Source organism: Glaciimonas sp. PCH181, assembly GCF_003056055.1.
Taxonomy (GTDB): domain Bacteria; phylum Pseudomonadota; class Gammaproteobacteria; order Burkholderiales; family Burkholderiaceae_D; genus Glaciimonas.
The window spans coordinates 980417-1038087 of record NZ_PYFP01000002.1 but is presented as its reverse complement, the minus strand read 5'-3'; the positions used below and the strand labels follow the sequence as shown (position 1 = coordinate 1038087).

The 57671-nt window shown below is 52.4% G+C and carries 53 protein-coding genes and 2 pseudogenes (2 of these 55 running past the window's edge); 40 read left to right on the top strand and 15 right to left on the bottom strand.

The window, feature by feature from the left end:
- From C7W93_RS17865 to C7W93_RS17855, 3 genes are all read right to left on the bottom strand, one after another.
- Positions 1–478: the 5' portion of a prepilin peptidase gene (locus C7W93_RS17865; protein ID WP_201747281.1), read on the bottom strand. Its footprint begins 137 nt before the window's first position; only the first 478 of its 615 coding nucleotides appear in the window; the start codon lies at positions 476–478; its stop codon lies off the left edge, out of view.
- Positions 479–644: 166 nt separating this feature from the next.
- Positions 645–833, bottom strand: coding sequence for a hypothetical protein (locus tag C7W93_RS17860; protein WP_108441609.1), 189 nt, complete (start codon positions 831–833; stop codon positions 645–647).
- A 184-nt stretch (positions 834–1017) separates the two neighbouring features.
- Positions 1018–1215, bottom strand: a complete 198-nt coding sequence (locus C7W93_RS17855) for a Flp family type IVb pilin (RefSeq protein ID WP_108442200.1) — start codon at positions 1213–1215, stop codon at positions 1018–1020.
- Positions 1216–1858: 643 nt separating this feature from the next.
- Between C7W93_RS17855 and C7W93_RS17850 the strand changes: the two genes are divergently transcribed.
- The gene (locus C7W93_RS17850) at positions 1859–2044 is read left to right on the top strand and encodes a hypothetical protein (protein WP_146177579.1); all 186 of its coding nucleotides are present in this window, start codon (positions 1859–1861) and stop codon (positions 2042–2044) included.
- Positions 2045–2051: 7 nt separating this feature from the next.
- Here the strand turns inward: C7W93_RS17850 and C7W93_RS17845 are convergent, their stop codons facing one another.
- The 3 genes from C7W93_RS17845 to C7W93_RS17835 form a co-directional block, all read right to left on the bottom strand.
- Positions 2052–2345 (bottom strand): LysR substrate-binding domain-containing protein, encoded by a 294-nt coding sequence (locus C7W93_RS17845; protein ID WP_225869974.1) that lies wholly within the window; start codon positions 2343–2345, stop codon positions 2052–2054.
- Positions 2346–2400: 55 nt separating this feature from the next.
- Positions 2401–3183, bottom strand: a complete 783-nt coding sequence (locus C7W93_RS17840; RefSeq protein ID WP_108442199.1) for a citryl-CoA lyase — start codon at positions 3181–3183, stop codon at positions 2401–2403.
- A 185-nt stretch (positions 3184–3368) separates the two neighbouring features.
- Complete coding sequence (locus tag C7W93_RS17835) at positions 3369–4934, bottom strand: AMP-binding protein (protein ID WP_108441606.1); 1566 nt, start codon at positions 4932–4934, stop codon at positions 3369–3371.
- Between the two features lie 1055 nt (positions 4935–5989).
- Here C7W93_RS17835 and C7W93_RS17830 point away from each other — a divergent pair.
- From C7W93_RS17830 to C7W93_RS17780, 10 genes are all read left to right on the top strand, one after another.
- Positions 5990–6925 carry an amidohydrolase family protein gene (locus C7W93_RS17830; protein ID WP_161539959.1) on the top strand — a complete coding sequence of 312 codons (936 nt, stop codon included), beginning with the start codon at positions 5990–5992 and terminating at the stop codon, positions 6923–6925.
- The gene (locus C7W93_RS17825; RefSeq protein ID WP_108441604.1) at positions 6922–7932 is read left to right on the top strand and encodes an amidohydrolase family protein; all 1011 of its coding nucleotides are present in this window, start codon (positions 6922–6924) and stop codon (positions 7930–7932) included. Before C7W93_RS17830 ends, C7W93_RS17825 begins: the two co-directional genes overlap by 4 nt.
- Positions 7933–8099: 167 nt before the next feature.
- Positions 8100–9446: an MFS transporter gene (locus C7W93_RS17820; protein WP_108441603.1), complete on the top strand. Its 1347-nt coding sequence runs from the start codon at positions 8100–8102 to the stop codon at positions 9444–9446.
- Positions 9447–9812: 366 nt separating this feature from the next.
- Positions 9813–11198 carry an MFS transporter gene (locus C7W93_RS17815; RefSeq protein ID WP_108441602.1) on the top strand — a complete coding sequence of 462 codons (1386 nt, stop codon included), beginning with the start codon at positions 9813–9815 and terminating at the stop codon, positions 11196–11198.
- Positions 11199–11747: 549 nt separating this feature from the next.
- Positions 11748–12611 carry a MaoC/PaaZ C-terminal domain-containing protein gene (locus C7W93_RS17805; protein WP_108441600.1) on the top strand — a complete coding sequence of 288 codons (864 nt, stop codon included), beginning with the start codon at positions 11748–11750 and terminating at the stop codon, positions 12609–12611.
- Positions 12612–12660: 49 nt separating this feature from the next.
- A complete protein-coding gene (locus C7W93_RS17800; protein ID WP_108441599.1) occupies positions 12661–13278 on the top strand; it encodes a TetR/AcrR family transcriptional regulator in 618 nt (205 codons plus the stop codon).
- Positions 13279–13625: 347 nt separating this feature from the next.
- Positions 13626–14624 (top strand): amidohydrolase family protein, encoded by a 999-nt coding sequence (locus C7W93_RS17795; protein ID WP_108441598.1) that lies wholly within the window; start codon positions 13626–13628, stop codon positions 14622–14624.
- Between the two features lie 125 nt (positions 14625–14749).
- The gene (locus C7W93_RS17790; protein WP_108441597.1) at positions 14750–16318 is read left to right on the top strand and encodes an AMP-binding protein; all 1569 of its coding nucleotides are present in this window, start codon (positions 14750–14752) and stop codon (positions 16316–16318) included.
- A gap of 58 nt (positions 16319–16376) precedes the next feature.
- Positions 16377–17150: an enoyl-CoA hydratase/isomerase family protein gene (locus C7W93_RS17785; protein WP_108441596.1), complete on the top strand. Its 774-nt coding sequence runs from the start codon at positions 16377–16379 to the stop codon at positions 17148–17150.
- Between the two features lie 139 nt (positions 17151–17289).
- Positions 17290–18426, top strand: coding sequence for a porin (locus C7W93_RS17780; RefSeq protein ID WP_225869926.1), 1137 nt, complete (start codon positions 17290–17292; stop codon positions 18424–18426).
- Positions 18427–18647: 221 nt separating this feature from the next.
- On the opposite strand, the gene C7W93_RS17775 is transcribed toward C7W93_RS17780, so the two are convergent.
- Positions 18648–19598 carry a LysR substrate-binding domain-containing protein gene (locus tag C7W93_RS17775; RefSeq protein ID WP_108441595.1) on the bottom strand — a complete coding sequence of 317 codons (951 nt, stop codon included), beginning with the start codon at positions 19596–19598 and terminating at the stop codon, positions 18648–18650.
- Between the two features lie 238 nt (positions 19599–19836).
- Between C7W93_RS17775 and C7W93_RS17770 the strand changes: the two genes are divergently transcribed.
- The 12 genes from C7W93_RS17770 to C7W93_RS17715 are packed head-to-tail and all read left to right on the top strand — an operon-like array spanning position 19837 to position 31477.
- The gene (locus tag C7W93_RS17770; protein ID WP_108441594.1) at positions 19837–21372 is read left to right on the top strand and encodes a sugar ABC transporter ATP-binding protein; all 1536 of its coding nucleotides are present in this window, start codon (positions 19837–19839) and stop codon (positions 21370–21372) included.
- Positions 21365–22363 (top strand): ABC transporter permease, encoded by a 999-nt coding sequence (locus C7W93_RS17765; protein ID WP_161539958.1) that lies wholly within the window; start codon positions 21365–21367, stop codon positions 22361–22363. The genes C7W93_RS17770 and C7W93_RS17765 overlap by 8 nt, the downstream gene beginning before the upstream one ends.
- Entirely contained in the window at positions 22363–23349 is a 987-nt protein-coding gene (locus C7W93_RS17760; RefSeq protein WP_108441592.1) for an ABC transporter permease, read from the top strand. Before C7W93_RS17765 ends, C7W93_RS17760 begins: the two co-directional genes overlap by 1 nt.
- A gap of 49 nt (positions 23350–23398) precedes the next feature.
- Positions 23399–24364: a TMAO reductase system protein TorT gene (locus C7W93_RS17755; protein ID WP_108441591.1), complete on the top strand. Its 966-nt coding sequence runs from the start codon at positions 23399–23401 to the stop codon at positions 24362–24364.
- Between the two features lie 52 nt (positions 24365–24416).
- Positions 24417–25310: a polysaccharide deacetylase family protein gene (locus C7W93_RS17750; RefSeq protein ID WP_108441590.1), complete on the top strand. Its 894-nt coding sequence runs from the start codon at positions 24417–24419 to the stop codon at positions 25308–25310.
- Positions 25311–25340: 30 nt separating this feature from the next.
- Positions 25341–26156 (top strand): aspartate dehydrogenase, encoded by an 816-nt coding sequence (locus C7W93_RS17745; RefSeq protein WP_108441589.1) that lies wholly within the window; start codon positions 25341–25343, stop codon positions 26154–26156.
- 47 nt (positions 26157–26203) lie between these two features.
- Positions 26204–26989, top strand: coding sequence for an SDR family oxidoreductase (locus tag C7W93_RS17740; protein ID WP_108441588.1), 786 nt, complete (start codon positions 26204–26206; stop codon positions 26987–26989).
- A gap of 38 nt (positions 26990–27027) precedes the next feature.
- Complete coding sequence (locus tag C7W93_RS17735) at positions 27028–27726, top strand: RraA family protein (protein WP_108441587.1); 699 nt, start codon at positions 27028–27030, stop codon at positions 27724–27726.
- Positions 27719–27922, top strand: coding sequence for a hypothetical protein (locus tag C7W93_RS17730; RefSeq protein ID WP_108441586.1), 204 nt, complete (start codon positions 27719–27721; stop codon positions 27920–27922). The genes C7W93_RS17735 and C7W93_RS17730 overlap by 8 nt, the downstream gene beginning before the upstream one ends.
- Positions 27915–29321: an amidase gene (locus C7W93_RS17725; protein WP_108441585.1), complete on the top strand. Its 1407-nt coding sequence runs from the start codon at positions 27915–27917 to the stop codon at positions 29319–29321. Before C7W93_RS17730 ends, C7W93_RS17725 begins: the two co-directional genes overlap by 8 nt.
- Positions 29322–29342: 21 nt before the next feature.
- A complete protein-coding gene (locus tag C7W93_RS17720; protein ID WP_108441584.1) occupies positions 29343–30671 on the top strand; it encodes a malic enzyme-like NAD(P)-binding protein in 1329 nt (442 codons plus the stop codon).
- Positions 30672–30676: 5 nt separating this feature from the next.
- Complete coding sequence (locus C7W93_RS17715; protein WP_108441583.1) at positions 30677–31477, top strand: alpha/beta fold hydrolase; 801 nt, start codon at positions 30677–30679, stop codon at positions 31475–31477.
- 129 nt (positions 31478–31606) lie between these two features.
- On the opposite strand, the gene C7W93_RS17710 is transcribed toward C7W93_RS17715, so the two are convergent.
- Positions 31607–32431: a hypothetical protein gene (locus C7W93_RS17710; protein WP_108441582.1), complete on the bottom strand. Its 825-nt coding sequence runs from the start codon at positions 32429–32431 to the stop codon at positions 31607–31609.
- Between the two features lie 518 nt (positions 32432–32949).
- Here C7W93_RS17710 and C7W93_RS17700 point away from each other — a divergent pair.
- Positions 32950–33420: a RidA family protein gene (locus C7W93_RS17700; protein WP_225869925.1), complete on the top strand. Its 471-nt coding sequence runs from the start codon at positions 32950–32952 to the stop codon at positions 33418–33420.
- A gap of 56 nt (positions 33421–33476) precedes the next feature.
- Here the strand turns inward: C7W93_RS17700 and C7W93_RS17695 are convergent, their stop codons facing one another.
- Entirely contained in the window at positions 33477–34442 is a 966-nt protein-coding gene (locus tag C7W93_RS17695; RefSeq protein WP_108442196.1) for a LysR substrate-binding domain-containing protein, read from the bottom strand.
- A 245-nt stretch (positions 34443–34687) separates the two neighbouring features.
- Here C7W93_RS17695 and C7W93_RS17690 point away from each other — a divergent pair, with 245 nt between their 5' ends.
- The 3 genes and pseudogenes from C7W93_RS17690 to C7W93_RS17680 all read left to right on the top strand — a co-directional run.
- The gene (locus C7W93_RS17690; protein ID WP_108441580.1) at positions 34688–36109 is read left to right on the top strand and encodes an FAD-linked oxidase C-terminal domain-containing protein; all 1422 of its coding nucleotides are present in this window, start codon (positions 34688–34690) and stop codon (positions 36107–36109) included.
- Positions 36110–36185: 76 nt separating this feature from the next.
- Complete coding sequence (locus C7W93_RS17685) at positions 36186–37487, top strand: MFS transporter (RefSeq protein ID WP_108441579.1); 1302 nt, start codon at positions 36186–36188, stop codon at positions 37485–37487.
- Between the two features lie 66 nt (positions 37488–37553).
- A pseudogene (locus tag C7W93_RS17680) lies at positions 37554–38018 on the top strand (electron transfer flavoprotein subunit alpha/FixB family protein); the annotation flags it as partial.
- 77 nt (positions 38019–38095) lie between these two features.
- Here C7W93_RS17680 and C7W93_RS17675 read toward each other — a convergent pair.
- The 4 genes and pseudogenes from C7W93_RS17675 to C7W93_RS17660 form a co-directional block, all read right to left on the bottom strand.
- Positions 38096–38602, bottom strand: a complete 507-nt coding sequence (locus C7W93_RS17675) for a hypothetical protein (protein ID WP_108441578.1) — start codon at positions 38600–38602, stop codon at positions 38096–38098.
- On the bottom strand, positions 38586–41489 hold the full coding sequence (locus tag C7W93_RS17670) for an FAD-binding and (Fe-S)-binding domain-containing protein (RefSeq protein WP_108441577.1): 2904 nt from the start codon (positions 41487–41489) through the stop codon (positions 38586–38588). Before C7W93_RS17670 ends, C7W93_RS17675 begins: the two co-directional genes overlap by 17 nt.
- 135 nt (positions 41490–41624) lie before the next feature.
- A complete protein-coding gene (gene gabT / locus C7W93_RS17665; protein ID WP_108441576.1) occupies positions 41625–42926 on the bottom strand; it encodes a 4-aminobutyrate--2-oxoglutarate transaminase in 1302 nt (433 codons plus the stop codon).
- A gap of 126 nt (positions 42927–43052) precedes the next feature.
- Positions 43053–44442: pseudogene (locus C7W93_RS17660) on the bottom strand (aminotransferase class III-fold pyridoxal phosphate-dependent enzyme).
- A 10-nt stretch (positions 44443–44452) separates the two neighbouring features.
- On the opposite strand from C7W93_RS17660, the gene C7W93_RS17655 reads away from it, so the two are divergent.
- Positions 44453–44671, top strand: a complete 219-nt coding sequence (locus C7W93_RS17655; protein ID WP_108441575.1) for a hypothetical protein — start codon at positions 44453–44455, stop codon at positions 44669–44671.
- A gap of 89 nt (positions 44672–44760) precedes the next feature.
- Here C7W93_RS17655 and C7W93_RS17650 read toward each other — a convergent pair whose 3' ends face one another.
- Complete coding sequence (locus C7W93_RS17650) at positions 44761–45336, bottom strand: PAS and helix-turn-helix domain-containing protein (RefSeq protein WP_108441574.1); 576 nt, start codon at positions 45334–45336, stop codon at positions 44761–44763.
- 149 nt (positions 45337–45485) lie between these two features.
- On the opposite strand from C7W93_RS17650, the gene C7W93_RS17645 reads away from it, so the two are divergent.
- The 12 genes from C7W93_RS17645 (at position 45486) to C7W93_RS17590 (ending at position 57249) form a co-directional block, all read left to right on the top strand.
- Positions 45486–46730, top strand: a complete 1245-nt coding sequence (locus tag C7W93_RS17645) for an amidohydrolase family protein (RefSeq protein ID WP_108441573.1) — start codon at positions 45486–45488, stop codon at positions 46728–46730.
- A gap of 118 nt (positions 46731–46848) precedes the next feature.
- Positions 46849–47619 (top strand): ABC transporter ATP-binding protein, encoded by a 771-nt coding sequence (locus C7W93_RS17640; protein WP_108441572.1) that lies wholly within the window; start codon positions 46849–46851, stop codon positions 47617–47619.
- The gene (locus C7W93_RS17635; protein WP_108441571.1) at positions 47616–48335 is read left to right on the top strand and encodes an ABC transporter ATP-binding protein; all 720 of its coding nucleotides are present in this window, start codon (positions 47616–47618) and stop codon (positions 48333–48335) included. Before C7W93_RS17640 ends, C7W93_RS17635 begins: the two co-directional genes overlap by 4 nt.
- A 20-nt stretch (positions 48336–48355) precedes the next feature.
- Positions 48356–49567 (top strand): ABC transporter substrate-binding protein, encoded by a 1212-nt coding sequence (locus tag C7W93_RS17630; RefSeq protein ID WP_108441570.1) that lies wholly within the window; start codon positions 48356–48358, stop codon positions 49565–49567.
- Positions 49568–49604: 37 nt separating this feature from the next.
- Positions 49605–50492, top strand: a complete 888-nt coding sequence (locus tag C7W93_RS17625; RefSeq protein ID WP_108441569.1) for a branched-chain amino acid ABC transporter permease — start codon at positions 49605–49607, stop codon at positions 50490–50492.
- On the top strand, positions 50489–51445 hold the full coding sequence (locus C7W93_RS17620; RefSeq protein WP_108441568.1) for a branched-chain amino acid ABC transporter permease: 957 nt from the start codon (positions 50489–50491) through the stop codon (positions 51443–51445). Before C7W93_RS17625 ends, C7W93_RS17620 begins: the two co-directional genes overlap by 4 nt.
- A complete protein-coding gene (locus tag C7W93_RS17615) occupies positions 51408–51875 on the top strand; it encodes a hypothetical protein (RefSeq protein WP_146177578.1) in 468 nt (155 codons plus the stop codon). Before C7W93_RS17620 ends, C7W93_RS17615 begins: the two co-directional genes overlap by 38 nt.
- Before the next feature lie 120 nt (positions 51876–51995).
- The gene (locus C7W93_RS17610; RefSeq protein WP_108441566.1) at positions 51996–52985 is read left to right on the top strand and encodes a porin; all 990 of its coding nucleotides are present in this window, start codon (positions 51996–51998) and stop codon (positions 52983–52985) included.
- A 479-nt stretch (positions 52986–53464) separates the two neighbouring features.
- Positions 53465–54193 (top strand): haloacid dehalogenase type II, encoded by a 729-nt coding sequence (locus C7W93_RS17605; protein WP_108441565.1) that lies wholly within the window; start codon positions 53465–53467, stop codon positions 54191–54193.
- A gap of 22 nt (positions 54194–54215) precedes the next feature.
- The gene (locus C7W93_RS17600) at positions 54216–54713 is read left to right on the top strand and encodes an Lrp/AsnC family transcriptional regulator (RefSeq protein ID WP_108441564.1); all 498 of its coding nucleotides are present in this window, start codon (positions 54216–54218) and stop codon (positions 54711–54713) included.
- Between the two features lie 41 nt (positions 54714–54754).
- Positions 54755–56230 (top strand): NAD-dependent succinate-semialdehyde dehydrogenase, encoded by a 1476-nt coding sequence (locus C7W93_RS17595; RefSeq protein WP_108441563.1) that lies wholly within the window; start codon positions 54755–54757, stop codon positions 56228–56230.
- Positions 56231–56367: 137 nt separating this feature from the next.
- On the top strand, positions 56368–57249 hold the full coding sequence (locus C7W93_RS17590; protein WP_108441562.1) for a DMT family transporter: 882 nt from the start codon (positions 56368–56370) through the stop codon (positions 57247–57249).
- 80 nt (positions 57250–57329) lie between these two features.
- Here C7W93_RS17590 and rhaI read toward each other — a convergent pair whose 3' ends face one another.
- On the bottom strand, positions 57330–57671 hold the 3' end of the coding sequence (gene rhaI, locus C7W93_RS17585) for an L-rhamnose catabolism isomerase (protein ID WP_108441561.1). Its footprint extends 954 nt past the window's final position; the window shows 342 of its 1296 coding nt (coding positions 955–1296); its start codon lies off the right edge, out of view — the gene reads right to left on this strand; the stop codon is at positions 57330–57332.

Genomic DNA, 57671 nt, shown 5'->3' with positions numbered 1-57671 from the left:
TTTCATGTAAAACGGCCTTGAAAATGCTGCCCATGACCATCGTGCGCAAGTTATCGACCAACCGATCCAGCGTGCCCAGACGCAGTGCTGTCAGGATCGATAGCGCGCCGCCGATAAGAAAGGTCAGAATGATGGTGCCAATCAACGCGTTCGGCCCCACAAACGCACCGACCATCGCCATCAGCTTCACGTCACCCGCCCCCATCGCACGCAACATATACATCGGCAAAAAAACGATCAGGCCCAACGCCAGTCCTTCCGATGCTTTCCAGAAACCCAGCGCCCCGGGAAGTCCGCTGACGAAGCCGGTGCCTTCCGGTAAAACGCTATTCAGCAACAAGCCCAGACCAGCGCCAATAAACACCAGACGGTTAGGAATACGGTGACTTTTTACATCGGTCCAGACCGCGCCCAACAACAATGCGCATAACAGCATGTTGACTAGAGCGGCAACCAGAGCGGGGGTCAGATGGTTCATTTCTTCCTCTGCAATGAAGTGGCAACGTCAGGTGTTGGCTACGCGTGGCCGTAACAGGTCACGCCATCTTTTTGATCGCGATAAAAGTCCCGCCCACAGGCGTGTTGAGGTCTGAATGGCGAGTAGTCGAGCCGGGCTACAAGTGCAGGCCGCGCAGTGCTATGGACTATCTGAAATCGTCACTCTGCTGAACCGGATGAAATTGATGAGGATGTCCCGTCGCGGCTTGTATTAGCTGCCCGATGGAAGGTGTAATGGCGCAGTAAATGACGGCGATCAAAAAACCAGTCCGCAAGCCATGTGCAATGGCTGCGGCGCTGTCATCTTGCAGGTGAAAGTGTTTGACGCTTTGCATGGTGATTCCCCTTTTTTACTTCAAGAAGCCATATCAAACATGCTGCAATACGGCTCGGCATTGCTATTTTTTATGTCAATAACGCGCCATCCCTAATGCCACGCTATCGCTTTACTGTTGAAACTCGGTACTGCCGCCAATGACCTCCCGCTCACTCTTAGCGGTGAGCGGGAGAAGGTGGCTTTTAGGTACAAGCTGCATAGGTGTAAGTGTGGGTCGTGCTGGTAAGTGCGGTATTAATGCCAGTGAACACGCCACAGATTGTTTTACCCAATGTCGCCACGATGGTGATAATCACCGCAGCGATTAAAGCAGCTAGCAGACCATATTCAATGGCTGCAGCACCGTCTTCTTGCATGAAAAAGTTTTTGATGCCTTGCATGATGAGCCCCTTTTTTTGAATAGAAAAAACGAATCCGTTAAGAATTCGATCCATGTCACTTCAGCTTTGTAGGGTTTTCGCTAGTGCGGGAAGTGCTTCCCGTGTTGACGATTATTTAACATTTCCCTCCCCACGAATGCAGAGTAGACGATGATAAAAAGTAAGTAAAGGGTTGTCAAAAAATATATATTTCCTATGCGGAAACAGGTTTGATAATTATCTCTAATGGACAAAAAAAACGTGATTCCACGCTGCAATATTGCTTAAAAGCAGGCCAGAAATGGCAACAACACCGCACCAATGACGGCATCAGCATTACAAAAAAATGATGACTTCGTTGACGCTATTTTTCTTTTCTGAAATCTCCCCGGATTCCCATATTTGTTCTAAATTTTTGCGGAACATATCCAATGGCGTGGATACCCCGCGATTGGCAGGGAAGCGTTTTGACAACCTTGCTGGATATGTCGCTGGCAGAACTGGTGCAAGAAGCGGCGGCAGACGAGCCGCGCTTAAGTCATCTGACCTTGCAACAAGAGCAGGAGTTGGTCTCCGACATGACGTCGCTGCTGACGGCGTTATGCGTGCTGAGCCATTGGTCGCTGATGAATATCAGCGCCGTTTATCAAATCACAGAGGCAGAATGTCTGCAGCGTTTGCTGCGACAGCACAACTGCAAGTCAAGCTGCGCCGATTACGTCAGGAATTCTCGGAATTGCATCAGGAAAGTCTATCTGCGCCCTTCGACCAACGGCACGGCACCGGCTTGTTATTGTCGATACGTGATTGCGAGCCGAAAGGTTTTGAAGCTTTGCGCAGGCGTGGATAAACCGACTTCAAATACTTTGCAATTCCGTTACTTCCGACATCAGCCATTCACGAAATACTGCGATCGCCCGATCTTTGGCGCGTTCTTTTTTGTACAGCAGATAGTAATCGCCATCGCTGGATACGCGCTCCGTCACGGCCACGATCAGGCGGCCTGCCTGGATATCGTCGCTGACCAGTACGCTGGGCACCAGCGCCACGCCTTTGCCGTCCATGGCTGCCCGTACCGACATAAAGAAATGCCCGAAGTGCAGTACCCGTGCGGAGGGTTGATAGGCGACGTTTAACGCGCCAAACCACAGTGGCTCGATCGTCTCAGCCTACCAGCATGTAGTTCGCTAGCAGGCGGAGGAGACATCAGGTTTGCTCTTCGTGCATATGTTTCGTCGCCTCGTGTTCGATGCGCAAATAGAGCGTCTCTGCCATGGGTTGGCGCATCTCTTCCAACACGTGTCCCACCAGTCCGACTGCTCTCGCGGCGACAGCGAGACCGCGACAAATCTTCCAGTTAATCCCCATCTCCGAGGCAACGGCAGCCATCGCCCCAGTTACGTTCAATGGAAGGGGCCGCCCCGATTGGAGGGTGGCTTCCTTGCCAATCGCGTCCATTAATTCAACATATGGTCCGTAATATCCGGTTTCCCTTGCGACTTTAAACAGTACTACGCTACGCGGATCGATAGGCTTGTGGAAGGGGTGACCGATTCCGGGGATAATTTCCTTGCGGGCGCGATAGCTGGTCACAATTTCGACTGCCTTCGCCTTCGGGTCGGACAGCGATGTGTTGAAGGGGATCGTCTCCTGAAGCAGTCTGGCTGCGTTGTCGAGCGAGCCCACGAACACCGAACCAAGCCCGAGCAGTCCTGCGGCGACCGCTGCCTGAACCGCTTCTGGAGCGCCGCAATACGTGAACCGTGTGGCGAGGGACGACGGCGTGATGCCATGTTCAACGAGAACAACCATCATTGCATTGAACATCTGCAACTCACGGGCGTCTGGAAGACGACCGAACAGCTGCAGGAAAGTCATCTGTCCAAAATCGATTTTCCCTACAATTTCGTCACACAGATCAAGCCCGTGAACCACGACTTTTGACGGGTTCGCCCATGCGATATCGGATTTTACTTGTGCATCTTTCATAATTTTGGATCCTTCTTCTTGTAAGCTTGATGAAAGGGATAACTTAACTGCGACCATCGTGCGCAGCTTCGTCTTTAGAATCTTTATCTCAGAAGTCGATACCGTGGACGACAACTTTCGTTAACGTTGCCCACGAGATTGGTATTTAATTGCGCTGATCTGCCTGGCGATTTTCTAATGAAAAATCAAGCCTGATTACCCGGTTTCTCTACAGCGATTCGGGCGATCTCGCGCAATTCTTTCTTCAATATTTTGGTGCCGTTGGGTCCCTGTACGGTTGGATATTCAGATACGAACAGAATGCGACGTGGGACCTTATAGGCTGCCATCCCTGATTTGCAATAGGCTAGAAGCGCGTCTTCTGTGACGGCGGGACGCCGGCAACGAACGAATGCGATGGCGAGGTCGCCTTCACCGACTTGGTTCACCCCGACAACTTGCGCATCTAAAACGTCTTCATGTATAGATAGGTAATCTTCGATTTCGACGGGATTGACCAAATAGCCGCGCAGCCGTAAGCCATCGGAGAGTCGCGATAAATAAACGAAACGTCTTTCTGCTGTGTAACCCAGATCTCCTGTGCGAAACCATCCGTCAGATGTAAAAGCGGAATCGCTCGCCGAGGGGTTGTTCAGATAGCCTGTCATGACGTTATAGCCGCGAAGTTGCAACTCGCCTTGCTGTCCGTCTGACAGCATTTGACCGCCTTGAAGATCGGCAACTCGAAATTCGATCTCAGGTGAGATCGGTATGCCACCGGGGATCGCTCGTTGTGCCTGCGTGTCTGTTGGCAGTTGGGCGCTGGTAAGACCAAAACTTTCAGAGGATCCGTAGATAGCCACAAGGTGTAGGCCTAGTTCTCGCTCTGCTTGCTCGACAATCTTGGCGGCTAGCCCGGTAAAATCAGCGAAGCCTCCGCGGCGCCAGGTGGCTAGCGATCTACCTTTTTCATCAAGCACCGATGAGAGCATTCCGTCGGAGCCAAAAAAATGTGTGACGTGATGAGTTTCGATGAGCGTTGTGGCTGCTTCAGCATTGAAAACTGGAAGGAAAAGACACGTTGCGCCGCCAGCCAGTGCACTGATTGCTTGTACGAAACCCATTACGCCATATAAGGATAAGGCACACAGCATTACGTCGCCAACGCGTAGATCAATGGCGTGCGCCACATTCTCCCCATGACGAAGGACGCCTAGTTGATCGTGAACCGCAAGCTTGGAACGTCCTGTTGTTCCAGAGGTGCCGAAGGTGCATAGCGCATCGCTTGGCGTACCGGTTGGGGGCGCTGATGGAAGCGCGGGATCGATCGGGAACAGGTCGTCTGGATATGCGATCTCGATGATGTGTTTCAGATCGGGGGATAGACTCTGTATGCTGCGCGCCGTGCCGAGGTAATCGAACCCAAGGAAGTTCGGCATCAAAACAATGGCTTTTGCTCCCGACGTTTGTATAACGTGATGCGCATCCTGCGAACGGTATCGCGTGCTGATTGGTATTACGAGCACTCCCAAGGTAGCTGCGCCAAACAGAAACTGCAGCCACGTTCCGCCATCAGGCAGCCACAATGCCAAAACATCGCCACGCTTCAAGCCCAGGTGGCTAAGGTAAGCGGCTGCTCGTCGTGCAGCGATGTGAAGCTCAGCGCGGGTTGCTGAAGTTTCGCCGCAACGGAATGCCAGACGATGCGATTCCTTGGTTAGTAATTCTGCAAAGGACCAGTCGGTCTGGCCAAATTCTTGATGTTGAGACATGTTTGAATTGATTCGTGAGAAGTTTAGGCGAATGGCGAAATTGAAGTGGTTCTAATCTTCAAGATGGCTCCCCCAGCGCGGAACTGTGCTGCAAGCTGTCGCACACGCTTGGACGTGCTGCAATGTTGCGACTGCCTCAGATTGACCGGCAGTCCGGCCCGTAATGCTTGCTGAAATCATCTTTTTTACCGTTGGTGGAATCAGTACAGACCGCGGCTTTTTTGATGCCTTGATCCTCTAATAAATCAATTTTGAAAACTAGCATCCTGATCGGCGCAACGCTACAGATCAATCTGTAGCAGCAGGCGCTTCGCATCTATATATGAATGGTGACTCATAAATCAATTTTAGGCAAGCATTTATGTCGTCATCGACTCTGGAGTATCTGTAGAGCTGTCATTGATCGCGGCATGGAAGGCACCCGCCCATGTTGGAAGTTAAGTCGTTTGATGCGCGGAATCAAGAGGGATGCTGCGATATTCAACGCTTCTCCATGCTCTGTGCTGCAGCAAGCACCGCCGGTAATGTTGCTGCAGCCGATATGTCTGCGGGCTGCACGCGGCCATTCCGATGAGGCACGACAGTAATTCTAAGCCGCAATTTTCCCCTGCTTGAGCTGCCTATTGAGCACAATCCGACGCCGCAAAAATCCTTCCGAATAAAGTCGGTACGGACGCGTAATTTTTGCTGTTGACATTAAATGAATTGTGAATCATTATTCGTAAATGGAGGAAAATGCGTGTGGTGGACTTGCGAAGCTAGCAACTTAAGCCGAAGTAGTGAGTGGGGTAACTTCGGACGGTGCTGGTGTCGGAAACGTCGAGCTGACGAAAAAAAACGCCGATCTTTAAATGCGCAACTGTCCGAAGTATTTTAAAAGCTGTTGGAGGATCTGTACTAAAGAATGTGCTTGTGTATGTGAAATCGTCTGCCGTTCCGGCGCGTGCAGTTTAGCTAAGCGGAGTGGTTCTTTCATTAAGATTTTTAGTAGCTCTTGGTGGTTTGCGCACGCGACTGTTTCGCCAAGAACGGTATCGTATGAATTGGGAAAAATCATGGAAAGTAACGTTGCGTCGAAAGGAGTCATTGATGCCCGGTCAGGCGATATGCCTTATGACTTGTATGGATGGGATCGCTCCGGATCAGATCGCCATGCGTTAGAAAAGGCGGTAGAACTTCGGCTCGCTGAGTTGGACCGGTGCGGTGTGGCAATGCAGGTTCTGTGTGCGCCGCGCGCTTTGGTAAAAAGTTGCGGCAATGACAGAGACCGACTGCGCCACTGCAATAGTGCGCTCAAAGAAATGGTGGACATTTCATGCGGCCGTCTCGCTGCGCTGGCGTTACTTGATTTGGACGATGGTGAATTTGGCGCTGCCGCATTTCAGCAGGCAATGGAGCATGGATTTCACGGTGTTGCCGTCCCGACCAGCTATTCAGGAAAGCGTATCGACGATGCCGAGTTTCAGCCGCTTCTCTCTTTTGCTGCGCGTCACAGGAAGCCGGTTTTTATTTATTCCGAGGGACTCGGCGACGGCGGCCCGCAGATCGACCAGCGCCAGCAAGAGAATGTAGGGGTGTCGGTGGATCTCGCGATCTGTTTGGCTCGGCTGATTTTCCGCGGTCACTTTGAGCAACTGCCTGAGCTTCTGGTGTTTCTGGATCAGGGCGGAGGCGCTGCCCCTTCCTTGATCTCGCGGTGGGATCATGGTTATCGCGTTCGGCGCGAATGTCAGGCGCTTATACCTCACCCTCCGTCCCGTTATCTTAATAACGTGTTTTTCGATGCAAGCACGCTGGACAACGCGGCGCTAACCGCTGCCATTAACAGCATTGGGCCGCAACAAATCGTATTCGCTAGCGCTGAGCGCTCCCTTGATGGCGAGCTTGATCGCGCCCGTAGAACGTTTGGGGAATCCGACAGCGAAAATCAAGCCTTGCTCTATACGCAAAATAATGCCGCAAGACTATACGGTGGAGGTAAATCGCTATGATCATAGACGCCCACACTCACGTGATTCCATTGCAGTATCTTCATGAATTAGAGGCAAGAGCGGACGTTTCGTCGTTACGTGTCAGCGGCGCTCACTCCGATCGGCCTTCGATTGAGACCGCCGGCGTGACGTTCGCCCTGTCTCCTATTTGGTTCGATCCGATCCATATCCTTGAACACATGGATCGCAATGGCATTTCTGCCCACGTTATTTCACCGCCGACTTTTCTTTTCCACTACGGCGATACCCCGGTTCGCGCTCTAGAGTTGGCGCAAATTATTAACGACAGCTACGCTGAATTTACCGTGAAGCACCCGGGTCGCTTTTATGCCATGGGCACCGTCCCGCTACAGGATGTCGATCTGGCGTGTCGCGAGCTTCACCGCATGGCGAAAGATTTGTCGATCAGGGCAGTCGAGATCGGCACATTTATCAACGGGAGAGCGCTTTCTTCTGAGGAATTGCGGCCTTTTTTCCGCGAAGCCGAAAAGCTTGGGATCTTCGTTTTTGTGCATCCGCTCACGCAACAGCAGGTCGGCGAACAGGCTCTCGAATTCGCCTATTTGAGAAACCTCGTCGGATTGCCGACCAGCACAGCCTTTGCGATTGAATCCGTCATTTTTAGTGATTTTCTCGACACGCTGCCCGATCTCAAAATCGGATTCGCACATGGAGGAGGTACCAGCGCGATACTACTTGGTCGATGGGAGGCTGCATGGCAGAACAATCTCCAGCAACAGGAGCGTTGCGCACGATCGCCTACCGAAGCGTTTAAGTCACTGTATTTTGACACGGTGATGCACTCGATCACTTCACTTGAATTGCTCTGGCAGTACTGCGACCCCGCCAAGTTAATGCTGGGTTCGGACGCGCCAGCGGATATGGGAAATTTAGGAATGTTACAGAAATTCGCAACGTCCGCTATTTTCAATTCTAAGTATGTCGATCAGATTAATGCAGAGACTGCGCGGAATTTATTCGCAGCACCACGCGACGTGCATACCTAATCGATTGACATCGCACGCTCGGAAGATGCGTTGCCGGATCTGAAAAAAATCACAAATCGAGGAGTGAAAAAGCGTCATTCAAAAGACGCCTCCTTGTCTATGCCGCGCATGAAGGAATTGAAGGCCGGATTGCGACCGGTTAGCTGTCTAACAATGGAGATTAGAAAATGAAATATGGCGCAACTATAGACATCCAGGATTTTTTAAGTAAGCAGTCCTTTTCGAAAGGACAATTTATGATTGCCTTTCTGTGTGCCATGGCAGCAATGATTGATGGGTTTGACACGAAAGTAATATCTTTTGTCGCCCCATTATTGTCTGCGGAAATGAAAATTGCCCGACTCGACATGGGAATTGTCTTCTCTGCTGGTGTCTTCGGAATGTTAATTGGGTCCATTCTGGCCGCGTTCATTTCGGATCGTTTTGGTCGACGACCTGCGCTGCTGGCATGCATGCTGTTGACCAGCGCCTCAATGCTTCTGACGGCATTCGCTAGCTCAGTTCAAGAATTGCTCATCATGCGTTTGATCACCGGTATTGGGATTGGCGGGACGCTTCCTGTTGCGGTTGCCCTGACATCTGAAAGCGTCGCGACTAAAGTTCGGGTCACAACTGTTATGTTGATGTACTGCTTCTTTTCAGTGGGTGGTGCGGCGTCTGCGGTGGTAACTGAGCAACTTACAGCGCACTTTCGCTGGCCCGCAGTGTTCGTATTTGGAGGAGTCGTCACCGCACTCGTCGCTTGTGCAATGGCGGTTTATCTTTCAGAGTCGATCCAGTTTATGGTGGCAAAAGAGAAGCCGAGGCGCGACGTCTTAAAGACCATCATGAGGATATCGCCGTCACTCACGGAACACGATACGCCGATCTTCACCACTAGTTTGAAGGAAAAAGATGGAAAACAACCGGTTAAAAAGCTATTCACAGAAGGAAGAGCGCCGATCACCGTTTTACTGTGGACTACATTTGCCTTCGGCTATCTTGTCATCTACTTCATGCTCTCGTGGCTCCCTTCCTTGCTGCTAGCGCGAGGCCTGAATCTGCATCAATCATTTGTAGTGGCCGTTGCATTCCAGTTTGGGACGCCAATTGGTTCGTTTCTGTTGGGCAGACTAATGGATCGTTTTGAGCCTGCCTTAGTATTGGGCACCGCATTTGTCACAGCGTGCTTGTTCATCTATTTAATTAGTGTTTCGCCCGGTTCGATCGCCCTGTTGTGTCTTATCGCATTAGTCGCGGGAGCGTGCATAGTTGCAGGCATGATCGGCTTTGTCGCAATTGCCGCCGGACTTTATCCAACGGCCATCCGTTCCACAGGCTTGGGTTGGGGTCTTGCAATGGGACGGATCGGCGGTATCGTCGGGCCCACTGTTGCCGGACTGCTCCTTTCCATCAATGTTTCAGCCGAGAATGTATTTAGATTGGCAATCGTTCCGCAACTCATCGCCGGGATAGCAACGTTTGCTCTTTTCTACTTCAGTCGTAGATTGAAAAAGCGTGAGCTGAATTCTTAAAATTAAATAAAGCACCCCCATGGATGCGCCTGTTTAAGTCACTGTATTTCGACACTGTGATGCACTCGGCGACTTCACTTGCATTGCGCTTGAAGTATGGCGACCTAGCGAAGTTGATGCTCGGCTCAGACGCGCCGACGGATATGGGAAATTGAGGGGTCTTAAGGAAAGTCGCGGCTACTGCGGCTAACAACGCAGAGTATCCCGATCAGCTCAACGCTGAGATAACGCTGAGCTTGTTCTTGGACCGCGTCTTAGCGCTAGTTGATGCACATCTACGATGCGTGTTCAGAATATGCCTGAACGGTTATAAAAAAGCTCAGAACCGGAGGAGGCCAGACCTTTTCTAATAATGGAGGTGACAAAGTGAAATATGGTGCAAGCATAGATATTCAGGAATTCATGAGTAAGCAATCCTTTACACGGGGACAGTTGCTCATTGCTTTTTTATGTGCCATGGCAACAATGATTGATGGCTACGACACGCAGGTAATGTCCTTTGTGGCGCCGTTATTGTCTGCCGAGCTGCACATCAACCGACTCGCCTTAGGGAGCGTCTTCTCTGCCGGTCTGGTCGGCATGCTGATTGGCTCGATTTTGGTGGGATTCATCTCAGATCGTTTTGGTCGACGACCGGCTCTGCTCGGTAGCCTGCTTTGGACTAGCGTTGCGATGTTCCTGACGACATTCGCCAGTTCTGTTCAAGAACTGCTCGTTTTGCGCGTGATAACGGGCATAGGACTCGGAGCAACGCTTCCCATCGCGATTGCCATGACGTCGGAAAGCGTTGCAAAGCGTGTTCGCGTAACAACCGTGATGTTGATGTATTGCTTTTTTTCTGTGGGTGGTGCGTTGGCTGCTCTCGTAACCGATCAACTTACCGTTCACTTTCATTGGTCGTCGGTATTCTTTGTTGGAGGATGTGCAACCGCCATCCTCGCTTGTGTGATCGCAGTTTTTCTGCCGGAATCAATCTCCTTTCTAGTCGCGAAGGAGAAGCCGAGGAAGGACGTCTTAAAAACAATCAAGGTGATATTTCCGTTTCTGAAAGAGAGCGATACGCCGATTTTCTCTGCTAGCCAGCAGGAAAAAAATGGAAGTCAGCCTCTTGGGAAGTTATTCACGGAAGGACGAGCGCCAATTACCGTTTTGCTGTGGATTACATTTGCTTTCGGCTATCTCGTCATTTATTTCATGCTCTCATGGCTTCCCTCGATGCTGCGAGACGTAGGGCTTGATCAACATAAATCATTCATGGTGGCCGTCGCGTTTCAGTTGGGCACGCCGCTCGGCTCAATCGTTTTGGGTCGACTAATCGATCGGTTCCAGCCGTCGGTAGTGTTGGGGACAGCATTTGTAACGGGCTCTCTATTTGTTTATTTAATTAGTATTTCAAGCGGATCGGTGGTCATGCTCTGCTTACTCGCGCTCGTTGCGGGAGCATGCGTCGTGGCAGGTATGATCGGCTTTGTGGCAAATGCTGCTGAGCTCTATCCGACCGCGATTCGGGCAACCGGCATAGGTTGGGGACTTGCAATGGGTAGGATCGGCGGTATCGTCGGTCCTACCTTGGGCGGCATACTTCTTTCCATGGAGGTGTCGTCCCAGAATGTCTTTCGTTTATCTGTCCTGCCGGAGCTCATTGCCGGGCTGGCCACCTTTGCGCTCATTTATTTCAGTCGCAGATTGCAAAAAAAGGATAGAGAAATGCCTAACCGCGAGCTAACGGCAGGAATGTCAATGTCGGATTGAAGACCTGCCAAGAGACGAACGTCCCGACTCTCTGCTTTGCGGCCATGAGGCTTTCGAATGGCCCGCGCGGATAGGCTGGACGGTACTTGAGCGTTTTGAAGATGCTTTCGCTGAAGGGGATATGTGATCAATCACCTATCCCCTTATCCGTTGTGGCCGAAGATATGCCACGTGATGTAAGGAAAGCCGGGATCCTTATAGCGCACCTCGCTTTTCCGTTTCATGGATCTGCCAGCCGACGATCTTGCGGTTGTATATATCCCGAAACAGGTACAGATAAAAATAGATTCCGATGCCCTGCGTCGACAAATACGTGATGTCCAGCTGAACGACAACGCGACGAATATTCTAGCGTTAAATTGCGACATAAATGCTTGCTTAAAATTGATTTATGAGTCATCATTCATTTAATGGTGGGGAGCGCCTGCCGCTTGCGAAGTAGGCGTGGTATTGCACTCACCAGGATTCGAGTTTAAAAAAATGATTTGTCAGAGGGTCAAGGCGCCAAAGAAGCCGTGGTCGTGACTGATCCCAACAACGGTAGATAACATGATTTCATCAAGCATTGTGGGCCGGACTGCCGGTCAATCCGAGGTAGTCGCAACATTGCGGCGCGTGCAAGCTTATGCGGCCGTGCTTGGGGCTATTAAAGACTGCTATACCAATGACCTAACGTCGGAAGTTGTGGCGCCCCCGCCGTTCGCAGTCTGCCTCGAGTGGCCAGTGGTAAGCGGTTGGTGGAGTGAATTGGGAGATTTCTCCAGCCCAGAAGAAGCGCTTGGTTCTGTCCATGTGTTACAAGATTCGCGTTTCCATGCTTTGATCAAGCAGGGGCAATCATTGCGTACCACCGGTCGGATTGCAGCAGTTCGCCAGACGCGCGCCGGGGCCTATGTAGCGCTTAAGCTTGAAACCGTGGATGCTGTGACAGCACAACCGATGGTGTCGAGTTGGTGGGGGGGTATCTTCTTGAATACATCTGTTGACGGTGATGATCGTTGCGAAGAAGAGTCGCCTCTCTTGCGGCCGGATGCCGAAGTGCCAGCGGGCTTCGATCGCATTACGCTGCCGATTCAGCGCTTGTATCCTCACCTCTATTCCGAGTGTTCCCAAATTTGGAATCCAATCCATACTGAAAAGTCTTTCGCCAAGCAGAATCGCTTAGACGATATTATTCTGCACGGCTCAGCAACTTGGGCGCTGACAGCGCAGAAGCTGATTGATTTCTACGCCGATGGCGATCCTGGTCGCCTTGCCCGAATAGCTGTGCGCTTTAAGGCGCCTGTTATCCCGGGACTGCCCATCACAATTGAACATACATCCGATTCACCTGACGGACGGGAAGTGGCGTTTGCCGTAAGAAACGCCTCAGGAAACCTGGCGCTAACACATGGAATTGCGGAATTTCGTTGACGTCACTTCCACTACGTTACTTTTTGAGTAAGTCGAAAGAGCACTGACTATGTTGAAGACAAAAGAATCAGGTAAGCGCTTCACCCGCGCCGAGAAGTCGGTACAGGTACGACAGAATTTGTTGGAGGCGGCAATGGATATTATCGGGAAATATGGTTACGCCGATGCATCGATCGCAAAGATCACCGACCTGGCCAACGTCGCTCAAGGTACCTTCTATAACTACTTCGAATCCCGAGACGACATATTGAATCAAGTCCTCGTGGCGATGGGTGAAATGATGCTCGACTTTATCTCCGGCGAGGTAACAGCGGAAGATGCAATTGAGCGAGAAATGCAGCGATTCGACGCCTTCTTTAAGTTTCTGTTAAAGAAACCTCAGTTCTATCGCGTCCTTAACGAGGCACAGATTTTTGCCCCGGAAGGATATAAGAAGCACTTCGAAAACATCACGGGGAATTATAAATCTACTCTCCGCAGAGCACACAAGAATGGCAACATCAAAGGCTACGATGAGAACGAACTCGATGCAATCGTGGCGATCTTAATGGGCATTCGTGCCTCTCTGGGCCAGGAGTACGCCTATTCAGATGGAAAGGTTAGACCGATTCCAAGCTTCGTTAGAGACGCATATCGAAAGCTGATTGAACGGGGAATTTTCACATAAGACGGCAATAGAGTTTACATCGGAGGCACGATAACTTCGTGCTGCATAGATGAAGGTCTCTCACCACAAGTTGAGAGCCGGGGACTCGTTCCGCCCGAACAAACGCATCGACTTGATGTCGCTTTGCATACTTGCCAACCTGTCTGGGTGTGGCGAGTTCCTCGCTAAGAGCGCGTACTAGCATGTGCGCTCAGCACGCTTTCTTAGCGCTAGTGTTTACTTTCGCAGTTTCCAGCAACGCATCACAGTCATCGTTTTGTGATCTTTAATTCATAGTACATAGCATATAAAAATTGCTAGAGCTCACTGGAATCTTTCATAAATATTCTAATGTATCGGAGGTTAAGATGGTTATAGACGTTCACGGACACGCATTTTCGGAGCGCTTTCTTCACGATCTCGCCCGCACGCCAATTGCTGGGTTGCAGTGTAGCAAAGAGGGGGGGCTTTTTCAGGTCCGGCACCCGGGCGATGAGCGAAATAAGAGCACACTAGATAAGCATCTTTACGACATGCCCTATCGTCTCGACGGCATGCGCAAGCGCAAGATCGAAAAGCAGTTCTTTGGTCCACAGCCATTCCTTCTGTCTTGGAAAGGAAGCGCAGCCAACGTCGCGCTTTCTCGCGCATTGAACAAGCAATCAGCCGAGGTCGCTCAAGACGGCGAGGGATTGCTCGAAGCCATGGCAGTGCTGGCGTTGGGCGAACCTGATCGTGCTGCGGATGAATTAAAACGCGCCGTCGAGGACTATGGCATGCGTGCGGCGATGATTCCTTCGACCGCAGGAGGTCGTCCGCTGGACGATGCCATTTTTAGTCCCGTATTCGAGATGGTGGAACGCTTAGGTATTATGCTTTTCATGCATCCCACGGAGATGCATACCGAGCGCTACGGCCATTATTTGAACCACGTGCTGGTTGGCTTTCCGCATGAAACAACCTTGGCGGTTACCCGCATGATATTCGAGGGATTCTTCGAGCGACATCCCGCATTAAAGCTCATTCTGGCGCATGGAGGCGGAAATCTGGCCTTTCTGAGTGGCCGTCTCGACGCAGCTTACGAGGCTACCGGCTGGGAGGCAGATCCTTACTGCCGAAAATATATCACCAAGGCACCCAGCGCATACTTGAAAGATCTTTATTACGACACGTGTACCTTGAGCGAAGATAGTAACCGTTTCCTCATCGAAAAAATGGGTGCGAATCGCGTGGTGTTTGGAACGGACTATCCCTTCGACATCGGCGATCCTGAAGGTCGCCGGTCTTTCCCTGTTCTGGACTCCTTGCCAGCCGATCAGCGGGAACTGGTCGCACGCGGAAATGTGATTGCGCTGCTCGAACGCTAAACGTCACCAAGCTTCACTGAGTTTCACTTGTAGTCGTAACAAGCAAAATGCGATATCGCTAATTTTCTCACTCGTACTGCAAGGGTCCCTTTGCGCCCAAATTTTTTGATATTGGAAAATAGACCATGCTCCAAACCGATTCGATATGCCAATCGCTTCCAAATATCCTGGCTGACAGGGCAAGCTCTCACCCTGAAACTACGTTCATCCGCACAGTCGATGGCGAGGCTGTCACCTATGCCGCAATGGAGGGCAATGTTCGAACCTGGACTGAGACACTGAGTCGAGCGGGCGTAGGAGCATCTTCAAATGTACTCGTCATGCTGCCAAACAGCGTTGAATCGATCACCGTATGGATGGCGATTGCACGTCTGAGCGCCGTCGAGGTTCCTATCAATTCCGGATACCTCGGCAATATGCTAAGCCATGTTGTCAACGATTGTGGCGCGCGATGCCTGGTGGTTCATGCACGCTATCTGGATAGGTTCGAGGAAATTAAATCCGACATACCCAACGTCGAAACGATCATCGTGGTCGGCGATCTGCCGGAGACTGGTAATTCGTTTTTTGATTTGCGCGTTCCGCTGACAAAATGCGAACTGCCGCCGCTTGCGCTGCCCCAATTGGCTTCGCATGACCTCGCCTGTATTGTCTACACATCCGGCACTACAGGGCCATCAAAAGGGGTAATGATGTCCTGGCGCCAATTGATTGAAACGGCGCGATGGTGTATTCCCATTGAAGATCTGACGTCGGAGGACATTTGGTACTGTCCCTGGCAACTTTATCATGTCAGCGGGAAATTAAGCGTCGTTGGCACGGCGATGGCCAATGCAACCTTGGTTCTCAGAGAAACCTTCAGTACCAGCCAGTTCTGGGACGACATCAAGCGCTTCGGATGTACCACAACGATGCTGGTTGGCTCCACCATCCTATTTCTGGAAGCGCAACCGCCTAGTGCTGAGGATAAAAAGCATCCTTTGCGCAACGTCTATGTGTGCCCGCTTCCATCCAATCCGAATACCTTCATGGAACGCTTTGGCGTCCGGCTGTGTACCGCTTTCAATATGACTGAAACCAGTTGTCCAATCGTAACCGGATGGCAACTCGGCCCCGGCGACAGCTGCGGTCGTCCGAGACCCGGCGTGCAATGTCGTATCGTCGATGATCACGACGAGGAAGTTCCGGTGGGGACCGTGGGTGAGCTGTTAATCCGCACCGAGCACCCTTGGGAACTCATGTCTGGTTACTGGAACCGCCCCGCTGCGACGACCGAAGTCTGGCGCAATCAATGGCTGCATACCGGAGACGCATTTAAATGCGACGCCGAAGGCAACTATTTCTTTGTTGATCGGATGAAATACGCTATCCGCCGACGTGGTGAGAACGTGTCTTCGACAGAGGTCGAGATGGAGGTCAATGCACATCCAGACGTGGCCGAATCAGCAGCCATCGGCGTTCCTTCCGAATGGGGCGAAGAAGATATCAAGGTATTTGTCGTAACAAAAAATGGAGAGGATATAGACCCCGTCGGATTGATCGAGTTTCTATCCGCCAGGGTGCCGCGCTTCATGCTGCCTCGCTACATTGTATCGGTTTCAGAGATCCCGAAAACGCATACTTTCAGAGCTAAAAAAGAGGAACTTCGATCCATGAAAACAGAGCATCGAACATGGGATCGCAGCGCGCAATGACGTGTGAATTGAAAACTGCGTCTGCAGCTCGGCTGGCGCAAAAAATATTGAGAAAATTATGACTATCAAATTTGAAGTTACGCAAAGTATTGCGACCATCACGCTCAACCGTCCCGAACGGCTTAACGCCTTGACCCACGCAATGCTCGATGACCTCGCCTCGGCGTGGAGGGAAGTTCGGGATAACAAGGACATACGCGTTGCTATCTTAACGGGTGCTGGAGAGCGGGCTTTCTGCGCCGGAGCTGACCTAAGGGAATACATCCCTGAACCACCGCCCATATCCGACACCTGGACCAGCCAGGCCGGTTTGCGTCCCGATCGCGGAATCGATATCTGGAAGCCAGTCATCGGAGCAGTCAACGGCCATTGTCTGGGTGGTGGAATGACGCTTCTGCTCGCCACAGACATTCGGATCAGCGTTCCCCACGCCACATTCGGTACGCCTGAAGTTCGATGGGGCGTTCTGGCGAGCTGCGGAGGAACGCAACGGCTGATGCAAGAACTCCCCAGCGCGATAGCAATGGAACTTCTGCTGACCGGAAAACCCTTTGACGCTGAAACAGCCGAACGAAGAGGGTTGATCAATCGCATTGTTGAGCCAGCTCGGCTCCTCGCTGAAGCCGAAGCCTTAGCCGAGCAAATTGTCGCGAATGCACCGCTCGCGGTCCAGGCAACGAAGGAACTGGCAATCAGATCTCGAGGCATGAGTCTGGATGTTGGCATCCGGTTAGAAGATGCGATGGTCAGGCTTCTTCAATCGACCTCTGACGTGAAAGAAGGAACAGCTGCATTCGCAGAGCGCAGAAAGCCATCCTTCACTGGGCAATAAGAAATTAGCAATCAACAAGGCTTAGATGAAAGCAATTTCGTCCAAATTTTTTAACCTGTTTTCATTGGCCGAGCCTTACGCATTTGTTAGCGGTAAAAAAATGGGTAATAATTTTAACTGACGGAGACAGGTGTAAATCATGAAAAAAGTATTAGCTAGTTCCGCAATAATGGTCGCTTGCACTGCAAATTTTGCCTCTGCGCAAACTAACGTAATCATCTACGGGGTGCTCGACGAGGGCATCACTTACTCCACCAATCAAAAGGGCAATACGAACGTGCAACTTACCAGTGTTGGCGTACAAGCGAGTCGCTTGGGATTTAAAGGTTCAGAAGATCTCGGTGGTGGGCTGAAAACGATTTTTATCCTGGAAACCGGATTTGATCCAGGCACCGGGGCACTTGGTCAAGGCGGCAAACTTTTCGGACGGCAAGCATTTGTCGGCCTGCAAAGTACGCAATGGGGTACGCTGACAGCTGGCCGTCAATATGATCCGTTGGTGGGGAATTTTGCACCATTGACTTCGAATGCCGGCTTTACCGGTATCTATTTTACGCATCCGTTTGATAACGACAACGCTGCTAACACGATTCGCTTTAACAACGCCGTCAAGTATGCAAGTAATACCTATGGCGGTTTTAGTTCAAGCGTAATGTACGCATTTAGTAATCAGAGCGGTGCTTTTGGAAATGACCGAGCCTGGGGTGCCGGCGCAAAATATGAAAATGGTCCACTCAAATTGGGCGTAGGTTATCTCGAACTGGATAATGGCGGCGCCAGCACCACCAATCCGAATCCGGCAGGCACTGCGCCAGATGCGCCGGTGACGGCCTCACGCGCACGGATGTATGGCTTGGGTGGCAGCTATCAGATAGGCCCGGCGCTTTTGGGCGCAGCTTGGTCTGGCTCCAGGTACAACAATGTCGGGCCGACGCTGACCAGCGGGATTAACAATAATTTTAATAACTATGAATTGAACGCTCGGTATTTGGTCGCGCCAACGCTGATGCTTTCGTTCGCCTATACCTACACTACAGTCGATATCAGCGGTCGTCCTGGGGTGACCAATTCAAAGTTTAATCAATTCGGTGTACTGGCAGATTACTTCCTGTCTAAGCGCACCACTTTATACACTGAAGGCGTTTTTCAGCGCGCTGGCGGCGATCCGTTTATCGCCGGTGGAAATGGCGGGCCCGCAGCACAGATTCAGGGCTTGTCAGCGTCATCAACGAATAGCCAGGCGCTTATCCGCGTAGGTATGCGCCACAGTTTTTAATCTCTGTAATGGCGATAGTGGCTTCGTCAGAGAAAAACTGCGAAGCCGTTTCGTTTTATCGCAAAAAAATGGTTAGTATCACCAAGTTAATGTGATGTTGCCTGCAGCTTAAGCGAGGCTAATCCACGTCCCATTCGCGCACAGGACCGGCTTGTTATAGACAATACGTGATTGGGAGCCGAAAGGTTTTGAAGCTTTGCGCAGGCGTGGATAAACCGACTTCAAGGGCTTTGCAATTCCGTTACTTCCGACATCAGCCATTCACGAAATACCGCGATCGCCCGATCTTTGGCGCGTTCTTTTTTGTACAGCAGATAGTAATCGCCATCGCTGGACACACGTTCCGTCACGGCCACGATCAGGCGGCCTGCCTGGATATCGTCGCTGACCAGTACGCTGGGCACCAGCGCCACGCCTTTGCCGTCCATGGCTGCCCGTACCGACATAAAGAAATGCCCGAAGTGCAGTACCCGTGCGGAGGGTTGATAGGCGACGTTTAACGCGCCGAACCAGTCTTCCCATGCATGCGCGCGGGAGTCGGTATGGATCAGTGGCAGAAAGGGTAACGCGGCTGGTTTGATCGTGCGCTGATCTTTTAATAAATCTGGACGACAGACCGGCACCAATACATCCGGAAACAACTTGTCGGCACCTAATCCCTTCCATTCATTCGTCATCACCAGATCGATTCTGGGCGCACCGTCTTTGTGGCGTTGCGCTGGCAGTTTGCCGACCCGGATGGCGACGTCGACTTTGTCGCGATCAAAAGCGACCGGCTCGATAGACGTGATTAACCGGACCTCTACGTTCTGATGCATTTGCGTGAAGCGTACCAGTCTGGGCATTAACCAGGTGGATGCCAGTGTGGGCAGAATATTGAGGATTAAGCCTCGCGTGGGTTTGGTTTTGGTCAGTGTGCGCGAGACTGCATCGATCTGATCAAAGGCTTTTTGCACCGCGCTAAACAACAAAATGCCTTCTTCGGTTAAGGCGATTTCGCGGGTCAGGCGGTTGAACAGTTTCAGCCGATAGTGTTCTTCCAGATTTTTGATGTGGCGGCTGACTGCGCTCTGGGTTATGCACAATTCGTCTGCCGCCACGGTGAAACTCATGTGACGGGCAGCGGCTTCAAAAGCACGCAGGGACATCAACGGCGGAAGGGATCTTTTCATGATTCAGGATAGCGCATTCCGCGCCGGATATGCATGATTAAAACTGATGCATGCGTAGGAACAAGTCAGTTGTCTGATCTTTTGCGGGCGTCCATGATTCATCTCAACGAATAACAATAATTGTCGATCGGGACCGCTTTTTGCTAGCGGCCGGATTGGGCCGATCTGGTGCGCGGCAGAACAGTATTACCTCCGAATCGACGTTATTTTATTGAAAAATTACAAATAGAGAGACACCATGGCTACGACGCAACATACGCTGCTTTCGGCGCGCGGATTATCTAAGCGATTTGGCGCAACTTGCGCCTTGCGCAGCGCTGATTTAACGGTGCAAGCCGGGCAGGTTCACGCCCTGATGGGCGAAAATGGTGCAGGCAAAAGCACGCTGGTAAAAATGCTGGTGGGCGCCTTGCAACCGGATGCTGGCACCATCGCATTGACCGGCGCACCGGTAGTATTTCATTCGGTCCGCGACGCTATCGCTGCCGGAATTATTCCCGTGTATCAACATTCCACGTTGTTTCCTGAAATGACTGTGGCGGACAATCTGAACGCGTTTGATGCTGCACGAGAAAGTCCGTTATGGAAGCGCAAGGCCCCGATCGCCTTAGCGACTTATTTAGAGATCGCCAAACGCATGGGTCTGTTAATCGATCCAGCGCAAATGGTCAGTCAGCTATCGATGGCCGAGCGGCAACTGTTGGAGATTACCCGCGGTGTTGCGCGCAATTGTCAGGTGCTGTTGCTGGATGAGCCGACCGCTGCGCTGAATGCGCATGAAGCAGAGCGTTTGTTTGCGGCAATTAATAGCTTGAAACAAGAGGGAAAAGGCATCATTTTTATCAGCCACAAATTGAGTGAAATCACGCAAATTTGTGACGCCGTGACGGTCTTGCGCGACGGCTGCACCGTGCTGGATGCGGTTCCGACCACGTCATTGAGCCATCACGCTATCGTCGAGGCAATGGTCGGCCCGGTAGCGTTACGGGCCGAGCGCGAATTGCCCGTTGCCGGAAAACAGCGCCTGCACGTAGCCGGGCTGAAATGCGGCGCAGCGTTCGAGGATTTATCGCTCAACGTAGCGTGCGGCGAGATCATCGGCATCGCTGGTCTGATTGGTTCCGGTGCACTAGAAGTGGGCGAGGTCCTTGGCGGTGCGCGCATATCCAGCGCAGGCACGATACAAGTGGATGGAGTGGATATCGCCCAGACCTCGCGCCGCCGCTTTAAGCAGATCGGGGTTGGTTTAGTACCCGCAGATCGTACCGCGGATGGCATTTTTCCCGGTTTGAGCTGTGCGATCAACGCGGTTGCCTCTGCGTATACAGCGATTTCGGTTGGTTCTTTTTTGTCGAATCGGATCGAGGTGAATGCCTCTAAAAAACTGTTTGAAGATCTTCGCGTCAAGCCGAGCGATCCCAGCGCCGTGATCAGCGCGTTAAGTGGCGGCAATCAGCAAAAATTGTTGATTATCCGCAATCTTTTACTGCCGGATATGAAGCTGTTGATTCTTCTGGAACCAACCCGGGGCGTCGACGTGCATGCACGCGATGCGATCCACGACGCCATTATCGCCGCCGCCCGCACCGGTATTTCGGTGGTGGTCGCCTCCAGCGATATCGAAGAAGTCATGATGCTGTCGCATCGGGTGTATGTGATGCGCAACGGGCGCTTGGCGGATGTCTTTAAACGCGGCGCCGATCCTTCGGAAATCCTCGCCTGTATCAGCGGTGGACAGGATGCAACCAACCACACCGGGAGCCAACATGCGTAGCATTAAACAATGGCCGGTATCGGTATGGGTTTGTCTGGCGTTATTTGTCGTTTGTCTGATCGCGGTGCCACGTTTTGGAACGGCATCCAACTTTCTCAATCTGGGCAAAGTTGCTGCCGTCCTGATTCTGGTGGCAATCGGGCAGGGCGCGGTGATCGTGATACGCGGTCTGGACTTTTCTATCGGGTCCGGGGTGGCGATTTTTAGCGTGGCGACGGTCTTGTGCGTTCCCAGCTTGGGCATCGTTCCCGCGTTTGGTATCGGCATGCTGGCAGTGCTGCTGCTGGGATTGGTCAATGGCGCGTTGATCGGCTTTCTGAAATTGCCCGCATTTCTGGTGACGCTCGGCACGATGATTGCGGTGCATGGATTTTGCAGTGTGATCGTCGGCGGCGCACCGTTAGAAGCACCAACCGGAATCGATTTATCCGGTTTGGCAAATTCGCAAATGCTGGGTTTGCCCAGCATCGTCTGGCTGGCGATTGCGGCATGCCTGATCGGTTTGGTGGTGATGCAATTCACGACTTTTGGGCGAGAGTGCTATCTGATCGGCAGCAACCCGGACGCCGCCCGTCTGGTCGGGATTCCGGTGCCGTTGCGGATCATGCAGGCTTACCTGATCAATGCGGTCTTAGTGGCGCTCGCCGGGGCTATTCTGACCTCGCGGCTGGGGTCCGGTCAGCCTAATCTGTATCCCGAACTGCCATTTGAAGCGATTGCCGCGTGTGCCATCGGCGGTATCCCGCTCAGCGGCGGTCAGGGCGGCCCGGTCCATGCCGTGATCGGTGTATTTATTCTGTCGATGTTTGTGAATGCGCTGGTGCTGCTTAACTTTCCCAGCTATCTGCAAAACATCCTGTTGGGGGCGTTGATTGTCGGTTCTGTATTGGTGCAACGCTGGGGGATGCGCTGGGCTGCTGCTAACCGCCGCAATGTGGCGACCGTCGCTGAAAATATTGCCACAAACAATGCAACATCGGGAGCGCTGTAATGACTCTGCAATTAAGCAAAAAGCGCGTTGGCGCAGCACCGCTCACCGCACAATGGCGACGTCCAAAAGCGCGTGAATTGACTGGTCCCTTTGCCTGCGTGGTGTTGGTGCTGATCATGAGCGTGATCTCGCCGGGATTTTTAAGTTTCAACAACTTTGCGAACATCTTTTCACAAAGCAGTATTTTGTTTGTATTAGCGCTAGGCCAGATGCTGGTCATCATCACGCGGGGTTTTGATATCTCGGTAGGCGCAGTCGCCGCGTTGTCATCGGTCGTCGCGGTGCAAGCGGTAGCGCCCTTCGGTGAGGAAAATGCCATCATTTTCGGCGTTGGCACCGGCCTTATCGTCGGCGCGATCAACGGTTATCTGATCGCCTGTCAAGGCTTGCAGCCGATCATCGTAACGCTTGGCACTACGCTAATCGTGCGTGGCCTGGCGACGGCGCTGGTTGGCGATGCGGAGGTGATATCGCTGCCGTCGGACAGCTTTCTGCAATCGCTCGGTTATTCCGGTTTGCTGCATATTCCATCGCTGATCTGGATCGCTTCCGGTGCTGGCCTACTGATCTGGGCGGTTACCAAACGACTGCCATTTGGTCGCTGGCTGTATATGGTCGGCGGCAATCCTGAAGCGGCGAATCTGGTCGGCGTGCCGGTCCGCAGCTCTAGCGTGATTGCCTATTCTTTATGCGGTGGCTTGGCTGGACTGGCAGGCATGTTTCTGCTGGCACGTAGCGGCTCTGCGGTCGCTATTGAAGGTGCTGGCATGGAACTGCAAGCGATTGCGGCCTGCGTGATTGGCGGCATTGCGTTAAGCGGCGGCACTGGCTCGGTATGGCAGGCCTTGATTGGCGCGGTGTTTATTCAGGCCTTGTTGAATGGACTGAATTTGCTGGGTTCATCGCCGTTTGTATCGGAAATGGTTTTAGGCGTGGTGCTGGTGTCGGCTGGTGCGCTCGACTATATCGTTCGGAAATTCCATTAATTTTGTTTGCAACGCTCATTTATAACGCATACCCACAGGAGAGATTGACATGAAAAAGATTGTCTTCACGACGTTATTGGCAATAGGTGCACTGAGTACATTCGCCGCCAGCCCCAGCTGGGCGCAACAGAAAATAACGATCGGTTATGCGACGCCGGAACTGGCCTCGTCATTCTGGATATCGATGACCTATGGCGTAGAAAGCGAAGCCAAAAAGCTGGGCGTCACGCTGGTCAAACTTAACGCCGGTGGCGACGCCAACGTGAATGTCCAGATATCGCAGATTCAGGATTTGATGGAGCGCAAAGTCGACGCCATCATCGTCGGTGCTACCAATGGTCAGGCGGTCAATCCGGTGGTTGAAAATGCGATTGGTAAAGGCATTCCGGTAGTCGGTTTGTCCAGCATCCCGAATTCAGTCGGCCTCGCCTCTAAAGTCGGTGCAGACCACTACGACATGGGCCGTTTGCAAGCCGAATGTCTGGGTAAAACACTGGGCGGCAAGGGCGCAGTGGCGATGATCGCGCAGCAACAAGGCCAGACCTGGGCCGATACCCGGCGGCGCGGTTTTATGGAAACCATGAACAAAGAGTTTCCGGCGATCAAAGTCATCGCAGAATCGCGTAAATCGGTCACCCGCAACGGTGCGATCAATTTAGTCGATGACTGGATTCAACGCTTTCCAGAAATCAACGGCGTCTATAACGCCATCGACGATACGGCTGCCGGTGCGTGGCTGGCAGTGAAATCGGCAAAGAAAGAACAAGTCATCAAAATCACTGCATCTAATTTAAGTCCGACCGCGCAGCAAATGCTGAAAGATGGCGAGCTGGTCTGTACCTCCGCCCAGCAAATCGTCACGCAGGGCCGCGAAGCCTTGCGCCAGGCAGTGCTGGCGGCTACCAAAAAGCCGACGCAAGCAGTGGTGGAAACACCGGCTATTCTGGTGACAAAAGACAATCTTGCTACGCTTGATCTGAGTCTTTTGACTGCGCCAACCAGCTATAGACCCTAAACCGCGTGCTATCCAATAACCTTAAGAATTTTGAACCAGAAAGGTCAGTGTGATGCTTACTTCTCATAATCGCTTCCCGTATTCGGCCATTACCGAACGTCCTCAGTTCAACTGGCCCGGTGAGAAACGACTCGCCGTGCATCTGTGCCTGAACCTGGAACATTTTGCCTATAACGAAGGATTGGGACTTTCTTATTCGCCCGGTATTGCCCATCCCAATACGTATAACTGGGCCTGGCGCGAGTACGGCAATCGGGTCGGCGTCTGGCGGATTATCGATCTGTGCAATCGGCTAGGCCTGCCACTGTCGGTGCTGCTGAATTCAGCTTGCTATGACCATTGCCCGCAAGTGTTGGAAGCGCTAAGAGCGCGGGGCGATGAGATTCTGGGGCATGGTCGCACCAACTCTGAACATCAAAATAATTTCTCTGAAGCAGAAGAGCGCGTGCTGATTCAAGAGGTGACCGATGCCATTACGCAGCACGAAGGGCGTGCGCCCGCCGGATGGCTCAGCCCCGGTGTCAATCCTAGTAATTTGACGCCCGATCTGCTGCAAGAGGCTGGGTACAGCTACATCCTCGACTGGCCGCTGGATGATCAGCCGGTCTGGATCAACACCCGCAACGGGCGTTTGCTGAGTGTGCCGTATCCGCATGAAGTCAATGACATTCCGGCCATCGCTTTGCACGATACGACGGCGGAAGGGTTTGCCAACATGATCATCGATAACTTCGATGAAATGCTGGAACAGAGCGCTGACCAGCCGCTGGTTTTTGGGATATCGATCCACGCATTTTTGATCGGACAACCGTATCGGCTGCGCCATTTCCGCCGCGCCATGGAACATATCGCACAGCATCGCGACAAAATTTGGTTCACCACAACGGGCGCCATCGCACAACATTTTATCGATCATGACCAGCCAGCAGGAGGGCAGGGTCGATAGGTCGTCAACTATTAAAAGAGGGAAAGCATCATGTCACATAAAAAAGACTTAACCGTCGGGATTGTTGGATTAGGCGCTGTGGGAAAGACACTGGTCAAGCGTCTGGATGACGGCATCTTTGGATTGAAACTCAGCGCGGTCAGCGTGCGCGACGTTAAAAAAACCGCAGGTATATTGCAAGGCCTGAAGGGAGACATCAAGATTCTGACGCTGGAAGAGCTAGCAGAGGCAGTTGACGTAGTCGTGGAATGCGCACCAGCAGAGCTGCTGCCAGAAATCGCCGAGCCAGTCTTGCGCGCAGGAAAAACCCTAATTGTACTGAGTGTCGGCGCTTTGCTGGATCGCATGGATTTGATCGACCTGGCGCGTGAGCATGGCGGCCAGATCATCGTGCCGACTGGCGCGCTGCTCGGATTAGATGCAGTAACGGCTGCGGCAGAAGGGAGTATTCATTCAGTCAGAATGATTACCCGTAAGCCAGTACGCGGTCTGGTCGGCGCTCCATTTTTGGTCGCCAACAAAATCAACATTGACGATATCACCTCGCCGATCCAGATTTTTTCAGGCACGGCACGTGAAGCGGCTAAGGGTTTTCCGGCCAATCTGAATGTTGTGGTCGCACTGGCGCTGGCTGGGATCGGCCCGGATCAGACGCAGCTAGAAATCTGGGCTGACCCGGCATTGACGCGCAACACGCACGTCATCGAAGTTGATTCCGATGCGGCGTCGTTCTCGATGAGCATTCAAAACATCCCGACAGAAAATCCGAAAACTGGCCGTATCACAGCACAAAGCGTGTTGGCCGCGCTGCGTAAATTGCGCAGCCCGATTCGGGTCGGCACTTAATCATTTATGCGACCAGCAAGCAGAACGACAATCACAGGAGAAACAACATGGATTTAGGCATAGCAGGTAAAACCGCACTCGTGATGTCGGCAGGCGGTGGACTTGGCTCCGCGATTGCGGCAGCGCTTGCCGCAGAAGGCGTCATCGTCGCCATCTCGGACCAAAACGAACAAGCATTGGCACAGACGCTGGAAGTCATTTCCGCACGCGGCGGCAAGGCCGTGCCGTTTGTCGCCGATCTGGCCGATTTACGCAGTATCGACGCGATGTTGGAAGGCGTGCGAAGTGCTGTCGGCGATCCCGATATTTTGGTGAACAATTCCGGCGGCCCGCCGCCATCCAAGGCATCTAACGTGCCTGCCGATACCTGGCGCAAACAGTTCGACGCGATGGTCTTGTCGCTGATGCATTTGACCGATCAGGTATTGCCAGCGATGCAGCAAAAAAAATGGGGCCGCATCATTACCAGCACGTCGTCAGGCGTTATCGCACCGATCCCCAATCTGGGCATGTCGAATACCTTGCGCATGGCCTTAGTCGGTTGGTCCAAAACCTTGGCCGCCGAAGTGGCTGGCGATGCGATCACCGTCAACGTGGTATTGCCGGGCCGCATCGCGACCGATCGCATCCGTTCGCTCGATGAAAGTCGTGCCAAACGCGAAGGCAAAACCTATGAACAAGTCGTTATCGAAAGCACAGGCGCGATTCCGGTCGGGCGTTATGGGCGTCCCGAAGAATACGGCGATGTGGTCGCCTTCCTCGCCAGTGAGCGTGCCGCTTTTGTGACCGGCTCTGTGATCCGCGTCGACGGCGGCATGATTCAAAGTATTTAATTTAACCCACTTATTCACCTACTTAGCAGGAGTATTCAATGAGTAACGAAATAGAAAAGTCACGGAGTCCGATTGAGCTGGAAGAAATCCGTCAGCGCTATCTCGCCGTCGATACCTCAAACGTCGCCGATGTGCTGGATGCCCTCGGTTATTTTGATCAGGGTTTGTCGTCGGAGTTCTCGCCTTTCCCCGCCGATAGCAAGAAATTGGCTGGTTGGGCGTACACGATTCGTGGGCAAATGACGCCCTACGGTCAGGGCGGCGATGCCGACAAAATGAAAGCCTGTCAGGGCGTTACCGCCGGGCAAGTCACGGTATGGAGCGGCGACGGCGAAGGCATCTGCTATTTCGGGGAATTGATCGCGATTGGCATGAAAGAACGCGGTTGCGTAGGCTCACTGATCGATGGCGGGATTCGTGATATCCGCTGGATTGCCGAACAGGATTTCCCGCTGTTTGCACGTTATCGCACGCCGGTGCAATCGATCGGTCGCTGGAAAGTCAACGCATGGCAGATTCCGGTTGTTCTACGTGGCGCGACTTCGCAATGGGTGCAAGTTCATCCTGGTGATTTCATTTTGGCGGATGACGATGGCGCGATTGTGATCCCACAAAAGATCGTCGAAAAAGTGTTGATCGATGCTGAAGCATTGACGGAAAAAGAAAGACAAATTCGTATCGATCTTCAGGCCGGATTGACCTTAGCTGACGCATTATCAAAATACGGTCATGTCTGATGTGATTGACATTTGTGCTCAGGATGTTGCTGCTAACGCGGCGCATCTTGGGATAGCCTTATCGACGGCGCGTTGCGCAGAAATTGTTGTAGCCGTCGCGCCGACTCTGGCGCGGGTTCGTAGATTGAATCCTGCCACCGAAGGCGATCTTTACGCTTTCGAAAACGCTTTATTTTCTCTGCAATCTGATGACTGATCCCTCCCTGCTGAACGTTGAACAGTTGCGTGCGGCATTGTCTGCCGGTGTTGTTGATCCAACCGATGTTGTCGCCGCGATGGCGCAACGCAGCAGAGCAGTCGATGCGCAGACCAACTGCTTCGTCGCCTTAGACGAAACGGCGGCGTTAAAGCAAGCCGCAAGTCTTAACGCACAGCGCGCCAGCGGTCGTCCCGCAGGTTTGTTATGGGGCGTGCCTTATGTGCACAAAGATGTTTTCGTCACGTCATCGCGCCATCCGGCTGCGGGGTCATTGTTTTCTGAATTACCCGTCGCATTCGGCAGCGGATCGGCATTGACCGCCCTTGACAGTGCAGACGCCATCGCACTGGGCGCAACGACGCTAGATGAATGCAGCTATGGCGCAACCGGCTTAAATGACCATCATGGCGATTGCCGCAATCCGTGGGATGACCGCTTTATTACCGGCGGATCATCTAGCGGTGCCGCAGCAGCAGTGGCGGCGCGCGCGGTGCCTTTTGCGATTGGCTCCGACACGGCTGGCTCAACGCGGATTCCGGCGGCGCTGTGCGGCGTGGTTGGGTTCAAGCCAACTTTTGGGCGATTGCGTACTTCCGGTATGGTGCCGCTTTCGCCGTCGCAAGATACGGTTGGTGTGATTGCCCGCACGGTGCGTGATTGCGCGTTGGTGACAGATGCATTGGATCGTCACGCATCGCCGAGGCTTCGATCTTCTCGGGCGCTGATCGAGGGAATAGATGGCTCTGTTAATAACCTCAAAATCGGTATTTGCTGCCATCCATTTTTTACGATGCAAGATGCAGAAACCGGGGCCGTCATATCGCAGGCGTTGAGAGTGATTGAGCGGCTAGGCGTCAATCTCAAGGAGCAATTTTTGTCCGGTCTGGAGGATTGCGACGCTGCCGCTGCGGTGATTACGTGGATGGAAGTACGTGAGGCTTACGCCGGACTATTGCGGACTGCACCGCAGAAATTTTCACCGTCTACACGGTTGCGGCTGGAAATGGCGATGGCACCGACAGCAGAAGATTATCGGCTTGCCCAAGCGTATCGGGCGGGCGCATTGCGTGCATTTTTCGACAGCGCCTTTGCCGATGTCGATGTGCTGGTCGCCCCCACAGTTACGCTGGCAACGCCGATGATCGCGCTGTTGTCGACCGATCCAAAAGAAAGCGTTAAAACTACGACGGCTTTTCTACGTTCAAACCGCTGTATCAGTTATCTCGGTCTGCCTGCATTGTCAGTGCCAGTGGGTTTTACTTCGCAAGGATTGCCGGTCGGCTTGCAATTTATCGGCAAGCCTTGGGCTGAGCTGGCGGTATTGCGCTGCGGCGCGGCGTATCAAGCGGCGACCGATTGGCATATGCAATTGCCGCCATCCTCTAATAATAGTTAAGTCACGAGAAAGACCATCACGATGGATGCAGTATTTAAGGCAAGCGCGTTAGCTTTCCATGAGCAAGGCAGGCCAGGAAAAATTGCGGTCGTCGCGACCAAATCGGTACAGTCGAAAGAAGACCTGGCGCTGGCGTATTCGCCCGGCGTTGGCGCTGCTTGCGAAGCCATTCACGCTGATGTCGAGAACAGTTACCGCTACACCGCCAAAGCCAATCTGGTCGGTGTCATCTCGAATGGTACCGCTGTATTGGGCTATGGCAACATCGGGCCGCACGCGGCCAAGCCAGTGATGGAAGGTAAGGGTATTCTTTTTAAACGCTTCGCCGATATCGATGTATTCGACATCGAAATTGATGAAAATGACCCTGATCGCCTGATTGAGACCATCACCCGCATTGCGCCGACCTTCGGCGGCATCAATCTGGAAGATATCAAAGCGCCAGAATGTTTTCATATCGAAAGGGCGTTGCGGGCGCAGCTTTCTATTCCCGTATTTCATGACGATCAGCACGGTACGGCAGTCGTCGTCACGGCAGCGGTAATCAATGCCTTGCGGCTGACTAAACGCGCCATCGGCGAGATCCGCCTGGTGTGTAATGGTGCCGGTGCCGCCGCGATAGCCTGCCTCGATATGCTGGTAGTGCAAGGTGTTGCGCGAGAAAATATATGGGTATTCGATTCAAAAGGCCTGCTATCGGCCAGTCGCTTTGATCTTAGCGAAGAGAAAGCTCGCTATGCACAAAACAGCGATCAACCATCCTCAATGACACTGAAACAAGCATTGCAAGATGCCGATGTTTTCCTCGGCGTATCGAAGGCAAATGCGCTGCAACCGGACGACATTGTCGGGATGCATCCGCAGCCTTTGATCATGGCGCTTGCTAATCCGATCCCCGAAATCATGCCGCAGCTGGCGCGCGCTGCCCGACCGGATGCGATTGTCTGTACCGGGCGCTCGGATTTTCCGAATCAGGTGAATAACGTGCTGTGCTTTCCGTATGTTTTTCGGGCCGCGCTGGATGTGCGCGCCAGCACAATCAATACCGCCATGTTATCCGCCGCAGCGCGCACCATCGCCGATCTGGCCTACAGCGCGTCATCCCAAGTCACGCCCGGCGGGCGCGCTTTGGCGGATTATCTGATTCCAGATGTTTTTGATCAACGGTTGTTGCCGCAGATTGCGACAGCGGTCGCCAGCGCCGCGATGGACAGCGGCGTCGCCCGCCTGCCGTTGCAAGATAGCCTGGCATATACTTGCGCATTGACCGATCTCGCACGACGACTGGCGGGAACGCCGGTTCAAAAGGTAACGAATGATGCAGTGCTGATGATGGTTAATGAGGACTAAGAAAAATGACGATCAAACAAATACTGGGTGCAGATTTATACGTGAAAGATGTTGGTCAAGGCGAACCCGTCTTGCTGATACACGGGATCACCAATTTCCATCGATCATGGGCCGGTCAAATTGACAGTCTGGTGCAGCAGGGATATCGGGTTATTGTGCCCGACCTGCCAGGCCATGGCGACTCCGCGCCTTTGCAGCAAAAAATGACGGTAGACGCGCTGGCAGCCACTATGGCGGCGTTGCTGGATGATATGGGTATCGCCACCGCGCATTTATGCGGTGTGTCTTTAGGCGGGATGGTGGCAATGACATTTGCGCTGCGCTATCCACAACGGGTGAAGCGTTTAATCGTGGCCGATACCGCTGCACGTTTTGATTCAGAGCCGCATCAGAAAATGTTGGCCGGATGGACGGCGGATTTTTTGGCAGAGGATGGACCGCTCAACCGCCTGAAAAAGACTTGGCCGATGTTGGTCAATGAAGCCTTCAGAAGCTCTGCCGACGGTGACGCCGCTTTTAAAGAGTGGGTGATCAACGCACAAAAAGCCAGCGGCAGCTCATATGCATATGTCTGCGATGGACTGGTGGAATACAACATTGAAAATGCATTAAACGGTATTACCCAACCGACGTTAGTGCTGGTCGGTAGCGAAGATAAAATGCTGACGCCTGTCGACAATCAGGCAATCGCCGACAAGATTCCTGGTGCACTATTTGAAGTGATAAAAGGCGGATCGCATCTTCCAAATGTGGATAGTGCACAGGCATTTAATGCAGCCGTACTGCGATTTTTGGATAAGGCCTAAGTCTGCGATTGTGGTTCATTTTTTGCGTTGATCTAGCTTTTGTATGTCGCATAAAAAAGTGATCATTCCCTTTCGGGATGGTCACTTTTTCATTGCTGATACCCGCGAAAATCGGGCTGCCATACTCTCTTAAAAATGCACTTCTAACTGGGCGATTGGCGTGGTTTGATTGGCCTTGCTCTCGCCAAACTTATTCGTATAATGATCGACCCCGACGCCTGCATAGACGGCATCCTTATGGCCTGCCAGCGAGCCGATATCAAACATCACTAACGCGTGTAAGACGGTTTCCGCAGCGGTTTCTACGCCAAAGCCGTCTTTTCCTTTTTTGCCCGTATGCACTGCGTAGCCTTTAAAAACGACCGGTATGCCGAGGCTAAACGCCTTGCTCCATGCCGCACACAATTGATAGGTATTGTCGAAGTGGACGCTCTTGCCGACGATCCCATTATTGTTAGTCTCATGCACCATCGCCACGGTGAAATCCAGAAAACCGTTATCGACTGCAAAATTCAACGTTGGTCCGACGATCAGTTTGATGGGCCGCGAACCGAAGCCGGTATTTTTGGTGCCAATATCAAAACCGGTCGTCAGCGATACATCCTTCACAGGCCCAAACGACAATTTACGGTCGCTCACCGCGCCCATGCTTAACTGATTTCGATAGACCGCATAGACCTCGGCCGCGCCATCGGTATTGCCCACGCCTGCGGAAGGGTCCTGGCTATCGGATTTAAGGAACTGAAAATCGAAATAATTACTGCCGTATTTATAGCCGCTGGCGTGCGTAATTTCCAATACGGTTTTGGCGATCTTCTGGTCATTTGCAGGCTCGCGGTAATCTGTCCCGTAATTGATATTCATCGACGTATCGCTCCAGTCAGCCGCCCAGACGCTGGTTGCCAGCATGGGTGAACATCCCAGAATGATTGATGCAGCAATGATGCTTTTCACAATTTGTCTCCCTAATTGAATGTGAAACGAAAAAAACCGCAGACAATCTGCGTCGGTTTAAGGCAAGTGCACGACGACGTTTGAAGGGGATGAAGCACGGATAAAACCGTGATTTTTGCGACCCGCGTGGGAAGCTATTCGCAAGTTCCGCAGCAGCCCGTCCGTCTCTTTATTGTTGTTCGTCGTGATGCATCATCGGCGACGGAAAAAGATCGGACAAATGACTTGTTAACCGCAGAGCATGAGTCAGAATCATGTATTTTTTTGGACCGAATCTGCACCCGTATTGCACCAATTAAGATGTGATCAGCACCATCGCGATGCATGACCGGCACGCATGTATAAGTGACGTTAAGTGATTGGTCGATGACGCGCAGGCGCTTTATTCTGCGTAGACGTGCTGGTTCAATGCAACGCTGAACCGACGTCAGTTGTCCTCCCGTCCCACTGTCATGTAAAGGAAGTAAACTATGCAATTGCATCGACTTTTTTTCCCACTCTTAGCGATATTTATAGCCATGCCAAGTCAAGCCAACGACGTCATCATTCGTCACAATAATCCTGCCTCCATGACAGAACCTTGGGCGCGTGAATTTGCAGAGTCCATTGAAGTGCGGGGGACGGCAGACCAGATTCTGTTAAGCGGTGTGGGGCCGATGGTGGCAGATAAAAATGCGCCCGCGGATACGGTGGCCTCGTATGGCAATACTGAAACCCAGACCCTCAGCGTGCTGAATCAGATCAAGCACACCTTGGAGAAAAAGGGCTACATCATGGCGGACGTTGTCAGCATGCAGGCTTTGATTGTGGGTGATCCGAATCAAAAAGGAGAGGCAGATTTTGAAGGATTTTCTTCGGTCTATAACAAGTTCTTTGGCACAAAAGCGCAGCCAAATGTGCCGATCCGCACGCGCGCGCAAGTGATCCGGCTAGTCCCACCCGGCTGGTTAGTCGAAGTGACCGTGACCGCCGCTAAAAGGAAACCTTAAGCAGAGAAGAGAGCGAGGATAGCGGCGCAGCGGCTTAGCAGTCGCGTTAAGGCGAATCAAGGCGCATCATCGATCAGATCGTGGGTGCGCAATGATGGCCACTTCCCGCTCTCAGAAAGCTCGCCGACCAAACGCGTAATCAATGCCGCCACGGCCTGTTTCGCGTTTGTCGCCGGGATATTATTGGACATGCAAATACCCAACGTCCGCGATATCTGGGCCGGATTGATGCGCTTGGCCTTCAACCGCCCCTGCATCACTTCTTGCTGCACCAGTGCCAGCGGCATGATGGTATTGCCCTGACCCGCCTCGACCGCGATTTTGAGAATGTGAACGGAGTTGATTTCCGCAAACAGCGCCGGCATTTGCAGACCTTGTTTGCTCACCGTTTCTTCGATAATACTGCGGATGCAATGGCTGTGCTGCAAGCCGGACAGCATCAGCGATCCCGACAATGCCTCTTCCAGCGAGACATCGCCTGCCTCGCAGCTACCGGTTTTTTTACCTTTGGCTGGCTTCACCAGATAAAAATCTTCTTGCGCTATCGGTTTGAATGTAAATCCCTGCAACTGAATATTCGACGTAAACACCGCCAGATCGACGCGCCCCTGCCAAAGTTGTTCCAGCAAATTGCCGGTCAATTCTTCATTAATATGCAGCGAGACGTTGGGTAAGCGCACTTGCACTGCATTAATCAGCGGCAGGGCCAATGCCACCGACGCGCTTTGCGGTACGCCGACCACGACATTGCCGACGATGGCCTCGCTGGAGAAATGCACGGCTTCGCGGGCGTCGCCAATCTGTTTCAGGATTGCTTTGCCATATTCATAGAACACTTTGCCGCTCTCTGTCGGAAAAACGCCGCTGCGGGTGCGATGCAACAATTGCACATCCAGATCGGTTTCCAGATCGGATATCTGCTTACTCAGCGCCGATTGCGCCACAAATAACCGTCCCGCCGCACGCGAAACGCTGCCGCTATCGACCACCGCCAGAAAATATTTGATTTGTCTGATTTCCAATTGCATGTCTCCGAGGCCTGGGGTCCGCATCTGTAATGCTTGCCCGACCTGCTATTTTCAATGGGTAGATTGCCAATATCCCTACCAGGTTTCAGGTTATCGCAGCGCAGGTATCTGGAAACGAGAACGATGGATATGCAATCGATATTACCACCGCTACTTGGTTCCACAGTAACCTGTTCTTACATGCAAACCATGCCAAAGAACCACCAGCGTTCGGCACCGCAAAACCACGGAGACACGCCATGAATACCATGACAGATTTGCCAACCAGGCCCTTGAGCGCCAGAATTTTACCCGTTCCATTTTGCGCAGCAATGACCGCCTTGCTCGCCACCCGATTCACGCTATCGCTGCCGGTACGCGAGCATCACGGCAAGGACGAATCGCCGTTCGGCATCATCCCGCCTGATGCAGTCGCCTTCGCCAAGACCACCGAGGAAGTCGCCGCCATCATGCGTTTATGCGCGGAACACGGCGTGCCGCTGATTCCTTTCGGCGCTGGCACGTCGATAGAAGGCCATTTTTTGGCCCCGCACGGCGGCGTCAGTCTCGATCTTAGCGGCATGAACGAAGTTATTGCCGTCCATCCCGAGGATTTAACCGTCACGGTGCAAGCGGGTGTATTACGCAAGCAATTGAACGAAGAAATTAAACATAGCGGGCTGTTTTTCCCGATCGATCCGGGCGCGGACGCCTCCATCGGCGGCATGTGCGCCACCCGCGCATCGGGCACCAACGCGGTGCGCTATCAAACCATGCGCGAAAATGTATTGGCCCTGACCGTGGTCACGCCCGAAGGCAAGATCATCCACACCGGCACCCGTGCCAGAAAATCCTCCGCTGGCTACGATTTGACGCGCGTGTATATCGGCAGCGAAGGCACACTGGGCATCATTACTGAAATTACGCTGCGGGTGTATCCGCAGCCGGAAGCGATCTCTGCCGCCGTCTGCGCTTTTCCGACGATGGCCGCCGCAGTGCAGACTGTCATCGAAACGATCCAGATGGGCGTGCCGATTGCCCGCGTTGAATTTGTCGATGCGTTATCGATCAAGGCGATCAATCTGCATGACAAGCTGACATTGGCAGAGATGCCGACCTTATTTTTTGAATTCCACGGCAGCGACAACGGCGTCAAAGAACAGGCCGAAACGGTACAGCAAATCGTCGTAGAAAACGGTGGTCATGATTTTGAATGGGCGACCCATCCAGAAGACCGAAAAAAATTGTGGAATGCACGGCATAACGCCTACTTCGCCGTCTTGCAACTCAAGCCCGGTTGCGTCGCCGTCGTTACCGACGTGTGTGTGCCGATTTCACGGCTGGCCGAATGCGTGACCGCCACCGATGTCGATATTCAGGCGTCATCGTTGCCTTGCCCGATAGTCGGCCACGTCGGCGACGGTAATTTTCACGTCATCATTTTGGTCGATCCTAACAAGCCAGAAGAACGGATAGAGGCCGAGCGGATTAACGCCAACATTGTGGCGCGCGCGCTGGCGATGGAAGGCACGTGCACCGGCGAGCACGGGATCGGCATGCATAAAATGGGGTTTCTTCAGACTGAACACGGCGATGATGCGCTGGACGTGATGCGGGCGATAAAACGGGCGCTAGATCCACAAAATTTACTCAATCCCGGAAAAATATTTGCACTGAATTAAACGCGGTATCGCTGCAATCAACACCCATCACCACTATAAAATCCGGCTCTATTGAGAGACCGTATCGGAGACGAAAATGAATGACACTACCGTAGACGGCGTACGTTTTGACGCGACGTCCAGCATCGATCTGACCTATAAAAAAATCACGCTGCGGCTGATTCCATTTCTGCTGTTCTGCTACATCCTGTCGTATCTGGATCGGGTCAATATCGGTTTCGCTAAACTGCAAATGCTGGGCGATCTGCAATTCAGCGACGCCATTTATGGGATGGGTGCGGGAGTATTTTTCCTGGGTTATTTTTTCTTCGAAGTGCCCAGCAATATCATCATGCACAAGGTCGGTGCACGACGTTGGCTGGCGCGTATCCTGATTACCTGGGGTTTGTTGTCGGCGGCGATGATGTTTGTGCAGGGCACGACATCGTTTTATGTATTGCGTTTTTTGCTAGGTGTGGCAGAAGCGGGATTTTTCCCCGGCATTATTTATTACCTCACCCGCTGGTATCCGGCTGACCGGCGCGGTCGCGCTACATCATTATTTTTGACAGCGATTCCGTTGGCGGGTGTGATTGGCGGGCCTTTATCTGGCTGGATTTTGCGCGATACCAACGGCATTGCGGGTTTGGCGGGATGGCAATGGATGTTTTTGATTGAAGGCTTGCCGACGGTCATTGCCGGTTTCTTTTTGTTGCGCTATCTGGATGACAGTGTTGAAGATGCAAAGTGGCTGACGGATGCGCAAAAGCGCGAAGTGATAGCGTTATTGCAGAAGGAAGAAGCGACTAAAACGCATTCTGCAACTGGCAAGGCTTTTGCCAGCGGTCGGACATGGTTGCTGGCGGCGATTTATTTTCTGTTTGTATTTTCGCTGTACGGGATCAGTTTTTGGTTGCCGACGATTATTAAGGCCGCTGGCGTAAAGGATGCGCTGGATATTGGTTTGTTGAGTGCATTGCCGTGGGCTGCGGGTGTGATTGCGATGATTTTGGTGGCGCGCAGTGCGGACCGGCGTGGCGAGCATCGCTGGCATATTGCGATTCCGGCTGTGATTGGGGCGATTGGGTTTGTGATCAGCGTGAAGTTCAGCGCGAATGTGCCGATCGCGTTGGTAGGGTTGTCGATTGCGACGATGGGGATTATGAGTGTGTTGCCGTTGTTTTGGAATATGCCGACGGCGTATTTAGGCGGCGCGGCGGCTGCAGCGGGGATTGCGTTGATTAATTCGTTTGGTAATTTGTCGGGGTTTGTGGGGCCATCGTTGATGGGGTGGATTAAGGGGATTACCGGCTCGCTTGATAGCGGTGTGTATATGTTGGCGGGATGTGTATTGGCGGGTGGGTTGTTGACGTTGTGCACGTCGGTACATCGGCGATAAAGTTGGGGTTTATAGTGTGATTTTGGAGGAGGGCGGGCAATTCGGTTGGCTGGCCGCCCTCGGTTTGGAAATGCTAGCATTGCGCAAATCGATGCCGCAGCCGATCAGGGTATGTCAGCGTTTATCAGCCGCGATGTGATGACACTCAACCATCCTGAACTGACCTCAGCCGCCGTCATCGTCTCGGGCGGGCGCGGTCTGGGCAGCGGCGAGAACTACAAAAAAGTGTTGGAGCCACTAGCCGACAAACTCGGCGCAGCGTTGGGTGCATCCCGTGCCGCAGTCGATGCAGGTTACGTGCCGAACGATTATCAAGTCGGACAGACCGGCAAGATCGTCGCCCCGCAATTATATGTAGCGGTCGGCATCTCCGGCGCGATTCAGCATCTGGCAGGGATGCGAGATTCTAAAGTAATCGTGGCGATTAACAAAGACCCGGAAGCACCGATATTTAGCGTGGCCGATTATGGCCTTACGGCCGATCTTTTTGAGGCGGTTCCCGCGTTGGTGGCTGCGTTGGATGGGGTGTAGGCACTACTATTCGCGATGTTTCCAAAAAGAAATATTGCTAAGTGATTTGAGGTCGAACAGCGTTCTTTTAACCGCACTCAAATAGAAAAATGATGCGTCTTAGCCGCCGAAGGCAAAGAACTCTTCGCAGTCGAAGGTATTTGATCCAAAGAAAACTGCCCCAACGTCCTCTGAATACTCTGACTAATCGACATGAATGCCGATACCAGAAGCGCGTCAACTCCATGCAATTGTGATGCTGGTCGAAACTTGCCGAAGTCTTGATAGGCAATCGCGCACATCAACACGCTTTCTAGCGTGACTTCGCTTGGATGACAGGTCAGTTCCCAACTGTCGGGATGCAAGCAATGCGGCTTAATTTGACCGTGCGCTAAAAGGGATTGGATTACTTCTTTTAAATCGCTCTTGCGGCGGCGGGTTCTGCGTGCGATTTCTTCTAGTGTGATGGCTTCCGGGCCGGAAACCACTAGCAGGACAAGGACTTCCGTAAAGCGCAGAATGCTGTTCTGAAGCGATTTGTAGATTGGCAAAAATTCGACCAATGCATCGTTCGCGGGACCATCATATTTATCGTTGCGCATCATTGAGCCACTCCGCAAAATGGTAGGCTTTTTTATTGCTGAGATTTTTTATCTGCGAACGGCAACTAAATCCGTCTGCGATAAACAGCGTATCGTCAGCGCACCTGTCGATCTGTGGTTTTAGTTCGAGTTCGCCTATACGTCGGGCGACGGCGGCAGTTTTTTCATGATAGCCATAAGCGCCTGCCATGCCGCAACAACCGGTCTCTAAAATCGATGCATCCGTTTGGGCCGACGCCAATAGCGTCTTTTCTGCCGTCATGCCGCCGCAAGCCTTTTGATGACAATGTCCATGCACCCGAATCGGGTTTTTTGTCTTTGGTATGTCGACGCCGTGCATGAACAAAAATTCTGCCAATGTCTGCACCGATGTGGAGAGTTGCTTTGCTTCGTCATTGCCGGGAAGCATGGCGACCATTTCATCTCTAAACACCGACAGGCAGCTTGGTTCCAGGACGATCACCGGGATTTTTTTCGCTAAATAGGGAGATAACTGGGCGATGATCGCGTGCAGATTGGTGCGTGCCCGATCCAGCATGCCAGCGTCGTAATACGGGCGGCCGCAGCATATTTGCCTGGAGAGAAGGTGGACTTTATAGTCGGCACGTTCAAGCACCGCTGTGGCGGCTTCGAGCACGGCGGGCGTAAAACCGCTATTGAATGTATCGGTCCACAGGAGGACGGAGCGTGCATGTGTGTCCCCGCCGTTATCTTGCTGAAGTCGAACGGCGGTTTTGCCGGATCGAAAGTTCTTACGGGCGATTCTGGGAAAAACGATGTTCGATGTGAGGCCAACGGAATATTGTGCGATCAACCGCAGAGGACGTATAGACATCGCCAGGTTCATCAACGCGCTGAAGGATTGCGCGCGCGGCAGCCAATCGCCAATGCGACCGATCATCAAGTCCATCACGGGCCGTCTTCGGTTCCTATAATGTTGGGCAAGAAATTCTGCTTTATAGCGGGCAATATCCACATTGGTCGGGCAATCGGTTTTGCATCCTTTGCAACTGAGGCAAAGGTCTAGCGAATCCTTGACGTCTTTGCTGTCCCAACTGTCTTGAATGACTTCGCCTTTTAGCAGCTCAAAAAATAATCTGGCACGACCGCGTGTAGAGTATTTTTCTTCACGCGTGGCTTTGAAGCTGGGGCACATCGTCCCGCCTTCGAGCGAGCGGCATTTTCCCATGCCGATACAGCGTTCGGTGGCGCGGGCGAATCCTGTGACTGCATCGCCGTTGTAGTTAAATTCGGTGAGAATATTGCGGCGTTCGTAGTCCGGGCCGAGGCGCAAATTGCTATCGACCGGCATCGCATGAATCAGTTTGCCGGGATTCATTTTATTTTTTGGATCCCAGATGTTTTTAAAGTCTGCGAAAGCGGCCATTACAGCGGGCGAATACATGATATTTAAGAACTCGCCTTTGGCCTGACCATCGCCATGCTCGCCTGATAACGAGCCGCCATATTTGACGACAAGGTGTGCCGCTTCTTCTAGAAAATTGCGCCAGATGGCCACGCCCAGATCTGACTTTAAATCGAAAGTAATGCGGGAATGGACGCAACCGTCGCCGAAATGGCCATACAGATTGGTCTTGTAGCCATAACGGGCGACTAACGCTGAAAATTCGCGTAGATATGCACCTAAAAGCGCTGGCTCAACGGCGGCATCTTCCCAGCCCACAACAGGATCGGTATCAGCTGCATTATCCGCTAGCGAGGTGGCCGATGCGCCGGTTTCGCGGATAGTCCAGATGCGGCGCATTAATGCTTTGTCCAGGACGACGCGGGCGGTTGCGTCTCCCTGTAGTTGCGAGGCGATTTGTGCAGCGGCTTCGGCTGCTTGTTGTGCATTTTCGACGGAGGTTCCGCCGAATTCCACCATCAGCCACGCCTGGCCTTTTGGCAGCTCGGCAATATCGGCCAGGCGCAATCCGCGATCGCGCAGGCCGCCGATAATGCCTTCATCGAGGCCCTCCATCGCAATTGGATTAAAGGGTAATAACTGGGGCACGGCGTCGGCGGCGAAATAGATGTCGGAGAAACCGAATACGACTAACGTCCGCGCCGCCGGATTGCTGACTAGCAAAGTTTCCGCCTGCAGGACGGAAACGCAACTTCCTTCTACGCCAACCAGCGCTCTGGCAATGTTAAAACCGTTTTCAGGAAGAAGTTGATCGAGGTTGTAGCCGGAAACACGGCGTTTAATTTGCGGAAATCCTTGGCGGATATCATCCGCATATTTTTCGGATAGCGTTTTAAGTGCTGCGACAATCTGCGCCCGGCGTCCGCCTGCCTGTAGATGTTCAGCGTAAGTGTCGTCATCGGTTGGACCAACCCAAAATCGTTCGCCGTCATAGGTCAAAATTTCCAGCCGTTCAATATTTTCGACGGTTTTTCCTGCCATGACGGAATGCGCGCCACAAGAATTGTTGCCGATCATGCCGCCTATCGTGCAGCGGCTGTGGGAGGCGGGATCGGGACCGAATGTCAGGCCGAGTTTGGCGGCGGCGTGATTTAGCTGATCGCAAATGACGCCCGGTTCAACCTTCGCCACGCGACGTATCGGATCAATGTCAATAATGTTGGTCAGGTATTTTGAGTGGTCAATGATGACGGCGGCATTCACCGATTGACCGCACATCGAAGTGCCTGCACCTCGCGCCAGAATGGGCAGATCAGCGGCTGCGCATTCTGCAACGGTTTGTACAAAATCATCGATGGAACGCGGGATGACGACGCCTATCGGTATCTGGCGATAATTGGATGCCTCCGACGCATAGACGGCACGCGTTCCTGCATCAAACCGCACCTCCGCTGTCGTACTACGCTTTAGTCGGTCTTGTAGTTTCAGTAGACGATTAATATCGATAGCGGATGGCGAAGTCATAGTGTGGAATAAAGTGTTGAGTGATGTTCGGCAGGGCTTGAGACTGTCAACGATTGTTGCCGTCTCTTTGCCACTGCCGATCAATCTTTGGATGGCGGGGTGCAGGTTTTGCACCCTTACAAAAAACGATCAGCTTTAGTTTGCCGTGCCGATTGCTTCGCCGATGGCCTTATCCAGTGCATGGATGGCTTCGTCCACTGTTGCGTCATCGGCCACCAGCGGAATCAGGCTGCGAACAACGTTGCGATGGACGCCGCATTTGATGACTAAAACACGGTTTTCACGTGCGCGTTCCATCACGCGTTGCGCCATGGCCGGGTCGGGTTCTTTGGATGTGGCATCTTTTACGAATTCGATTGCCAGCATGGCACCTAAGCCGCGTACTTCGCCAATTTGCGGGTATTTTTCTTGTAATTTGTTGAAGCCATTCAGCATGCGCTGACCTAATTGAAGACCGCGTTCGAGCAGGTTTTCTTCTTCAAAAATATCCAATACCGCTAAACCGGCTGCGCAAGATAGCGGGTTGCCGCCATACGTGCCGCCGAGGCCGCCCGGCGTTGGGCCATCCATGATGTCGGCTTTGCCAGTCACCGCTGACAACGGCAAACCACCGGCCAGACTTTTTGCCAGTGTCACCAAATCCGGGGTAATGCCAGAATGCTGGAATCCAAACATTTTTCCGGTGCGGCCGAATCCGGTTTGAATCTCGTCAGCGATCAGCAGAATGCCGTGCTCTTCGGTAATTTTTCGTAGCGCTTGCATGAAATCATCGGGGGCCGGTAAAAATCCTCCGTCGCCTTGCACTGGCTCAATAATAATTGCTGCGACACGGTTGGCGGCGATGTTGGTTGCGAACACTTCTTTCAATGCGGCTAGGGCGATCTCGGACGTGACGCCACGGTAGGCATCTGGGAACGGGACGTGATAAATGTCGGGGGCGAACGGGCCGAAATTTTGCTTGTATGGCTCGCTCATCCCGGTCAGCGACATACCCATTAACGTGCGACCATGGAAGCCGCCACGGAAAGCGATAACGCCCGGGCGATTGGTATAACCGCGTGCGATCTTGATGGCATTTTCTGTGGCTTCTGCGCCGGTGGTTAAGAACACGGTTTTGTGCGGCACTGATCCACCGACCAGCGTATTCAGGCGCGATGCTAGTTCGATGTAGGGCTCGTAAGCGCCGACTTGAAAACAGGTATGAGAAAGCAAGTCCAACTGACGTTTGACAGCGGCCACGACGCGCGGATGGTTGTGCCCGACATTGAGGACGCCGATGCCAGCGACAAGATCGATATATTTGCGACCGTCGGTGGTCCAGACATGCGCGCCTTCGCCGCGTGAAATGACAATGGGATGCGCGGTAAGCAGGCCGCGTGGGACGTTCTGTGTGCGACGTGTAAGAAGATCGTTGGATGTTATAGGATCGGCGTTCATATCTAGTGTCTTTCTAGTAGGAAGGTTATCAACAATTAAACGTCTTCGAAGCGCTGGAGGTTATCTGTGCGCTTCGATTGAGAGCGTGAAGTGAGAGCAAAAAATCGTCATTGGCAATGCTTGAAATTAGCTAACGGCACGACAAATTTCATCGATGCTTAGCATGTCATCTAACGATTTCTGGAAACGTTCCATCAGCAAATCGATATCAGAATTGGTGCAACACAACGGCGGGGCAAAGCCAATGATGTCGTCTGCAAATGCGCGGAAAATGAGTTGGTTGCGATACCCGGCTTGCCCCAGACGTTCGCCGATTTTTAACGCTTTGTCGGGTTTGGTTTTGCGTGCTTTGTCGGTCGTTAATTCAACTGCCGCCAACATGCCGCGGCTACGCACATCGCCGACTAACGGATGACGGGATAATTCCTGCAAGCGCTGTTCGAAATAGGCCCCGACTTTTTGTCCGTTCGCCAGCATTCCGCCTTTTTGATACAGATGCAGCGCGGCAAGACCGACGGCGGCGCTGACTGGATGACCAGAATAGGTGAAGCCGTGACCGACTAACATATCCGTCGGGTTCGCGTCGGCTATTGCACGATGAATTTTGTCTGAGACAAATACCGCGCCCATCGGACTGTAGCCGGAGGTCAGGCCTTTAGCGACGGTCATGAAGTCAGGCGTCACGTTTTCTGATTCGCATGCAAAGAGCGGTCCGGTGCGTCCGAAGCCGGTGATGACTTCGTCTGCGACGAACAGTATGTCTAGCTCGGTACATGCTTGACGCATCGCTGCCAGCCAGCCTTTGGGCGGCACGATGACGCCGCCGGAGCCTTGCACCGGCTCGCAAAAAAAAAGCGGCGACGCGATCGGCACCGATTTCCGCTACTTTGTTGCGTAATTCTTGTACCGATGCCGCAATGATGGTGGCGGCGTCAGTGCCGACTGGATTGCGATAAGGATAAGGCGAAGAGATGGTGTGCTGGGTCGGCAGCGGCACGTCAAAGTTGCGATGGAAAGCCGCCAATGCGGTCAGTCCGGAGCCGATGGCGCTGGAGCCGTGATAGCCGCGTTGCAGCGAAATACATTGTTTCTTTTCCGGCTTGCCGATTGAATTGAAATAGTAAGAAATCAAGCGCACCGTGGTGTCGACGGCGTCAGAACCGCCCATCGTAAAAAATACATGATCCAGATCGCCGGGCGCGAGTTGTGCCAGTTTGGCGGCAAGTTCGATGGCAGGCTCGGAGCCATAGTTAAAGTAGCCGGTGGCATACGGCAGACGCTGCATTTGTTCGGTGGCGGCACGCACGATACTTTCGTGACCGTATCCCAGATTGACGCACCAAAGCCCGGAAAATCCATCTAGCAGAGTATGACCGTCGATGTCGGTCAGGTACGCGCCTTTGGCCGACCGCAGGATCGTCACCCCCTGCGCTCCCTGCTGTTGCTGCTTACGCCAGGCGGCTACCGGGTGTATCCAGTGGTCGCGATCCATGTCGATAAGGTGTTGCGTGTCCATTTGAAAATCCTTGAATGTTTATGATGAAAGTATAGGTAATCATCACATTCAAAGCGCAGCGAAAACGCCAGTCAAAACAGCACATTATTTTGAACTGAAGGCCGTTTTCGATTGCATTTCGTTTTCTGGTTTGACGCAAGTGGTTTTAATATTGAGGCTGCAAGAGAATGCTAAAAACCAAGGATGGCTTTTTGAAAATTATGCAAAACGACGTTCCGCAGACAGGTGATTCGCCATTGGTAACGCCGTTGTAGTTGTGAATTCTATTGTGAATTTTGTTCTGATTTTTGCTTGATTGTCGTCGATGAATTGTCTTGCTCAGAGCAATTTCTTAACAAGTTCTACAGTTGTTTTGACATCATATTTGCGTAGCAACCGGGTCCGATAGATATCGACGGTTCTGGGGCTGATGCCCAAGGCTTTGCCGATTTCTTTTCCGGTGCGTCCTTCAATCAGCAAGGCGGCGATATCGCGTTCACGTGGCGTCATCGAACCGCGATTTTCCGAGTTGACATCCCTTTGTTTGGACAGGTCGGCAAAGGCCCAAAGAGTCTCACGATGTGGGTCATCTCTGGTGTAGGTATAGCCGCTGACGTGGACCCAGATCAGCTCGCCGTTGGCGCGTTTCATGACGCGATCATCGGCGTATTTTCCATGTGACGCGAGGAAGGGCGCGATGCGATCGCCGGTTTTATCAAAATCGACTTGGGTTGGATAAAGTGACTGGAATGAATTGCCAATCAATTCTTCGCGCAGTACGCCAAATATTTCCGCGAACGATTGATTGCAATCAACAATGATCCGATTACGCCCAATCGCTTGCCCTACCGGGGCGTTATAAAACGCCGCTTTGTAGTCGATTTCGTGATCGGGGGAGGGACTTTTTTTTGGCATTTTGATACTCCGGTATAGAGCCGAAACTCGGTCGAAAACCTGACCGAAAACCCAGTCGAAAATACGCCCGAACACTTAAGTGTCCGGCAAATATGGACTTATTATTATACGACACTTATAGTATTAAGACATTAAGCGTAAGGGTAATTATGGGTAAATATTTTTTGAGGAACGCTGCCGTTTTGGACCTGCACCAAGGGCAGTTGCTGGCGGGAATGAACATCCGGATAAAGGATCGGACCATCGTTGAAGTGGCGGCAGCATTAATGCCCGATACGGATGATACGGTGATCGATCTTCACGGTCAGACCGTGATGCCGGGATTGATCGATTGTCACGTCCATGTGATGGCATCGCATGTGAATCTCGGGCTGATGGCAAACATGCCAAATGCCTTGGCGTTGATCAAGGCGCTGCCTATTCTCGAAGGAATGCTTCAGCGCGGGTTCACCACGGTGCGTGATGCCGGTGGCGCAGATTGGGCGCTGGCGCAGGCGGCGGATACGGCATTAATTGCGTCGCCCCGCATATTTCCTGCAGGCAAGGCGCTATCGCAAACGGGTGGTCATGGCGATTTCCGTCCGCGCAGCGATCAGTTTGAGCCGTGCGCCTGTTCGTTCCGTAGTGGCTCAATTGCGCGTGTAGTTGACGGCGTGGATGCGGTGCGGCGGGCGGCGCGTGAGGAGCTGACGATGGGCGCGACGCAGATCAAGATTATGGCCAGTGGTGGCGTAACTTCGCCGAATGACCCAATTGGCAATACCGGATTTTCGCTGGATGAGTTAAGCGCCATCGTTGAAGAAGCCACCGCCTGGCAGACCTATGTCATGGCGCACGCTTATACACCAGTCGCGATTCGGCGGGCCGTTGAAGCAGGTATTCGGACGATTGAGCATGGCAATCTGATAGACGAGGAAACCGCCTGTTTTGTGAAAGAGCGCGGCGCGTTCATTGTGCCGACGCTGATTACTTACGACATGCTGTCGGCTGAGGGACCAGCACTGGGCTTACCGCCCGAGTCTATCGCCAAGGTCGATGACGTGCGTTTAGCTGGGCGCAGTGCGATCGCTTTGCTGCATCGGGTTGGGGTAAAAATGGGCTTCGGCAGCGATCTGCTGGGCGAGTCGCATATCCATCAATCCGAAGAGCTGAATATCCGTGCCAAAATCGTGGGCAATCTTGAAGCGCTGCGCTCTGCCACCACCGTTGCCGCAGATATTTTGCAACGTACAGGAACGCTGGGCGTGATCCAGGCAGGCGCAACCGCCGACTTACTGATCTTGTCCGGCAATCCGCTTGAAGACATCAGCATTCTGACCGGGCAGGGGGCTAATTTCAACGCAATTATGAAGGATGGCCGCTTCGTCAAAAATAATTTGCATACGGCTGTGTAATCGACCGCATACGACTGCATAACGCGTTTGCCGTAATTCAAAGGGCTCCTCATGGAGGTGGACGGTCGCGGCAGTGTCACGCTGTCTCGGCATAGAAGTATCAATATTTGGAAAGACGATGAGCACACCGATTCTTCGCATTCAAAACCTACAGTGTCACTTTGGCGGCCTTCGGGCCCTCGATGGTGCATCGTTTGATGTCTCTGCGAAAAAAGTAACCGGTCTGATTGGGCCGAACGGCGCGGGTAAGACCACACTATTTAATTGCATCAGCGGATTGCTGCCAAAAACCGCAGGAACTGTGGTGTTTAAAGGGGTCGATATCTCGACTAACAGCCCTGACAAAATTACCAATCGTGGGCTAATGCGCACCTTCCAGCTAGCCCGTGGATGTCCGCGTATGACGGTGTTTGAGCACCTGATGTTATATGGGCGATCACAGTCCGGTGAAGGCGTCATCGCTGCGTTAATGGGCGGTAAAAAGGTCTCGATAGAAGAGGCTGAGTTGCGCGATAAAGCGTTGGCGCTTGCTAAACGTCTGAAGCTGGATCACGTCCTCGATAACCTCGTCACTGCGCTGTCTGGCGGCCAGAAAAAACTTTTGGAAATCGGCCGCGCATTGATGTCAGAGCCGGAACTTATCTTGCTGGACGAGCCGATGGCAGGTGTAAACCCGGCGCTGGTTGAGCAAATTGCCGAGCACCTTAAGGATATCCGCGCACGGGGTTGCAGCATTCTTTTAATTGAGCACGAAATGGCGCTGATTGAGGCGTTGTGCGATGACGTAGTGGTCATGGCAGAAGGCAAATTTTTGACGCGTGGCAGCTTCTCTGAGGTCGCCAGTAATAAAACGGTGCAAGAGGCCTATCTGGGAATGAAGCGATCATGAGCACACTACAAGTACGTGAATTACGTGGTGGTTATGCTACCGCTGAAGAAATTGTTAAGGGCGTCGATCTCGATGTCGCGCCCGGCGATCTGGCCATCATTATCGGACCAAATGGCGCGGGTAAATCTACCCTACTCAAACTGATCGCTGGCTTACTAAAACCGAAGCAGGGATCTATCGCGTTGGGTGACCACGTTATGGCGGCGGGTGATGCGCAACTGGCTTGCCGCAGCGGATTGAGCTTTGTCCCGCAGGAACGCAACGTCTTTGGCAACCTGACCGTTCTGGAAAATCTGGAGATGGGTGGCTATGTCTTAAAGACTGAAGTAGCGACGCGGATTGAAGAGCAACTTGTGCGTTTTCCGTTGTTACGCAAGCGTTTAAAAGATAAGGCTGGCAGCTTGTCTGGCGGTCAGCGTCAGGTGCTTGCCGTCGCGATTGCGTTGATGACCAATCCTTCTGTGTTGCTGCTGGACGAACCGACGGCGGGATTATCGCCTGCCGCAGCGGACGAGATTCTGACCATGGTGCAGCAACTGGCGCAGAGCTGTCTTGCAGTCTTGATGGTTGAGCAGAATGCGCTGCTGGCGCTTGAGTATGGCTCTAGAGGAATTGTGCTGGTCGCAGGTCGAAAAATCAGGGATGAAAACGCTGCCGACCTGGTCGCAGATCAGGAAATCCGTCATTTATTTTTAGGTGGCGGCAAGAAAAATTAATCATCATCTAGGAGACAAAAATGAGAGAACAAAGAAGAAATTTCATCATTTATAGCGGTTTGGGTCTGGGGGCTGTCGCCCTGCCGAGCCTGCTGTTCGCACAAGATAGCGGCCCCATCAAAATTGGCGTGCTGATACCGTTGACCGGGAGTACCAGCCAGTTCGGTGCAACGATGAGTAAAGCTGCATCCCTCGCCGCGCAAGAAATCAATGCTGCTGGCGGGGTATTGGGCCGCAAAGTCGAGATCGTCATTGAGGATGATCAAAGTAATCCGGAAGCTGCGGTCCGGGCGGTGCGCAAGATGATCGATCTGGATAAAGTGGTTGCGGTGTGCGGTAGTTATGCATCGGCCGTGACATCTGCGATTGCGCCGATTTGTTGGGAAAGCAAAATTACGCTGCTGACCGCATCCGGGGCCGACAGCATTACCAAGCTGCCGCATCAAGGCTACATTTTCCGTACTTCCCCCACCGTCACGTTGCAGGGCACGCGGCTGGGCAATTTTGCGGTGGAGCTGAATGCTAAAAAAGTGTTTTTCATGGGACCGCAAACGCCATTTGCAAAATCCTATATCGACATCATTACCGGCATCGTGACGAAAGCAGGCGGCACCTGCGGCGGTCTGATCTATGAAGACAAGAAAACGACTTATCGCACCGAGGTGGATCAGGCATTAAAGGCACAGCCGGACATTATTGTTCTGGGCGGCTACGTTCCTGATACTGCGGTTGTGTTGAAAGACCTTTATCGCGCAAATTACAGCGGCAAACGGATGGGTCTTTCGTTCGGCGTGAATCAAAAACTGATCGATGGTGTGCAGAAGGAAGTGTTGGAAGGGACTTATTCGCTGGTCCCTTCGGCAGCGGTCAGCTCGCAAGCGTATAAAAATCTCATCGCCAAAATGCATTTGGATGGACTGGATACCTATAGCTGTCAGGTGTACGACCAGATCAATTTAGTGGCGTTGGCAATCGCGCAGGGAAAAATCGCCACCGGGGTTGGTGTGCGCGACAACATACGCAGCGTTTCTCAAGTCGCCTCGCCATCGCAGCAAGCACCGATCGTAGAAAATTTTCCCGATGGCGCGAAACTGATTGCCGCCAAACGTGTGATCAATTACGACGGCGCAAGCGGTCCTTGCGAGTTTGCAGAAAATGGCGACGTCAAAGGTGTGTTCTTCCGATACGAGCAAATTCAGGCTGGCAAACTCGTCACCATCAAGGTCGCCTGAACGCTGACCGATTAACAATATCGTTTGAGACAATGTCATGATCTTAGATTTAATGCAGCACCTTCTCAACGGACTGATGCTGGGATCAATATTAGCGCTCCCAGCGCTTGGTCTGACGCTCATCTTCAGTGTGCTGGGGTTTGTCAATTTCAGCATCGCGGCCCAGATGACTGCGGGTGCTTATGCGGGCTGGCTAGTCAATAGCCATTTCAAGTGGCCCTTAGTTCCTTGCATCATGGTGGCCTTTTTTGTGGCCGGTGCCATCGGCGTGGCTGGCGACAGACTGGCGCTGAAACCGATGCGCAAGAAAGTCAATGCAAACACGCCGTTGATGGTGGCAATCGTATCGATTGCATTAAATCTGGCGCTGGAAAATGGTTATCGTTTTTTATTTGGAAACGAGCTGAATAGCTATGATTTGCCGTTAGTCCGTGACTTCCATTTTCTGGGTTTGGGCATAGGTCCACAACAGGCGCAAAATTTACTGATCGCGTTGGTCATGGCCGGTGTTTTGGCAGCATTCTTTTCTCTGACCCGATTGGGTAAAGCCATGCGGGCAGTGGCAGACAACGCCGATTTGGCACGCTTGAAGGGGATCAATCCCGACAGCCTTTCTAATATCGCGACCTTTATCGGGATGGGATTAGCGGGTGTTGGCGGTGCGTTACTGGCGGTCGATACCAGCGCTGATCCTTCTACCGGCGCACGGTTGTTGCTGCTGATTTTTGCATCGAGTGTAGTGGGCGGCTTATCGAGTTTGAGCGGCGCAATTATGGGCGCGCTGTTCATCGGCGTTGCCAGCGAGATGTCGATGTTCTTCATCTCACCCGTCTATAAATCGGCTATTGCATTTGTTGCCATCGTATTGGTATTGCTAGTAAAGCCGACGGGTCTATTTTCGGGTCTTTCAGGGGCAAAACGATGACAACTTATCTTATTTTTATCCTCACCATTGCAGGCATTTACGCGATGCTTTCGCTCGGTCTGGTCACCATCTGGGGGCAGGGCGGCATGGTGAATCTTGGACTAGTTGGTTTCTTTTCCCTTGGCGCTTATACCTCTGCATTGCTGACCGCGCATGGCGTTCCGATTGTGGGTGGGTGGGTCGCCGGGGCTATTTTTTCTGGTTTAGTGGGCGCGGCGCTGACTTACACAACCAGAAAAATGCGGGGCGATTATCTGGCGATTGTCTCGCTCGGATTTGCCGAAGTGATCCGCCTGATCGCGATGAACGAAACTTGGCTAACCCACGGCAGTGACGGTATTTCTGGTATCAAAGCGCCTTATAAACTTGCATTAGGGAACGCATTCGACGGTTTCTATTTGATTCTGGTATGGGCAGTTGTTGCCATCACCGCATGGATGATTAGTCGACTTTTGCGTGCGCCTTTTGGACGCGCACTGCGTGCCATGCGCGATGACGAACAGGTCGCCGCAGTCGCGGGCAAACCGGTGTTGCAGTTTAAGCTGAAATCGTTCTTTATCGGTGCCAGCGTCACCGGCTTAGCAGGCGCGATGTATGCGCATCTCACCAGCTATATTGCGCCGGATAGTTTCGTTCCGTTGCTGACTATCTACATTTTTCTGGCGGCGACTTTGGGCGGTTACACCCGGATCAAAGGCGCGTTGGTCGGTGCCGTTGTGGTCGTCGCATTGTTGGAATTGAGCCGGTATTTTGCGGCCTTTATCCCCGGGCTGAATGCGGTGCAAATTGCCTCAGTCAGAGAAATGTCCATCTCATTGACGTTGATCATCGTGATGCAAATGTGGCCCGATGGCTTGTTCGCGCCGAAGAACGAAAAGTCTGAATGTCATGCCGATAACACAGCAGGAAATATCAATGAGACCAGACCAGCGCCTCGCACACATCATATCTGAGGCATCGCGTGACAGTATGCGCACGCTTGCATCTGCAATCTCAGCCGTCGTCCCTTACGACCTCTTTACCTTATTAATCGTCGACTGGAACGACAACCTTGTGCGCAGGGCGTATTCGACCGACGAGCAAAATTATCCGAGCGGCGGCGTAAAACGGCTGATGGATTCGCTTTGGGCAGATCAGGTGATCCATCACAGTCAGGTGTTCTTTGCCGCCACACCGGATCAGATGGCAGAAGCATTTTCTGATCATGCTGATTTATCTGCTTTGGGCTTGCATAAAGCCTTGAACGTGCCGATTCGAGATGCGGGAAAAACCTGTTGTTCGCTGAATTTGTTGCGGCGGGATGAGGCGTTTTCTGCCAATGAAGGCTATGAGGTATTACGGGTTTTTGGCAGGTGGAGTTCAAAGCAGTTGCAGCGCCAGTAGTTGTTTGTTGTTAGCAGTCAGCCGTAACGCATAACACGTTACTGCACGCAGCCGTGCGGGGCAGTGCGCGGTTTTATAAATAGAAAATCTATAACAGGTTCATCTAACTTAGGAGTAACAATGAAGAGGACATTAATACCCATTGCGTTGCTGGGGATGATGGCGCAAGGTGCGTTTGCACAGACTTCGGTGACGGTGTATGGCGTCGCCGATATGGGATTGGTACAAGAGAAGGGCGGCCCGAATGGCGCTGTTACTAAGCTGACGAGCGGCATTGGTTATGGCTCGCGTCTGGGTTTTAAAGGTGTTGAAGATCTGGGTGGCGGACTATCTGCAAAGTTCGTCCTTGAAGCAGGTATTTTGATGGATACCGGTGCCTCGGGACAGGGCGGGTTGTTGTTTGGACGTCAGTCTTTTGTGGGTTTAAGCGGCGGCGCAGGAACTGTCAATTTGGGACGGCAATATACGCCGTATTACTGGACCCTGCTGACTCTCGATCCTTTTCTCACCGGCTATGCTGGCACTGCCGCAAATCTGATGTCAAATACTGGCGGTCGCACCAATAACACTGTTTTGTACTCATCACCGACGTTTGGCGGCTTCAGTGGGGATGTGGCTTATTCCTTTGGCGAAGTTGCCGGAAGTATTGCTTCCAGTAGCGCGGTGGGCGGTGTGTTGAACTATGTTAACGGCCCGCTGCTGGTGAAGCTTAGCTACCACCATGCGGATAATGCAACGGCAACCGACGCGTCAAAAAATACGCTGCTGGGAGGGACTTACGATTTTGGCATTGCAAAAGTCCATGTGGCGTATGCGCGCAACTTAGGCCTTGGCATCAATAGTAATGATGCATTAGTTGGCGTAACGGTGCCATTTGGGCCGCATCGGATTTTGGCATCTTTTATCAATAAAGATGATAAAACTGCCGCGCATAAAGATGCAAATCAAATCGCGGTGGGTTATGTCTATAACCTCTCAAAACGCACTGAACTTTATACGGCATATGCGCTGATCAATAACAAGAACGGCGCATCCTACACCGTAGGAAACGGCACGGAACTGGGATCAGGAAACCGAGCGTTCAATTTTGGCATGCGCAATTTCTTCTGAGGCCGACATCGTTCTGACTTCGCCATAGGGTGGCCACCCTTAGCGCACATCTCAATTTATCTCTATGACGCGTATTTTCATTTGACTGAAAATAGGGATTCGTTCGTTCTTTGATAACGAAAAGCATCTTTTTTGGGTGGTTTTATGGCGTTCGGCAAGCGCTCTTCTTTTGTGTATTTTGTCTGCAATAGAAGGGTGCTTGGCGAATTTTTTAACAATTTAGCGAGAGGGCGAAATAGCCTTTTCGCTTAAAGGACAAGAATATTGCGTGCCATAGCGCCGTAAGGGACGAAAGAATAAAGTGTTTAACGCGGCACCAATCTCGCAATTTCTTGCTGTTTAGGGTGCGCAAATCGCTGCAATTGCGTATGCATTTTTGCTTATAATTTTCTTAGTTCTTCGTTTGCGGCGGTGATGTCAGAAACCTGTTTTTTCCAGACGTCCCGCAACAATCTTGCATTCTATAAAGGAGATTTACCATGCAATTGACTGATTTTAAAGTGCTGACATTTGACTGTTACGGCACCCTGATTGATTGGGAAACCGGTATTTTTGAGGGCTACCAAGGGCTAGTAGCAAAAGCGGGCGTATCGCTGACCCGTGACCAAATCCTGGAAACCCACTCGCGTTATGAAGCCGCGCAACAGGCAAAAACGCCTGACATGATTTATTCCGAATTACTGGCGGTGGTCTACGCCCAGGTTGCGAAAGAATGGAAAACTGAGGCGAGCGCTGAAGAAAGTGCTGTATTCGGTAAAACGGTGGTGAATTGGCCTGCATTTATTGATTCCACAGCAGCGCTGCAATATCTCAAAAAATATTACAAATTAGTCATTCTTTCGAACGTTGACCGCGAAAGCTTCAAAGGTAGTAACGCGCGTCTGCAAGTCGAATTTGATCACATCTTCACTGCGCAAGATGTCGGTTCGTACAAGCCGAATCCAAAGAATTTTGAGTACATGCTGGAAAAGCTGGGCGCTGAAGGCATCCAAAAGGATGACATTCTGCATACGGCAGAAAGCATGTTCCATGATCATCAACCTGCGAATGATTTTGGCTTAGCTTCAGCCTGGATTTATCGTCGTCATGGTCAACCCGGTTTTGGTGCAACCCAACCGCCTGCTTCTATGCCAAAGTATGACTTCATGTTCACAAGCATGGCTGAAATGGCGAAGGCACATCAGGAGGCTTTACGCGCAAAAGAGTAAGCCACTTCCAGAGGAGTTGATGATGGTGAGATCCCCGAAATTAGACCGGATAGATATTCGTATTCTGAGTGAATTACAGGTCAACGGACGCATTAGTAATAGCGATCTGGCAGATGCGGTGGGGCTCTCATCCAGCCCGTGTTTAATTCGGGTGCGTAAGCTGGAAAGCACGGGCTTCATTAAAAGCTACGGTGCGCAGATCGAACTGTCAAAGCTGGCAGATCCGCAAGTCGTCTTCACCCAGATTACGCTGTCGAATCATCGACGCGAAGACTTTATGCGCTTTGAGACCGCCGTGCGCAAGCTCGACGAGCTGTTGGAAGCGCATCTGGTCAGCGGCGGTTTTGACTACTTACTGAAGTTTATGACGCGCGGCATTGCAGAATACCAACGTTTAATCGATGAATTGCTGAGTCAGGAAGAGCTGGGAATAGCCAAATATTTTAGCTTCATCGTTCTTAAATCCCCCATTGTGAAGACGCATTATCCGGTCCAGAAATTGGTCTCTGAAAGAGAGTAAGGCCGCCGGTAAGCGATTCACTAGCTAAAAAGAGTTTCACTATGAATCTTAACGATATCACGCTGTTCCGCACTAGCTGTTTGATTGACGGCGTTTGGCAGCAGGCGGACGACGCAGCGCATTTTTCCGTCACCGATCCTGCGACGGATGCTGAAATTTGCATCGTCCCGAACATGGGCGCAAAAGAAACAGAGCGGGCGATTGCCGCTGCGAGAAAAGCCTGGCCTGCATGGCGTAAAAAGCCCGCGAAAGAGCGTGCAAATATCCTGCGAAATTGGTTTAATCTGATCGTGGAAAATGCCGACGATCTGGCAATGCTGATGACCCGCGAGCAAGGCAAGCCTTTAGCGGAAGCACGTGGCGAAGCGATCTATGCGGCTAGTTTTGTGGAATGGTTTGCCGAAGAAGGCAAACGTCTTGCTGGCGATGTTTTTGAAGCGCCGCAAACCGACAAACGCATCGTGGTACTGCGCGAGCCTATCGGTGTCTGCGTCGCCATCACGCCGTGGAATTTTCCTGCTGCGATGATCACCCGTAAAGTAGCACCCGCGCTGGCGGCAGGCTGCACGATGATTATCAAACCAGCGGAACAGACTCCGCTTACCGCGCTGGCGTTATGTGAATTGGCCGTCCGCGCAGGGGTGCCGCCGGGCGTGATTAATATCGTGACATGCGATATCGATCGTGTTGCAGAGGTCGGCGGCACGCTGACCGCGAGCGATACCGTAAGAAAAATCAGTTTCACCGGCTCGACCGAAATCGGCAAATTGTTAATGCGCCAAAGCGCAGACACCATCAAGAAATTGTCATTCGAGCTTGGCGGCAATGCGCCGTTTATTGTCTTTGACGATTGCGATGTAGACGCCGCAGTCGAGGGCGCGATGCAAAGCAAGTTCCGCAATGCCGGGCAAACCTGCGTTTGCGCAAACAGAATATATGTCCAGTCAGGCGTCTACCAACAGTTTGCCGAGAAATTAGCGGCGCGTGTGGCGAGGCTTCAAATCGGCAACGGTCTGGTGCAGGGCAGCGAGATCGGCCCGTTGATCGATAAACCTGCTATCGCAAAGGTAGAAGAGCATATCGCCGACGCATTAGGAAAAGGCGCTAGTCTGCTGGTTGGCGGAAAAGTCGTCTCGGATCAAAACAACGGCAATTTCTTTGCGCCGTCAGTCCTGATCAATGCCACACAGGCCATGAAAATTGCCCGTGAAGAGACCTTTGGGCCGGTTGCGCCATTGTTTAAGTTTGAGACCGAAGAAGAAGTGATTGCAGCGGCTAACGATACCGAATTCGGATTAGCGTCTTACTGCTATTCGAACAATATCAAACGGGTCTGGCGCATGATGGAAGCGCTGGAATACGGGATTGTCGGGATTAATACCGGGATCTTTGCGAATGAAGTTGGCCCATTCGGCGGCGTCAAGCAATCCGGGCTGGGGCGCGAAGGTTCGGTCTATGGCATCGATGAATATACTGAGTTGAAGTATTGCTGCCTGGGTGGTTTCGATCAGCCTTGATGATCATTACGTTCCGGCGTTCCGGCGGCCGGCGCTCGATCACAGCCGCTTTGGCGGTTCGACGCCGGAACGTGGTTATTTAATGGATCTTACATAGCATATTCCACTCGACCGATTCTTCCATTCCTCCCTTCTCCATGTCCACTCCTTTTAAAGCGCCTGCTAACCGGCTTGCGACTGTTGCCATTTTATTGTCGGTGTTGATTTGGGCGGCGCAAGCGAGTCTGGCTGTGGCCCTGCACAATATTCCGCCATTTCTGCTGACCGGCCTGACGCTGAGCATTGGCGGTGCGCTATCGCTGCCAAAAATTCGACACTGGAAATTATCGCTGCGCCCGTTGGCAATCGGCATTTATGGCATTTTCGTTTATCACGTGTTTTATTTTATGGCGCTACAGAATGCTCCGGCGATTGAGGCTAATCTGGTGCATTATCTTTGGCCAGCCTTGATTGTGGTGATGACGCCCTTATTTTCGCCAGCAAAGCGCGTCCACTGGAATCACGTCGCCGGGATGCTATGCGGGATTGCTGGCGTGGTGGTTGCGGTCATCAGCGGCGTTGGCGTGAACGTGGACGGATTCAGCAGCGGTTATGTCTATGCACTTTTCGCCGCCTTTGTCTGGGCTACCTATTCTTTATTGCTGGGCGCATCGAAGGGGCAAACAGTCTGGACTACTGGCGGCGTTTGTCTGGTGTCCGGCATATTGGCATTGCTGTGCCACGTTGTTCTGGAGCCGACGGTAAATATCTCGAATCACGATTGGATGCTGGTCGTTATCAAAGGCTTAGGGCCGATGGGGTTGGCATTTTATCTGTGGGATTACGGCATGCGTCACGGTGATTCGCGGTTGATTGGTTTGTTTTCTTATGCGATTCCGGTGCTTTCCACGCTGTCCTTATCGCTGGTCACTGGTCGCCCGCTCACAATAGCGATCGTCGCTGCGACCGGTTTGGTGGTGGTAGGCGGCCTGTTCGGTTTTATTTCGACCAAGACAAAAAAATCGGCCATTCCGGCCTGAGATGACATCGCAAGTCAGCGTTGGAGTCAGCACTATTTCGATCAGGCTGCTGTGCTCCAACCTGCTACAACGGTGGGTGGTTAAACAATGCCGCTACTGCTGGCACCCGCTTTAGGTGGACGCTGTTCCTTCTTTTGCATCCGATAGCCGCTGGCACGATAGCATCCGACCGGATCAGTCGCCGCACCTGAACGGTGGCGTGCCATTGCCAAAATCGGCGTGACATCGGTGCGAAATGCGTGTTTCAGACTTTGCGCTGCTTGCAATACATCGTTGTTTTCCTGATGATGCTGCAAGGCGGTACGGTCGACGATGGCGGACTGGATAAAGGCGCGTTGTACCTCAATCGCGCTGCTCATCAGGCTCTCAATCGGATCGGTCACGTTGTGTGACTGGTCGAGCATATACGATGGTTTGAAGGT

What these genes read in the sequence shown, in the direction of transcription:
- C7W93_RS17610 (WP_108441566.1), top strand. Translation starts at nt 51,996, where the DNA reads ATGAAGAGGACATTAATACCCATTGCGTTGCTGGGGATGATGGCGCAA.
- C7W93_RS17675 (WP_108441578.1), bottom strand. Translation starts at nt 38,602, where the DNA reads ATGATGCGCAACGATAAATATGATGGTCCCGCGAACGATGCATTGGTC.
- C7W93_RS17830 (WP_161539959.1), top strand. Translation starts at nt 5,990, where the DNA reads ATGGAAAGTAACGTTGCGTCGAAAGGAGTCATTGATGCCCGGTCAGGC.
- C7W93_RS17790 (WP_108441597.1), top strand. Translation starts at nt 14,750, where the DNA reads ATGCTCCAAACCGATTCGATATGCCAATCGCTTCCAAATATCCTGGCT.
- C7W93_RS17625 (WP_108441569.1), top strand. Translation starts at nt 49,605, where the DNA reads ATGATCTTAGATTTAATGCAGCACCTTCTCAACGGACTGATGCTGGGA.
- C7W93_RS17765 (WP_161539958.1), top strand. Translation starts at nt 21,365, where the DNA reads ATGCGTAGCATTAAACAATGGCCGGTATCGGTATGGGTTTGTCTGGCG.
- C7W93_RS17770 (WP_108441594.1), top strand. Translation starts at nt 19,837, where the DNA reads ATGGCTACGACGCAACATACGCTGCTTTCGGCGCGCGGATTATCTAAG.
- C7W93_RS17780 (WP_225869926.1), top strand. Translation starts at nt 17,290, where the DNA reads ATGAAAAAAGTATTAGCTAGTTCCGCAATAATGGTCGCTTGCACTGCA.
- C7W93_RS17615 (WP_146177578.1), top strand. Translation starts at nt 51,408, where the DNA reads ATGAGACCAGACCAGCGCCTCGCACACATCATATCTGAGGCATCGCGT.
- C7W93_RS17740 (WP_108441588.1), top strand. Translation starts at nt 26,204, where the DNA reads ATGGATTTAGGCATAGCAGGTAAAACCGCACTCGTGATGTCGGCAGGC.
- C7W93_RS17630 (WP_108441570.1), top strand. Translation starts at nt 48,356, where the DNA reads ATGAGAGAACAAAGAAGAAATTTCATCATTTATAGCGGTTTGGGTCTG.
- C7W93_RS17690 (WP_108441580.1), top strand. Translation starts at nt 34,688, where the DNA reads ATGAATACCATGACAGATTTGCCAACCAGGCCCTTGAGCGCCAGAATT.
- C7W93_RS17800 (WP_108441599.1), top strand. Translation starts at nt 12,661, where the DNA reads ATGTTGAAGACAAAAGAATCAGGTAAGCGCTTCACCCGCGCCGAGAAG.
- C7W93_RS17725 (WP_108441585.1), top strand. Translation starts at nt 27,915, where the DNA reads ATGACTGATCCCTCCCTGCTGAACGTTGAACAGTTGCGTGCGGCATTG.
- C7W93_RS17860 (WP_108441609.1), bottom strand. Translation starts at nt 833, where the DNA reads ATGCAAAGCGTCAAACACTTTCACCTGCAAGATGACAGCGCCGCAGCC.
- C7W93_RS17855 (WP_108442200.1), bottom strand. Translation starts at nt 1,215, where the DNA reads ATGCAAGGCATCAAAAACTTTTTCATGCAAGAAGACGGTGCTGCAGCC.
- C7W93_RS17620 (WP_108441568.1), top strand. Translation starts at nt 50,489, where the DNA reads ATGACAACTTATCTTATTTTTATCCTCACCATTGCAGGCATTTACGCG.
- C7W93_RS17640 (WP_108441572.1), top strand. Translation starts at nt 46,849, where the DNA reads ATGAGCACACCGATTCTTCGCATTCAAAACCTACAGTGTCACTTTGGC.
- C7W93_RS17595 (WP_108441563.1), top strand. Translation starts at nt 54,755, where the DNA reads ATGAATCTTAACGATATCACGCTGTTCCGCACTAGCTGTTTGATTGAC.
- C7W93_RS17600 (WP_108441564.1), top strand. Translation starts at nt 54,216, where the DNA reads ATGGTGAGATCCCCGAAATTAGACCGGATAGATATTCGTATTCTGAGT.
- C7W93_RS17645 (WP_108441573.1), top strand. Translation starts at nt 45,486, where the DNA reads ATGGGTAAATATTTTTTGAGGAACGCTGCCGTTTTGGACCTGCACCAA.
- C7W93_RS17825 (WP_108441604.1), top strand. Translation starts at nt 6,922, where the DNA reads ATGATCATAGACGCCCACACTCACGTGATTCCATTGCAGTATCTTCAT.
- C7W93_RS17715 (WP_108441583.1), top strand. Translation starts at nt 30,677, where the DNA reads ATGACGATCAAACAAATACTGGGTGCAGATTTATACGTGAAAGATGTT.
- C7W93_RS17750 (WP_108441590.1), top strand. Translation starts at nt 24,417, where the DNA reads ATGCTTACTTCTCATAATCGCTTCCCGTATTCGGCCATTACCGAACGT.
- C7W93_RS17835 (WP_108441606.1), bottom strand. Translation starts at nt 4,934, where the DNA reads ATGTCTCAACATCAAGAATTTGGCCAGACCGACTGGTCCTTTGCAGAA.
- C7W93_RS17775 (WP_108441595.1), bottom strand. Translation starts at nt 19,598, where the DNA reads ATGAAAAGATCCCTTCCGCCGTTGATGTCCCTGCGTGCTTTTGAAGCC.
- C7W93_RS17755 (WP_108441591.1), top strand. Translation starts at nt 23,399, where the DNA reads ATGAAAAAGATTGTCTTCACGACGTTATTGGCAATAGGTGCACTGAGT.
- C7W93_RS17650 (WP_108441574.1), bottom strand. Translation starts at nt 45,336, where the DNA reads ATGCCAAAAAAAAGTCCCTCCCCCGATCACGAAATCGACTACAAAGCG.
- gabT (WP_108441576.1), bottom strand. Translation starts at nt 42,926, where the DNA reads ATGAACGCCGATCCTATAACATCCAACGATCTTCTTACACGTCGCACA.
- C7W93_RS17785 (WP_108441596.1), top strand. Translation starts at nt 16,377, where the DNA reads ATGACTATCAAATTTGAAGTTACGCAAAGTATTGCGACCATCACGCTC.
- C7W93_RS17820 (WP_108441603.1), top strand. Translation starts at nt 8,100, where the DNA reads ATGAAATATGGCGCAACTATAGACATCCAGGATTTTTTAAGTAAGCAG.
- C7W93_RS17840 (WP_108442199.1), bottom strand. Translation starts at nt 3,183, where the DNA reads ATGAAAGATGCACAAGTAAAATCCGATATCGCATGGGCGAACCCGTCA.
- C7W93_RS17605 (WP_108441565.1), top strand. Translation starts at nt 53,465, where the DNA reads ATGCAATTGACTGATTTTAAAGTGCTGACATTTGACTGTTACGGCACC.
- C7W93_RS17745 (WP_108441589.1), top strand. Translation starts at nt 25,341, where the DNA reads ATGTCACATAAAAAAGACTTAACCGTCGGGATTGTTGGATTAGGCGCT.
- C7W93_RS17590 (WP_108441562.1), top strand. Translation starts at nt 56,368, where the DNA reads ATGTCCACTCCTTTTAAAGCGCCTGCTAACCGGCTTGCGACTGTTGCC.
- C7W93_RS17730 (WP_108441586.1), top strand. Translation starts at nt 27,719, where the DNA reads ATGTCTGATGTGATTGACATTTGTGCTCAGGATGTTGCTGCTAACGCG.
- C7W93_RS17670 (WP_108441577.1), bottom strand. Translation starts at nt 41,489, where the DNA reads ATGACTTCGCCATCCGCTATCGATATTAATCGTCTACTGAAACTACAA.
- C7W93_RS17720 (WP_108441584.1), top strand. Translation starts at nt 29,343, where the DNA reads ATGGATGCAGTATTTAAGGCAAGCGCGTTAGCTTTCCATGAGCAAGGC.
- C7W93_RS17685 (WP_108441579.1), top strand. Translation starts at nt 36,186, where the DNA reads ATGAATGACACTACCGTAGACGGCGTACGTTTTGACGCGACGTCCAGC.
- C7W93_RS17635 (WP_108441571.1), top strand. Translation starts at nt 47,616, where the DNA reads ATGAGCACACTACAAGTACGTGAATTACGTGGTGGTTATGCTACCGCT.
- C7W93_RS17805 (WP_108441600.1), top strand. Translation starts at nt 11,748, where the DNA reads ATGATTTCATCAAGCATTGTGGGCCGGACTGCCGGTCAATCCGAGGTA.
- C7W93_RS17760 (WP_108441592.1), top strand. Translation starts at nt 22,363, where the DNA reads ATGACTCTGCAATTAAGCAAAAAGCGCGTTGGCGCAGCACCGCTCACC.
- C7W93_RS17795 (WP_108441598.1), top strand. Translation starts at nt 13,626, where the DNA reads ATGGTTATAGACGTTCACGGACACGCATTTTCGGAGCGCTTTCTTCAC.
- C7W93_RS17700 (WP_225869925.1), top strand. Translation starts at nt 32,950, where the DNA reads ATGCCAAGTCAAGCCAACGACGTCATCATTCGTCACAATAATCCTGCC.
- C7W93_RS17850 (WP_146177579.1), top strand. Translation starts at nt 1,859, where the DNA reads ATGTCTGCAGCGTTTGCTGCGACAGCACAACTGCAAGTCAAGCTGCGC.
- C7W93_RS17735 (WP_108441587.1), top strand. Translation starts at nt 27,028, where the DNA reads ATGAGTAACGAAATAGAAAAGTCACGGAGTCCGATTGAGCTGGAAGAA.